Origin of the sequence: Pseudomonas sp. HD6422 (genome assembly GCF_025377065.1) — a bacterium.
Taxonomy (GTDB): domain Bacteria; phylum Pseudomonadota; class Gammaproteobacteria; order Pseudomonadales; family Pseudomonadaceae; genus Aquipseudomonas; species Aquipseudomonas putida_U.
In genome coordinates, this window is the sequence record NZ_JAHWIW010000003.1 from 114,348 (window position 1) to 172,018 (window position 57,671).

54 protein-coding genes (2 of these 54 cut by a window edge) are annotated in these 57,671 nt (G+C 53.6%); 9 read left to right on the forward strand and 45 right to left on the reverse strand.

Going from position 1 to position 57,671, the window contains the following annotated elements; translation table 11 throughout:
• The 10 genes from KY379_RS02815 to KY379_RS02860 form a co-directional block, all read right to left on the reverse strand.
• Positions 1-715, reverse strand: the 5' portion of a protein-coding gene (locus KY379_RS02815; RefSeq protein ID WP_084858347.1) for a type II secretion system protein. Its footprint begins 296 nt before the window's first position; 715 of the gene's 1,011 nt are visible here — the first part of the coding sequence; the start codon lies at positions 713-715; its stop codon lies off the left edge, out of view.
• Positions 699-1,223, reverse strand: coding sequence for a type II secretion system protein (locus KY379_RS02820; RefSeq protein ID WP_084851194.1), 525 nt, complete (start codon positions 1,221-1,223; stop codon positions 699-701). The genes KY379_RS02815 and KY379_RS02820 overlap by 17 nt, the downstream gene beginning before the upstream one ends.
• Entirely contained in the window at positions 1,220-2,389 is a 1,170-nt protein-coding gene (locus tag KY379_RS02825; RefSeq protein WP_084851195.1) for a type II secretion system F family protein, read from the reverse strand. The genes KY379_RS02820 and KY379_RS02825 overlap by 4 nt, the downstream gene beginning before the upstream one ends.
• Before the next feature lie 15 nt (positions 2,390-2,404).
• A complete protein-coding gene (locus KY379_RS02830) occupies positions 2,405-2,875 on the reverse strand; it encodes a prepilin-type N-terminal cleavage/methylation domain-containing protein (RefSeq protein ID WP_084851198.1) in 471 nt (156 codons plus the stop codon).
• A 303-nt stretch (positions 2,876-3,178) separates the two neighbouring features.
• Positions 3,179-4,960 carry a GspE/PulE family protein gene (locus KY379_RS02835; RefSeq protein WP_084851199.1) on the reverse strand — a complete coding sequence of 594 codons (1,782 nt, stop codon included), beginning with the start codon at positions 4,958-4,960 and terminating at the stop codon, positions 3,179-3,181.
• Between the two features lies 1 nt (position 4,961).
• Positions 4,962-5,648 (reverse strand): hypothetical protein, encoded by a 687-nt coding sequence (locus KY379_RS02840; RefSeq protein WP_084851201.1) that lies wholly within the window; start codon positions 5,646-5,648, stop codon positions 4,962-4,964.
• 1 nt (position 5,649) lies between these two features.
• Complete coding sequence (locus KY379_RS02845; protein ID WP_139813933.1) at positions 5,650-6,066, reverse strand: hypothetical protein; 417 nt, start codon at positions 6,064-6,066, stop codon at positions 5,650-5,652.
• A gap of 79 nt (positions 6,067-6,145) precedes the next feature.
• Positions 6,146-7,072, reverse strand: coding sequence for a hypothetical protein (locus KY379_RS02850; protein ID WP_084851205.1), 927 nt, complete (start codon positions 7,070-7,072; stop codon positions 6,146-6,148).
• A complete protein-coding gene (locus tag KY379_RS02855) occupies positions 7,072-8,709 on the reverse strand; it encodes a type II secretion system protein GspD (RefSeq protein ID WP_084851207.1) in 1,638 nt (545 codons plus the stop codon). The genes KY379_RS02850 and KY379_RS02855 overlap by 1 nt, the downstream gene beginning before the upstream one ends.
• 10 nt (positions 8,710-8,719) lie before the next feature.
• Positions 8,720-9,601 carry a hypothetical protein gene (locus KY379_RS02860; RefSeq protein WP_084851209.1) on the reverse strand — a complete coding sequence of 294 codons (882 nt, stop codon included), beginning with the start codon at positions 9,599-9,601 and terminating at the stop codon, positions 8,720-8,722.
• A gap of 148 nt (positions 9,602-9,749) precedes the next feature.
• On the opposite strand from KY379_RS02860, the gene KY379_RS02865 reads away from it, so the two are divergent.
• Together KY379_RS02865 and KY379_RS02870 are read left to right on the forward strand one after the other, a co-directional pair.
• Positions 9,750-11,249 (forward strand): hypothetical protein, encoded by a 1,500-nt coding sequence (locus KY379_RS02865; protein WP_230396064.1) that lies wholly within the window; start codon positions 9,750-9,752, stop codon positions 11,247-11,249.
• Between the two features lie 219 nt (positions 11,250-11,468).
• Positions 11,469-11,672 (forward strand): hypothetical protein, encoded by a 204-nt coding sequence (locus KY379_RS02870; protein ID WP_158242122.1) that lies wholly within the window; start codon positions 11,469-11,471, stop codon positions 11,670-11,672.
• 101 nt (positions 11,673-11,773) lie between these two features.
• Here the strand turns inward: KY379_RS02870 and KY379_RS02875 are convergent, their stop codons facing one another.
• The 28 genes from KY379_RS02875 to KY379_RS03010 all read right to left on the reverse strand — a co-directional run bounded on the left by KY379_RS02875 (position 11,774) and on the right by KY379_RS03010 (position 39,524).
• Positions 11,774-13,180 (reverse strand): type IV secretion system DNA-binding domain-containing protein, encoded by a 1,407-nt coding sequence (locus KY379_RS02875; protein WP_224372681.1) that lies wholly within the window; start codon positions 13,178-13,180, stop codon positions 11,774-11,776.
• Positions 13,144-13,842, reverse strand: a complete 699-nt coding sequence (locus KY379_RS02880) for a hypothetical protein (protein WP_084851212.1) — start codon at positions 13,840-13,842, stop codon at positions 13,144-13,146. The genes KY379_RS02875 and KY379_RS02880 overlap by 37 nt, the downstream gene beginning before the upstream one ends.
• 39 nt (positions 13,843-13,881) lie before the next feature.
• A complete protein-coding gene (locus KY379_RS02885) occupies positions 13,882-14,682 on the reverse strand; it encodes a hypothetical protein (RefSeq protein WP_139813934.1) in 801 nt (266 codons plus the stop codon).
• Between the two features lie 100 nt (positions 14,683-14,782).
• Positions 14,783-15,700: a hypothetical protein gene (locus tag KY379_RS02890; RefSeq protein ID WP_181727137.1), complete on the reverse strand. Its 918-nt coding sequence runs from the start codon at positions 15,698-15,700 to the stop codon at positions 14,783-14,785.
• Between the two features lie 179 nt (positions 15,701-15,879).
• On the reverse strand, positions 15,880-16,257 hold the full coding sequence (locus tag KY379_RS02895; protein WP_084851217.1) for a hypothetical protein: 378 nt from the start codon (positions 16,255-16,257) through the stop codon (positions 15,880-15,882).
• Positions 16,258-16,379: 122 nt separating this feature from the next.
• A complete protein-coding gene (locus KY379_RS02900) occupies positions 16,380-16,994 on the reverse strand; it encodes a hypothetical protein (protein ID WP_084851219.1) in 615 nt (204 codons plus the stop codon).
• A gap of 95 nt (positions 16,995-17,089) precedes the next feature.
• Positions 17,090-18,013 (reverse strand): hypothetical protein, encoded by a 924-nt coding sequence (locus KY379_RS02905; RefSeq protein ID WP_172402849.1) that lies wholly within the window; start codon positions 18,011-18,013, stop codon positions 17,090-17,092.
• Positions 18,014-18,084: 71 nt separating this feature from the next.
• A complete protein-coding gene (locus KY379_RS02910) occupies positions 18,085-19,329 on the reverse strand; it encodes a DUF3150 domain-containing protein (protein WP_084851221.1) in 1,245 nt (414 codons plus the stop codon).
• 180 nt (positions 19,330-19,509) lie between these two features.
• A complete protein-coding gene (locus KY379_RS02915; protein ID WP_139813935.1) occupies positions 19,510-19,734 on the reverse strand; it encodes a hypothetical protein in 225 nt (74 codons plus the stop codon).
• Between the two features lie 153 nt (positions 19,735-19,887).
• Positions 19,888-20,154 carry a hypothetical protein gene (locus KY379_RS02920; RefSeq protein ID WP_084851223.1) on the reverse strand — a complete coding sequence of 89 codons (267 nt, stop codon included), beginning with the start codon at positions 20,152-20,154 and terminating at the stop codon, positions 19,888-19,890.
• A gap of 100 nt (positions 20,155-20,254) precedes the next feature.
• Positions 20,255-22,363: a VWA domain-containing protein gene (locus KY379_RS02925; protein WP_084851224.1), complete on the reverse strand. Its 2,109-nt coding sequence runs from the start codon at positions 22,361-22,363 to the stop codon at positions 20,255-20,257.
• A gap of 2 nt (positions 22,364-22,365) precedes the next feature.
• The gene (locus KY379_RS02930) at positions 22,366-22,581 is read right to left on the reverse strand and encodes a hypothetical protein (RefSeq protein ID WP_084851226.1); all 216 of its coding nucleotides are present in this window, start codon (positions 22,579-22,581) and stop codon (positions 22,366-22,368) included.
• A gap of 166 nt (positions 22,582-22,747) precedes the next feature.
• Positions 22,748-22,960, reverse strand: a complete 213-nt coding sequence (locus KY379_RS02935; protein ID WP_084851228.1) for a hypothetical protein — start codon at positions 22,958-22,960, stop codon at positions 22,748-22,750.
• Between the two features lie 159 nt (positions 22,961-23,119).
• Positions 23,120-23,938, reverse strand: coding sequence for a hypothetical protein (locus tag KY379_RS02940; RefSeq protein ID WP_084851230.1), 819 nt, complete (start codon positions 23,936-23,938; stop codon positions 23,120-23,122).
• 16 nt (positions 23,939-23,954) lie between these two features.
• Complete coding sequence (locus tag KY379_RS02945; protein WP_172402850.1) at positions 23,955-25,133, reverse strand: AAA family ATPase; 1,179 nt, start codon at positions 25,131-25,133, stop codon at positions 23,955-23,957.
• 766 nt (positions 25,134-25,899) lie between these two features.
• Complete coding sequence (locus tag KY379_RS02950) at positions 25,900-26,334, reverse strand: hypothetical protein (protein WP_084851234.1); 435 nt, start codon at positions 26,332-26,334, stop codon at positions 25,900-25,902.
• A gap of 127 nt (positions 26,335-26,461) precedes the next feature.
• A complete protein-coding gene (locus KY379_RS02955; protein WP_102059667.1) occupies positions 26,462-26,833 on the reverse strand; it encodes a hypothetical protein in 372 nt (123 codons plus the stop codon).
• Positions 26,834-27,126: 293 nt separating this feature from the next.
• Positions 27,127-27,381 (reverse strand): hypothetical protein, encoded by a 255-nt coding sequence (locus tag KY379_RS02960; RefSeq protein ID WP_084851237.1) that lies wholly within the window; start codon positions 27,379-27,381, stop codon positions 27,127-27,129.
• A gap of 114 nt (positions 27,382-27,495) precedes the next feature.
• Positions 27,496-27,954 (reverse strand): hypothetical protein, encoded by a 459-nt coding sequence (locus KY379_RS02965; RefSeq protein WP_084851239.1) that lies wholly within the window; start codon positions 27,952-27,954, stop codon positions 27,496-27,498.
• A 65-nt stretch (positions 27,955-28,019) separates the two neighbouring features.
• Positions 28,020-28,964, reverse strand: a complete 945-nt coding sequence (locus KY379_RS02970) for a PD-(D/E)XK nuclease family protein (RefSeq protein ID WP_084851241.1) — start codon at positions 28,962-28,964, stop codon at positions 28,020-28,022.
• A 76-nt stretch (positions 28,965-29,040) separates the two neighbouring features.
• Positions 29,041-29,199: a hypothetical protein gene (locus tag KY379_RS02975; protein ID WP_158242124.1), complete on the reverse strand. Its 159-nt coding sequence runs from the start codon at positions 29,197-29,199 to the stop codon at positions 29,041-29,043.
• A gap of 436 nt (positions 29,200-29,635) precedes the next feature.
• Positions 29,636-30,892, reverse strand: a complete 1,257-nt coding sequence (locus KY379_RS02980) for a hypothetical protein (protein ID WP_084851243.1) — start codon at positions 30,890-30,892, stop codon at positions 29,636-29,638.
• A gap of 304 nt (positions 30,893-31,196) precedes the next feature.
• Positions 31,197-32,618 carry a group II intron reverse transcriptase/maturase gene (ltrA, locus tag KY379_RS02985; protein ID WP_033725370.1) on the reverse strand — a complete coding sequence of 474 codons (1,422 nt, stop codon included), beginning with the start codon at positions 32,616-32,618 and terminating at the stop codon, positions 31,197-31,199.
• A gap of 1,259 nt (positions 32,619-33,877) precedes the next feature.
• Positions 33,878-35,131: a ParB/RepB/Spo0J family partition protein gene (locus tag KY379_RS02990; RefSeq protein WP_084851245.1), complete on the reverse strand. Its 1,254-nt coding sequence runs from the start codon at positions 35,129-35,131 to the stop codon at positions 33,878-33,880.
• Positions 35,124-35,990 carry a ParA family protein gene (locus tag KY379_RS02995; protein WP_084851246.1) on the reverse strand — a complete coding sequence of 289 codons (867 nt, stop codon included), beginning with the start codon at positions 35,988-35,990 and terminating at the stop codon, positions 35,124-35,126. The genes KY379_RS02990 and KY379_RS02995 overlap by 8 nt, the downstream gene beginning before the upstream one ends.
• Before the next feature lie 160 nt (positions 35,991-36,150).
• Positions 36,151-37,764, reverse strand: coding sequence for a hypothetical protein (locus tag KY379_RS03000; RefSeq protein WP_084851248.1), 1,614 nt, complete (start codon positions 37,762-37,764; stop codon positions 36,151-36,153).
• Positions 37,765-37,925: 161 nt separating this feature from the next.
• A complete protein-coding gene (locus tag KY379_RS03005; RefSeq protein ID WP_084851250.1) occupies positions 37,926-38,789 on the reverse strand; it encodes a ParB/RepB/Spo0J family partition protein in 864 nt (287 codons plus the stop codon).
• A gap of 51 nt (positions 38,790-38,840) precedes the next feature.
• The gene (locus KY379_RS03010) at positions 38,841-39,524 is read right to left on the reverse strand and encodes a hypothetical protein (RefSeq protein ID WP_084851251.1); all 684 of its coding nucleotides are present in this window, start codon (positions 39,522-39,524) and stop codon (positions 38,841-38,843) included.
• 118 nt (positions 39,525-39,642) lie between these two features.
• Between KY379_RS03010 and KY379_RS03015 the strand changes: the two genes are divergently transcribed.
• The 6 genes from KY379_RS03015 to KY379_RS03040 all read left to right on the forward strand — a co-directional run bounded on the left by KY379_RS03015 (position 39,643) and on the right by KY379_RS03040 (position 50,124).
• Complete coding sequence (locus KY379_RS03015) at positions 39,643-40,023, forward strand: response regulator (RefSeq protein ID WP_084851253.1); 381 nt, start codon at positions 39,643-39,645, stop codon at positions 40,021-40,023.
• A complete protein-coding gene (locus KY379_RS03020; RefSeq protein ID WP_172402851.1) occupies positions 40,016-40,501 on the forward strand; it encodes a chemotaxis protein CheW in 486 nt (161 codons plus the stop codon). The genes KY379_RS03015 and KY379_RS03020 overlap by 8 nt, the downstream gene beginning before the upstream one ends.
• A gap of 21 nt (positions 40,502-40,522) precedes the next feature.
• On the forward strand, positions 40,523-42,517 hold the full coding sequence (locus tag KY379_RS03025) for a methyl-accepting chemotaxis protein (protein WP_139813936.1): 1,995 nt from the start codon (positions 40,523-40,525) through the stop codon (positions 42,515-42,517).
• 209 nt (positions 42,518-42,726) lie between these two features.
• Entirely contained in the window at positions 42,727-43,311 is a 585-nt protein-coding gene (locus tag KY379_RS03030; RefSeq protein ID WP_409977260.1) for a CheR family methyltransferase, read from the forward strand.
• Entirely contained in the window at positions 43,304-49,192 is a 5,889-nt protein-coding gene (locus tag KY379_RS03035; protein WP_084851260.1) for a response regulator, read from the forward strand. Before KY379_RS03030 ends, KY379_RS03035 begins: the two co-directional genes overlap by 8 nt.
• An 80-nt stretch (positions 49,193-49,272) precedes the next feature.
• Complete coding sequence (locus tag KY379_RS03040) at positions 49,273-50,124, forward strand: chemotaxis protein CheB (protein ID WP_253250477.1); 852 nt, start codon at positions 49,273-49,275, stop codon at positions 50,122-50,124.
• Positions 50,125-50,577: 453 nt separating this feature from the next.
• Here KY379_RS03040 and KY379_RS03045 read toward each other — a convergent pair whose 3' ends face one another.
• Positions 50,578-51,579, reverse strand: a complete 1,002-nt coding sequence (locus KY379_RS03045) for a hypothetical protein (RefSeq protein WP_224372684.1) — start codon at positions 51,577-51,579, stop codon at positions 50,578-50,580.
• 473 nt (positions 51,580-52,052) lie between these two features.
• Complete coding sequence (locus tag KY379_RS03050) at positions 52,053-52,601, reverse strand: hypothetical protein (RefSeq protein WP_084851266.1); 549 nt, start codon at positions 52,599-52,601, stop codon at positions 52,053-52,055.
• 120 nt (positions 52,602-52,721) lie between these two features.
• Between KY379_RS03050 and KY379_RS03055 the strand changes: the two genes are divergently transcribed.
• Positions 52,722-53,183 carry a hypothetical protein gene (locus tag KY379_RS03055; RefSeq protein ID WP_139813937.1) on the forward strand — a complete coding sequence of 154 codons (462 nt, stop codon included), beginning with the start codon at positions 52,722-52,724 and terminating at the stop codon, positions 53,181-53,183.
• On the opposite strand, the gene KY379_RS03060 is transcribed toward KY379_RS03055, so the two are convergent.
• The 5 genes from KY379_RS03060 to KY379_RS03080 all read right to left on the reverse strand — a co-directional run.
• Positions 53,135-53,485: a hypothetical protein gene (locus KY379_RS03060; protein ID WP_139813938.1), complete on the reverse strand. Its 351-nt coding sequence runs from the start codon at positions 53,483-53,485 to the stop codon at positions 53,135-53,137. The genes KY379_RS03055 and KY379_RS03060 overlap by 49 nt on opposite strands.
• Positions 53,486-53,499: 14 nt before the next feature.
• Positions 53,500-55,107 (reverse strand): sigma-70 family RNA polymerase sigma factor, encoded by a 1,608-nt coding sequence (locus KY379_RS03065; protein WP_084851269.1) that lies wholly within the window; start codon positions 55,105-55,107, stop codon positions 53,500-53,502.
• Between the two features lie 22 nt (positions 55,108-55,129).
• A complete protein-coding gene (gene dnaN / locus KY379_RS03070) occupies positions 55,130-56,239 on the reverse strand; it encodes a DNA polymerase III subunit beta (protein ID WP_084851271.1) in 1,110 nt (369 codons plus the stop codon).
• Positions 56,240-56,396: 157 nt separating this feature from the next.
• Positions 56,397-57,377 carry a tetratricopeptide repeat protein gene (locus tag KY379_RS03075; RefSeq protein ID WP_139813939.1) on the reverse strand — a complete coding sequence of 327 codons (981 nt, stop codon included), beginning with the start codon at positions 57,375-57,377 and terminating at the stop codon, positions 56,397-56,399.
• Positions 57,377-57,671 carry the 3' portion of a hypothetical protein gene (locus tag KY379_RS03080; protein WP_084851274.1) on the reverse strand. 470 nt of this gene lie beyond the right edge of the window, so 295 of the gene's 765 nt are visible here — the last part of the coding sequence; the start codon falls outside the window, past its right edge — the gene reads right to left on this strand; it ends in the stop codon at positions 57,377-57,379. Before KY379_RS03080 ends, KY379_RS03075 begins: the two co-directional genes overlap by 1 nt.

Sequence of the window (57,671 nt, forward strand, 5' to 3'; positions counted from 1 at the left end):
CATTGTTACGGGTCCGAAGCTTGATGTTATCAACCGTCAGGATATTCCCCGGGGCAATGCTGACATCATTGGTAGCCGACGCAAGGTTTAACGAACCGTTCTGGGCAGTGATAGTGGGGTTCGCGGTCGCAAGCTGGATGTCACCGCCCTCGGCAATAGTCTGCCCACCCATGTAGAGGGTTGCCCGCATCCGGTTATCTTCAGCATTACCAGTAGAGACGCGGCTTAATTTAGAACTCAGAGCCGGCTCTGTGCCAGGGACACCAATGGTGGTTTTGATGGTGTGATTAGCAGTATCAGTAATGGTGGTCGACGGCAGTCCATTGGCAACGTCACCATCCCAGTCCTGAATGATGTTCTGTGTAATGCTGAAGGTGTATGTGGTGCATTGGGTGCTGATTGGGGCATTGAACTTGTTTTTGTTGCTAACGCCAGAAAGCATTGGAGGCGTGGTACCTTCCAGCACGGACTTGGCATTTGAACAGGTCGAGTCACCCGGCCAAGCACCATTCTTCATACGGTAAGTGCGAGCAGCATCCAAGACGGCTTGCGTTTCCTGGATGGTTAAGCCCGTGCGCTTTTCGTTGATAGACTCCATGAACTTAGGCACAGAAAACATAGCCATGAGCGTCATGATGGCCAAGACTACCGATAGCTCGATGAGCGTAAAGCCGGACTGGCCTTTGCTACTGCTGAGGTCAGCGCGTTTCTTCATCGTGAAGCATCCGTTTTTGGTTAACAACCCAAGCTGGGTAAGCGGAATTTTTTGTGCGAGTAGAGACAATCACCCTGGTCTTCCCACCTACTGTTTCGGTGACATATCCACCGTAATTATCCTGGAGGAAAGGAAGGTCGACTGCTACATAGCAACGAGCTGAGTCGAATTTGACCATTATCTTAGTGCCAAGCGGATTGTCAGCAGGTAAGTTATAATCTGCCGTGAGCTTTGACTGTAAAGTGGCAGTAGTTGACCAAGCTGGCATGCTGGCGTAGGTGTGAGTGTACTTGCCTGAACTGTCTACTGTTGTGCTCAAAACTTTCGTGCGCGCAATATCGCACACTTGCAGAACTGTCCTAGCCTGGCCTAGCGATGCTTCGATTTTAGCCTCGGTCAATCGTTCCAACGATGGCGGAAGAACTGCAACCGCAAGCACCGCGATAATAGCTAGCGCGATGACGATCTCGATAAGAGTGAAACCCGCTTGGGCGCGCCGGTTATTCACATTTGCTTCAACGCAGAGTTGAGGTTCACAATCGGCATGTAGAAGCCGACAGCAAACATCATGATGGTCAAAATCATCATGGCGAAGCCGATTATCGACGCAGCACGGCTAACGCGGGCAGAGTATTCGAGGTAGTAGGCTCGCAAGGCTTCGTTGAGGTTTGTCAGTACAAGGTCACGACCACTTGGCCCCTGTTCTTCAAACCCTTGAAGGTTCTGATGGACGATTGGCGGCCATTCTGGACTGTCAAATACATCAGAAAGCTGTCGACCCTCGTTCAGCCGGTCAGATGCCTCTACGTAAAGTCGATGCGTGAGTCCTTTTGAACGCGTTGCCAGGAAACGGAAGCTTTGTAGGTTGTTAAACCCGCTTGAGAGCAAGAGTTGGTAGGACGTAACAAAGTCCAGCCCGCGGGATACCTTCATTCGCTCGTTGATGAATGAGAAGCCTGGGAGGGTACGGATATTGTCCCAGATCTTCTCTCGGAAAAGATAAATCCCTGCAGCCCCGGCAATGAGGAAAATGAAATATTGGGTGTAAAGCATGTGCAGGAACATGATCAGATTGCTAAGCGAGTTGAGTTTCAGCGGAATCCGCTGAACCTCGATGAAATCGTGGATAGTGCTGCCAGCCCAAAGAGGGATGCCAATCATGAAAAGGGAACCAAGAAGGGTGTAAAGCAGACCTTGCTGCATCGCTTTGCCAAACTCTTTCTTGGCGTTGATTCGCTCTTGGATAGCCTTCGCTGCTCGGTAAAGTGAATCCGACAGCCTGCCGGCTTTATCACCGGCGTCAGCGATGAGAATAGCCGTCTCATCGAATCGAAGCTTGGTAAAATATTCCTTGGGTGTTTCGCACCGATCAATTTCATTAAATGTCAGACCAAGGCGACCAAAATCAACCGATTCTTTGATCGCCTTGCTGATCGTTTTACCAGACGCCAGCTTTGAAGCAATTGCTGACAACATCAAAACCTGTTCGATAGGTGGGAATTTCTTCTCGAACGCGGCCTTAACAACACCCAGATGGTCAACCTTGACTTGCTGGATGAACGCAGGAGGACGTCCGAAAAGTTGAATGGCTTGCTCGCGAGATTCAGCCTTGATGGAAGAAGAAGTCTCGATGCTCCCAGACTCTCCAATGTAGCTAATCAGCCAGTAAGCCATTCTCTCACCCTCAGATCAGTTGCAGCGGTACGAAACAGCGATTTGAGTGTTGCCCGTGGCGGTAGCCGACTGGACGTTGTTAGTGGCGTTGAGGGCAGTAGCCAAATCGGACGCAGTTTTCGAGTCGGTCGAATCAATGGTGTAATTGATTGTCACCAGATTCGATGTTACCGCGCCTACGGACCAAGCAGTGTTCCATACAGTGGTCTGCGGCAGTCCGCGCTCAAGCAGCAGGGCCTTGGTGATGGTAGTAGCGCTGCAGGTCTGGGTTCGCGAAACCTGGCGCGTGATGGCCGAGGGGAAGTCCTTCTCGAGCTGGGTGAGCGCGGTGCTGTACTTGGCGTCTTCTTTGTTCTGCATCAGGCCAGGAAGGATTGCTGCAGCGAGCAGCGCAACGATCGCAATTGCGACCACGATCTCGAGCAGAGTAAAGCCCTGTTGCTTCATGCGTTTAGCGGCGGTAGATACTCGAATCTTACGGTTCATCTCTGAGTTGCCTCGGTGGTTATTACTTAGGTTTTTGAGCAGGTCTGCAGAAGCGGACGCTGGTGTTCCTTTCATCATTCAGGCGCCACCGAGGCGGAGCCGTTGATGACAGAGGCGAGAACGATGCTGGAGCCGGCACACCAAGCAGACCTTGGATCCGGCCCAGGCAACGGCCCTTCCCGCCCTGTTCGAGGGAGGCGCTGTCTGTGCGATAGATTGTCTTGGATGCAGCAGCAGAACGCTATCCAAAACACCCCTCCCAAATTCAGCTATAAACCGACCCATCAGATGTGGGCCGAACGGTCAAAGCTGCGGGTGATGCCGGAGTTCGTTGGACGAAGCAGGTGATGAGAGATTGGATGGGCCCGCAGTGGCCTTGCCGGCGAGCACTCGATCGCTCATGTATGGGCGAAGATGGGCTTCCAGCTCCTCAAAGCTGGTCACACCGGCCTTTACCAGCCGCAGCCCGTCATCCCACAAGTCGAGGAAAGTCCCGTTCGCAATGGACTCCCGGCGAAGAATGCTTGGGCTTTTTCCAGCCAGAATCGCTTCCTGAATTTCTGGCGTGAACTCGAGGATTTCCAAAATGCCAGCTCGACCGCGCATGCCGCCGGAATCTTGCCCGCAGGTCTGGCAACCCTTAGGGTTAGCCTTGTACAAGATGACTTCGGTGGTACCACCAAAAATCTTGTTCGAACCGTAAAGTGCTGCCTTGGCATGGTCATCTTTCAGACGATACTCAACCTTGCAATCCGAGCAGAGGCGGCGAACGAGACGTTGCGCAGCAAACGCCGAGGTGTTTGCTGCGATGATGTCCACTGGAATCCCCATGCGATCGAGGCGGCCAATTGACTCGTGAGCATTGTTAGTGTGAAGGGTCGTCAGAACCAGGTGGCCAGTCATGGCAGCGCTATAACCAAGGTCCGCTGTTTCCCTGTCCCGCATTTCACCCACGTAAATGACATCGGGGTCTTGCCGCAAGATCGAACGTAGAGCATCCGCAAAGGAAAGGTGTTTGCCACACTCAGTATGTGTCATACCTTCGTGGAGCATTTCAACAGGCTCCTCGATGGTGTGATAATTTCGATCAGGGTTGTTACGGTAAGCATCGAGAAGCACTGCTGCCAGGGTTGTTGTCTTGCCCGAGCCTGTTGGGCCAGTCAAAGCAATAAGTCCATTCGGCTGATTACCGAGGCGTCGAAGAATGTCTTCGTTCAGCTTTGAAAGCTCGAGCAGATTCAAATTGGCAAGCTTTGAGTTACTCCCGAGCAAACGGAGAACCAGCTTTAAAGCTTTTTCAGACCCACGCTGGACCGGGATAGAACTCAGACGAAGGCTGATTTTCTTGTTGCCAGAGAGATCGAACCCGAATTTACCATCCTGGGGGATGCCTGTTTCGAGGGTCAGGTTGCAATAATTCTCAATTGCGACTCGACACACTGAATCATGCAAAGTGTTAAGGTAACTTCTTTGGGTTCGTAGTTGACCGTCGATTCGATATCGAACCTGGATGCGGTCGCCCTGCGTTGGCTGTAGATGTATGTCCGTTGCATCTTTCGACGCCGCATCACGAATCAGATCATCGATGCGTTTACCCGCCCGTTGCTTAGCCGCTTCGGTGTCCGTGGAAATTACATCTTCGTCATCAATATCCGTATTGCGGAGGCCGTCGAGTTTTCCAGCACCAATAACTCCAATACGAAGTTCACCCTCCTGCTTCAGTACACCTTCGCTTTTTTTGTTCCTTGCCCAGGCCAAGGCACGGCCAATCGTGCGCTGGTCCAAAGGGTTGGTCAGGAAGACAATTCCGTTATATACGCAGAAATTATCGGAAATATCCGGCATCAAAGCCTTCCGACCTTCTTCAACCTCTGTAAAAGCAGGTCTCCCCAATGCTGTGGATACAGCCGCTACAAGCGCATCCTCGTTATTCGCCATTCGGCCAATGTCGGGGATGATCGATTCCATAGACTCAGAAATCGGGAGTGACTGCGCTTGTGAGAGGGTAATTTTTCGCTCGGTGACCAGCAGTGTCAGAATCCTCTTCTGCTGCAGCTCTACGCCTTTAATACGTTCGTCAATCATATCAATCGTCCGCATAACGTTTAGAATTGGTCCAGTCGATAGATACGACCTGTGTACCCTTCGGCCCCTTCAAATAGGCTTTATCAACCGAAAATCGGACTAGTTTCATGTCGTAGACTTTTTCACCGGTACGCACAACACGATCACCGTCACTGGTCGTGAGAATTACCGAGTCGCCCCGAACTTGCTTCAAGGCAAGTACCTTCTTCTCATCATCTTCGGAGGCAGGCTGGACTTGAGGCTGTGGCTGCTGCTGCCCCGCTCCAGGCCCGCCTGGCATTTGCATGCGCTGTTGCTGGCCGAACGGGGACGATGGCATAGCCGGCGTAGCGCCACTCATGGTTGGCTGATCAAGCATGAATGGCATTGCATTCGGAACAATTGGAGATCCGCTGCTTTGGAAAGGGTTGGCTTCCGGGCCTCGGGCTTTTGTGCGTACTTCGATACCCAATTTCTGAATAGTATCAACCCCGACTGGATTGCCGTCGGCATCTACAATGAACCCAGCATCGGACATTTTCTTGTAGGCTTCAGCCATGTCCGCCTGGAGCTTCAACTGGTCACGCTTATAAACCATGGTGTTCATGGTCTTTTGCCGATCCAATACTTGATCGGCGTCATCGGCAACTGCAACAGAGGAAACGACTGCAGCTAATACACACAATGTGAGTTTCGGATTGATTTTCATCTCAGGTCCCTACAACCGTAATGTTCAACTTCATAATTCCGCCAGAGATTGTGTAGTCATACAAAAACGTCGGAACCTCAGATTGGATCTTTTTGGCCACGCCCATAACTGCACGCGGGTCGCCACTCAATTGTGCGGTCCAATTTCTAAGCGGGCCAGAGTACGAATTCATCTGCTCGCCTTTTGCCATTTCATCAAGAGGCTTAAATTCAATCCCATATAGAACTGCGGAAGCATTCGCAATTCTCCAGGAGCCCTCGAGCTTTGGCAGAACTGGAACCTTATTGATCTCGTCAATTTCGTTTTGCAAGCTGCTATTGACGCGATCAACCTGACCATAGTCGTTTGGCAACTTACGGTCTTCGCCCAAAGAAAGAGTTACCTTTGTAGCGGCAATGGCGACAGAAAGCACCGCCATATACATCGCCCCAGTAAACATTGACTCGGGGCGACCAGCCTTGGAGCGCTGACCAATTGGCTTTTTGAGAAATGAAAGATTAATGGGGCACCCCCTCATCTGGCGAGACTGTTAACAGATATCCCATCTGTGGGGTAAGCTCCGCTGTTACACCAGGAATCTTTGACGACAAATCAGCTGGGAAGTTATCCCGCGTAATGAAAGTGTGTGATCCCGTGAAACCGTTTGTGTGGCCAGAAACCGTTGGAGTTGAGATCTTCGAGTCGAACGCAAGCACCGTGTCAATTCGATCAATCACAGCGCCATTATCCGGTCGGCGCGGAAGGCGCTCTTTCAGCAGGCCAGCCGCTCTTGCTTCCAAATCCACACCTAATTGTTTTTTGGTCGTGTATTCCGCCATGTTCATTCTATACACGGAATGCATTGTGTAGTTGAAGGCTGCGGCAGCGAATGCGATTACCAGGCAGATCGATCCTGTCAGGTACCACCGCTTTGTTTGCTCATGCTGCTTCTTAGAAAATAGCTCAACCCTTGTAAAGGCAGGTGACGCAGGTAGCTTAAGCTCTGCGAGTTCAACAAGGATTTTAGGAGCCGATGCTAAATCATAGCCGTAAAGGTCAGCTGAGTAGTTGTCGGTATACTCGAAAGAGCGCTTGATACTTGCTGGATTATTCCAGTCAGCGCCACTCTCCATTTGAAGGTATACACCACCAGCATCGCTGGTGGGGAACACCACAACCTCATGCCCCATGGGCACGAGGTTGTTAGCAAACAAAAGCTGCCAAAGGCCGTAGACATTCGTGCCCGGGAAGTTTTCGCGCAGCGTGCTGAGTTCATTCTCATCAATGTAGATCGCCGGACGTCCATCCAAACCGACCTGCTCGATGACAGTGAATACCTCAGCTTCACGGCCTACCGCTAGCGAATCAGTCCCAATCGCGTCACGAAAGATGATGACCTCTTCACCATCAATTGTGATTGGTATCCCAAGCTGAAGCTCAGCCATTACAGCGCACCTTCAACCAGGGTCGGGGTTACCACCAGTACAAGCTCGCGGCGCTCGAGATTGTTGTTGATGCCCTGACTGATCGGGTTCAGTACAGCCTTGGTCACCAGGTTCTGCCACGGCAGCTGGCGAAGCGCCTCGTTCATACGCTTAGTGATCAAACCACCCAGGTGTACGGACTGTCCGGAAGCAGTAATCAACTGAGTGCTGAATTCTTTGAGGTTGACCCGCGGGGTCTGGAACGAATAATCGCCAATCTGGATGGTGTCCGCCTCGTTCAGGTTCGAGATGACAGGCCAGACATCGACAAGCAACTGATCGTTGTCGAGCACGCGAACGGTCACACTCAGAGTCACCCCTACCTTCAGACGGCCCAGCTTAGGCGTTACTGTGACGTTCCCGCTTTCGTCCTGAGATTGCTCGACGTCAACGATGTACGTGAGTTCTTCACCCGCGTAGATTTGTGCCGGCACACCGTTCCGAACTGTGATGTTCGGCTGGTCCTTCAATTCAACACGGCCATATTGCTCAAGGAAACGCACAAGCGCCGTCGCGTTGACCTTCGAAGATTCATAGGTACCCTGGACGTTCCAGAATGGGTCGTCACTCGCCGGCGAGGTGTTGAAGATGTTCAACCCCAGGGGGTTACCGTTCACAGTCGACTTGACCAGCAGGTTCCAATCCACCCCTTTCTGCTTGCCGTCAGTGAGCAGTACGTCGTAAGCCTCTACCTGGACGTTAACCACCTTGGTCGACTCAGCGATTGCACGCTGGAAGTAGCGGTCCAGTACCTTCATCTTCGAAGGTCGGCCACCAGCAGTCACGATACCAACAGAGCGGATACCCTCAATGTATGGAGGAATCTCGTCCGAATCGCCAAGTCCTGCGATCGCTACAGGGGCTTGTACGTCGAAATTGAGCCCGCTTTGCATATTGGAAGAACTGCCGCCGCTACGGCCACCGATCGATGAGCTGTCTGCGCCCCCAGTAACCCGGCTAGGTCCACTCTTATCAGCTGCAGCGCCAATAATTTTCCTGGCGCCATCCATGATTTTGGTCCACTCATCCTCAGACAAAGTGAAACCGATCACGTTGCCTGTCGAAGTGCCAGTCTCTCGGTTGTCGTCATCACTATCGCCCGCTTTCGCACCACGAGTTTGGGTTGAAGCGATAACGTTGTTTACGTTCCTGGTCGAGGCGAACGCTGCAAGGTTCCATTCCCGGGTTTCGAAGCTACTTACGAATACCCTGTTGCCTTCAATCTTGATATCGAGATCACGGGTTCCTTCGATGTACTCGATAAAATCTGACAGAGGCATACCGTCAGCGGCGACATCGATAGTGTCGTTGAGGTTGACCTTCCCGCGCGGGATGATCGCGTAGCCAGGCAGCGTCTCAGCCAGCACTTGGCGCAATGCGATGCCCTTCTGAGAGAGGAACACCGGCTTTCGCTTGGCTGCATCCTCGGTTCGAATTTCTCGAACGTAGGTGTTGCCGCGCATCGCCTGCATCTTGTCCTGGGCGTCTGGACGCAACGCCCCGTGCTCAACCTCTGGGGAAAATTCGAATACGCTTTGTTGGCACCCGAGCAAGCCCGTGGCCAGTGTCATTGCAAGTACGATTTGCTTGAGCTTCATTGACTGGCCCTTATGGACGATCGGTGAGGAGGATCATTGGAGACGGGTTGCCCTGGGCATCCTTCAGGTCCCAGAAGTACTGGTAGCGGACCTTGGCATCACGAACAGATGCGGTCAGGTGTCGCAAAGCCAGATCGCGCGCATCGGTGGAGACAAACTGATATCGGCGAATCTCTAGCTCGGGCTTGCGATTGAAGTCCGTCTCTACTCTCCAGCCGGTCGGCATGATGCCGCTAACGATTTCCTTGATGGTTGCGGCCTGATACTCAGCAGTCACCGGCTCGTTCATCACGACCGTCGGATCAATGCGCTCAAGGATTACGCGCTTGTGAGCTGCCGACTCAATCACCTCGGCATTGTTCTCAGCGAGCATCAGCAACTGGTCGCTCTGAGCCTTGATGTTGGCGATGTCCGCCACCTGCTCATACTTCACGCGCTCAGCTTGGTGCTGAGCCTGGCGGTTCAACTCCAGAGCTCGTTCGATCTCGGCTTGCTGCGCGAGCAGATCATCACGCCGCTTGGCTGCAGTCGCTTCAGCTGTAGCCTTGGCCGCTTCAAGCTGACGCTCGGTCTCTTTTCGAGCGTTAACCAAAGATTTCTGGTTGGCTTCCAGGTCAGCCAGCGTTTGCCGGTACTTGCGCTCAGTCTCAGTTTCTTGAACCGATATCACAGGATCGTCTACTGACAGATCGAGCTGCAGGCCGTTTGCAGGCTTGGTTTGTTGGTAATCCACAGGTTGATTGATGTTTTGTGCCCGGCCGGCCTCATAGGACCGATCGAACGGGGACAAGGCTTGATTGCGTGCGAGGGCGCTATCGTTGTAAGCGCTATTCGACGCGTAAGCCGCTTGGCAGCCGATCATCAGTGCCAGAATGGACAGGGCATGCTTCACAACTAAATCCTTTGGAGGTGACTGTTATCCGTAATAGTGGAAAGTCACTGCTCCAAAAACGCGGTTTTGGTTGGAACTTTTCAAAAAAAACCGGCACCCTTTTTGAGTCCCCCCTTTTGGTGTAGCCGAAATGAGTTCTTCATCTCCTATGAAAACCAAATCTGCCATGTTCCCCATGATCGTGATGCTGGCACTGATCATTGGTGGGTACACGGCTTACCTTGTTGATGTTGGCGAGGAACTGAACTACCAGGCATCCGCCCTCGCGCCCGTTTGGTACATGTTCAAACCTCGCTTCCTCACCCAGCTCATTTCCGACGGTGGTTACGTGGGAACACTGGTTGCAGTCGGCCTGAACATCGCTCACACGTTTCTGTACGTCGCCGTTGCCTACACAACCGTCACCATCGGCCTAGCCCGCTTTTTCAAGCCGCGTAACGATCAGGCCAAGCCAGAGGCTGCAGTAGCAGCTGACCCTGCACTCACAGGGATCTACCCATGCGAGATTCCTGGGTCGACCATGATGATCATGATCCCTGACAGCAGGGACCCGAACACCGGGGCCATCATCGAGGGTGTGAAGGACAAGGACCCTTTTGAGCAGTTCTTCTTGAGGTGCGACCGGAAGCCAGTACAAACGGCCCGCCCTCCCCGGTCCCCTATCGAAAGACTGCAGGTGGCAATTCTTGAGATGTTGTCAGCTCACCCAGCTGTACCAGCTAGTGTTGGGCACCATCACGCTGACGCGACACTCGCCACACACTCCAGGGACATATCCAAAGCCGTTGCTGAGTACATGCATCTGAAGGGTTGGGTAGAGCCACTTGCTCGTGTGGCAGGGCTTGCCCATGACCTTGACAAGCTGTTGGCCTACCAGGAAAAGGAGCCGGGCGTATGGGTCAAACGGAAGGATGCTACTCACCACAACACATTCTCGGCCTACCTCATTCGCCAGCAACCTGAGTTTCAGGAGCTAGAGCCTGAGGATCAGTTCACACTTACTATGGCATTGCGTTACTACCACCAGCCGTACTCCCTGCCTACCAACGTTGGTGAGCGGGTTGAGCGCCTCATCAGTGCGATCCGGCAAGCTGACGGTAAAACCATTCAGTCTGAGAAGGCTGCTGGGATCGCTTCGGCCAAGGCTGCTCCAAACACAATCGACCTGGTAACACTGGCCATAGAGAAATTCCTGACCGCAGCAGACATCAATGGCTACCGCGGGGGACAGGCGGCTGGATGGACAAAGGACGCCTACGAATACGTGATCATTCCAATGTCTCGATTGATCGAGTCGATTGGTGAGTTTCTGCCAAACGAGCTCCTGCGCCAGTTGCAGCTGGGGGTGGATTCGCGGAACTTCAGTCACCCTTCAATCCCTGTCATCAGAGACGCGTTGGTTTCGCAGGGCCTCCTGATGAGCAAGATAAAGGATCTTGAATCGCCGACAGGTATGTTTGACGTCAAGGTAGGGGTCAAGCCATGGAGAGCCTGCGTCCTCCTGGATAAAGATCGAATCTCTGAACTGCTGCCCACCACGGTTCCAAAATGGGGGACCACAAAGTACGGCATGATCAAGATTCTGAAGCCGACTCTGGACAAGAATGACGGCGACGACGAAACGCCAGCAGCGGAAGCGGCCGGCTAAAAGATTCTGCATGCGAAAACTTTTCCCCGGCGCAACGCCGGGGATTCTGGAAGGTTAGGGAGAGCCTAGAATCCTGAGTGTTGCCTCCGTCCTTATGACCCTCTCGGCCCTATCCACCTCCCCCATATTATTCCAGCAGTGATACGCCTCCTCGTATTTCGCTTGGCGCTCTGAAATCCGGCAGAGGGTCGTTTGGTATTCGTCGCCAGGAAGGTAGTCATGAGCAAACTGCTGAAGCGTATCGTCCCGACCGGTTTCCCAGAGCAGCGCCACTACGGTATCAATGGCGTGCTTTCTGTTGTCGCCACTAATCCCAAAGTACTTGATCTTGAGTGCACCATCCTTGTCCCGGTACACGTACTGAGCAAGCCGTTGTTCAGCCAGGCCGTACTGGCCCATTTGTACCGCATGGTTCGCACCTGACACCTGGCTCTGATCCTCCTGGTCACCACTTGGCCCGCTGCTAGCGCAGCCAACCAGAGTGACCAATGCAAGCGCGATGCCGCCAAAGCCCTTGACCATGTTCAACCCCTGAAGTGATTGACGAGGGTGTATCCGCCGCCGGTGCCGAAGAGAAGGTTCTCCCTTGGCTGAAGGGATTTCAGGAGCGTAGGACGCACACCGAAGAGCTTCGTGATCTCCTGGTAGGATGCATCAGGGGTCTTCAACAGGAAGAATGTTGCAAAGTTCTTGAGCAGGTCCTTGGTCACCTGGTCAGGCTGTTGAACACCACACCAAACCCCAACACCGTATCCCCGCCCTTCTGTGCCAATCCTGTTGAATGGACTGATTGGAGAGGCTGAGATCTCCTTGATGTGCTTACCCTCATCCGCAATGAGGATGTGAGATGGGAATTTCGGGTTGAAGGAATTATTTCGCTTGGTCTCCATGACCCCCATCGCAAACACCTGGCTTGCAATGATACGCATGATGACCTGCTGGTGAGCCGGGCTGAGCGCTGTAAGGTCATACCGGTTGATTTTGCCAGCCTTGGGCTTCGAAGGGTTGCCGGTGAACAAGCGGCTATCGACCATACCCTGAATGATCGCTTTGAGGCTGAAGAGCGTCTCCTTTGACCAGTGCTCCCAATCCTCTCGAGCGCCCTGCCGACTCGTCAGCGCTGTGTAGTTGATCAGCTTGGACACATGCCCCTTGAGCGTTACCTCGAGAGTGTCTCTGATTTCTTGCACACGCTCTTCAATAGCAGCATTGGGCTCCTCTTCCATCTTCATCTTGCGGATGTCTTTGTCCGCTTGATTTCGCGCCTGGCCGAACGCCTTGAAAATATCAGCTACGGTGGTCGTATCCATGCCCCCAGTCAGGGCGCTGAAAATGAGGTCAATCTCATTGAGGACATCGATGAGGGTCGGTGAAGGCTTGGCCCAGGAATCAGGATCATCGTGGTCGATACCTGCCTTTAGGTAGACCGTTTTGAGGATGGCAATCAGGTAATTGAGCTGCTTCTGCCCCGCTTGGGGGTTGAATACTTTTACGAGCTCTTTGACGTACTCGATGGTCCGAACAACACCGCCACCCTCCTCCGTCCGCGGCACCTGCAGCGGGTTGAGGGAGCATCCATCAGCGTAGTAGTTGAATTTGATCTCATTGAAGTCCTCCGGGATGAGCATGTGAGCCAACCCGGTCGCTTCAAAGTTCGAGTGAGCGAAGTCACCCTTGATATCGATCACATGCAGGGTTGTGCCGCGTACGTACACGTTCGCGGCCATATGGTGAATCGAGTGGGTTTTACCCGCACCTGAGCCGCCCAGGAAAATGATGTTGAAGTTAGAGACAGACGGGTATGACCATACCTTCGGTTCCCCGGTTTTCGCATCGACGCCAATGTGAATCTCGTCGAAATGGGTAAGGCCAGTCGCGCGCCCTACACCCCGCGCTACCTCTGAAGGGGCGAATGCTGAAGCTTGATGCATTTGATTTTCTCTAGGAATGTCATGTCAGCGGCAATGCGCTGTGGGATGGTGTCGCCCTTGAACCGCACATAGGGAAACTTGCACGCGGTGCACTCGAGCTCCTCGTTGCGGAGCTTGGCCGAATTACCATTTGTGTCTGAGATCACCTGGACCGATTCGTCGTCGCCGCACTCACACTCTACGAGGATGCCGCTCTTGGCCAATCGGATGGCCCGATCATCAAAGTCACCGCGTACTTTTGCCGCAGGTTCAATGTCGTGGTTAGCACCGCCAATCAGGCCCAGGAAAAGATCAGTCCACTCTTCGTCGTGTGGTTTCTGGATTTCATATCCCCCTGCCTTCGCTTTCACACCGTGAAGAACGTGCGCAAGCTCATGCGGGATGACCTGCTGGATCATCACTTCAAAGTCCTGCATTAGGTAAAGACCTTGCAGGTTTAGCTTCACGATGCCATGTGGTTGCCCGCGGATGAGCATGACATCGAGGCTGGAGGAGGAATGGTCAGACAGCGAGTAATCGAACCTGAGATCAATCCAAACGTCGTCGCCAGGGAAGTCGACCTTCTGCAGAAGCCGGCTCACCTCCTTGGCTGCGTGGATCTCCCGGGCGTACTCCGCGTTGTGCTGGTAGATCAAAGGGAATTTCGGATTTTCAGTAGTCATACCCAAATAGTGGGTATGGACTGCCCCAAAAACGCGAAATCAAGTGGTTTGGTGATTCAGTAGGCTGTAAATCCGATCCCACTCAGTGAAGTCACCTGCGTTCCCGGCTCTCACCATCCGATCCATCGCTTCCGCTGGTCCGTCCTGGATGTGCTCGATGGTTGCCAAGTCCTTGCGTGGCCAACGGTTCTTACCCACAGCATAAACAGCCTTCTTTGACCGCTCTATATCGATGCCTAGCGCAGATGAGGGTGCCGCCCCCTTGCTAGCAGATCGTGCCGCAGGCGACGCCTCAGGGGCGTACAGAGGTTCGGGGCTTTGAGGTGCCGGATTTTGGTTTGCCGAAGCCTGACGCTTAGCCCTCACCCTCGGCTTGAGATGAGCGAGTAAAGCGGTGTCGCTGAGCGAGGGGTAAAGCAGTTTTGCCAAGCCGAGGCAGTAAAGCTGCAAATGGAAAATATCGGAATCGGCGAGGCCGACAGCGATTGACCGGCCAGTGTCAAACGCATCCGACTCACTCGCGCGAATGCACAGTGGAAAAGCGAGGTCTGATTCGAAGCCGGTAACCTGTTTCTTTGGAGCATCTGGCCGCACGATTTCATATGCGAATTCAGAGGTATCGCCGGCGAGCCATGCATACAACGCACGAACACCTCCCATATCTAGGGTGAGTGCGATTTTCCCCGTATCTTTGCTGAGCAGGTAGGTGTCTTTCACCTTCCTGCTGAAGATCAACTTGAGCCCAACATGGACCTTGGTAGCCGTTTCACCTTCGTAGTCATTGCGAAGGTAGAGGGCAACCCCGAGACCGGCGTTACTAAAGATCTGGTAGGTGCTCAAGTGCTTGCCGGCCCGTGGCTTACCAGGACTTACCGGTTCATACCGCCACCCACGCTCGGACATAGACCCTTGAAGGTACCGTTGGTGAACAGACTCGAAGTCAATCAGCAATCGCCTTTCTCCTGGTGAAGCGACGTTTATGGAACCAGATCAAGCCCATCGCACCGAAGAGCCAAACAGAATGCGCAACGGCGCAAAGGATGTAGAACGACCGTAGGATAACGGTATGTGCCCGTACACCATAACGGCTGTCGCCGATCACCCAATAGTGATCATTCCGCTTGTAGACCAGGACCGCCATCGTCCCATTTGAGACTAGGTCATTGTCTGAGCCGAATGTGGTCCCGAGCTCAGCGATTGGTTCCGCGCGAAGCATCTCCATTCGCGCACGCACCTGGTCCCGGATATAGGGATTGAATGCACTGGGATCAAACTCATCCCCCTGCCAGCAGACCAAGCGGTTTTCGCGACAGACCTTGGCCATCTCCTCCGGCGGGGCAACAGCAGCACTGTTCCCCCATGCAATACTGAAGTTCCATCCTGGCAGAATGGTCTGCACCAGCAGCATGTGAAACAACAAGGCTGTGAGTATGACGGCACCCTGAGCTCCAAAGACCATGATGCGGTCTATGGTTCGCCAGCGCTTCACCGCTACCGTAATCCCGAGGCCTACCAGGGCGACCGCAGCCAGGACCACATTTAGGTATTGGGGATTCACAGTCGGCCCAAAAATCAGATGTGCGATCGAGTAGTTTTCACCCTGACGCAGTAAAAGGAGGACGGCAAGAAGCGCACCGAGTCCGCTTTTGGCGTTCAGTGTCCGTCTGAAGATCAGAGTGATGGAGAGAGCGAAAGACAGGTAAATCAGAAAGTAGGAATAGTCGACAATCCAATCGAAGAGATTGGCTGTTACCCAGTCGCGCATGTACCCGAGCGAAAAGGTGAAGTGGTCGAGATCAAGCCCGCGATCTGTAGGGGATGATGACCACATCGACTTGAAGAATTCTCTGTTAGACATTGGCTAGCTATGCGTTAAGGAATACAGCCTCCTATGCTGCCGGGGGCATCCACACATCGCTAGTCAAAATGGGGTAGGCAAATTCAAAGGGATCATGAGGGCCGATAGCTCGGCCCTCAGCGCGTGTCCAGGTACACGCACGCCGGATGAGTGTGCGACAGCGAGAGGCAATCAAGGAATTAGCCTCGCTTGCTGAAATGCTGACGCATCGTACCGCCCAAACTCGGCGGCAAACACTCATTCGCGACGTTGCCCATGAATGGATCGCAGAAGCATCCGTCCGCAAAGAGCACCAACACGTGGTACCCAGGATTTGCCATCTCCTCCTCCTGACTGAATGCGTAATAGCCTGTGCCTGGGTAGTACCCCCTCAACTCCACATTCCAAGCCTCAATGGTATCGCGAACGAATTCAAGCGGCATTGACTCGGGAAAATAGAGTTTGGGGGCATCCGGGCGGGCAAGAATGCACTGAGCTCCGTAGCGGAAATGGCTTTCGAACGATAAGCCTTGGTCTGCGACAAACTGGGGGGACTGCTCGATAGCGTGAGTGAACATCGTGACACCTCTCTGTCTGACTTCCGGGGGCGGGTGCCACCTCCAATCACCCTCGATGAGAAGGTGGTTGGAGGTGGCACCCGCCCCTTCCGTCAAACGGAAGAGGGGGTATCACCAATCAGCTAGAACATCACTGCAATGAAAGCCTCAACACAGCCCAGGGCCAGCTGAAGCACTCCATAGACAAAGCCCCCGATTGCAAGATACCAGCCGAGGGCACGCGCGGTGCGGCTCGACTGATCGGGATCTTGATACATGTGATAGAACTCCTGGTCCCCCACGTTGGCAGGGCCAATGTGAAGCTGGAGGTCTACTTCTTGGTTTTTGGGGATCCCCAGAGCTTTTTTCGCATCGTAGTTCAGCGAGATTCCGTCTCGAGGGATCTGTTTTTCACCAGGTCGTGTAGGAACACCCTGGGCACGGATCATCAGGAACTTACCGTTCTCTGCATTGAAGATTTTGATCAAGCCTTTACGGCCAACCAAACCCTTCCGTCCACGCCCAGTGCTGCTACCGATGTGCATGTTCGCAATCCGAGCGATATTCAGCTCAGAGTCACTTGCATTTAGGGAAAAACACTTGCTGATGGCAACGCTCGATGCAGGCATGCGGGCGGCATAGTGCTCCTGGATGGGCCGAGGGTCGAAGACCTTCATAACCTTCCACAACAGCTTTGCTGCAGCTATGACTACGGTGTCGATCATTGGGATCAGCTGGGTTTTGATATTTGCTTTCATGGTTTTCTCCTCTGAGGGCCGGACCTCAGCTCGCTCACCTTCAGGTGGCTAAAGAATTATCGGAGGGGTCGCCGGCTGCGCCCCTCGAACATCCGTTAGTAATAGTCGTCGTAGAGGTAGTCATCGCTTTCGAAGGCGTCCATCAGGGCCTTGGAAATCGGTTTTCTTCTACCGCCTCTTTTGGCAACGACCTCCTCGCTTTCGTCGTCAAACTCAGCAAGGTCTGCATTCAGTTCAGGTTCTGGTACGAAGTCGTCTTCGACCATCTCCTGCACTGGCACGTCGTCAACCACCGGTGGAACACTAACCTCAACAATCGGGGGAGCTGCTGCCATTTCAGGCGCAACAACCTTGACTGCTTTCGGCATGGTCTCAATCGGTGGGAGTCCCATTTCAGCCCTCTTAGCAGCACGCTTTTCACGCATCTGATCCCGCTTGGTGAGTGACCGGATGGTCTCCCCCGTACGGGTGTTGTCGATGAAATCATGCTGTGCAAGAACCTGCAGGAACGCTTTGAGGCAGTACTGGTGATCCTCGTCGGCATCCATCATTCTCAATCGCACGTCAAGGACGCTGATTGAGTTCATTACCAACCAGGAACAAGGATCGTGAAAAAGCGGTTCGATAGCAGCCCTCGCAGAGGTCAGCGTCATTTGCCTATTCAAGTCCCGGAAAAGTTCGCCCTTCTCCCCAAAACGTCTAGCTCCTTTGAATGGTTTACCAACACGTCGATACTCAAATCCGAACGTGTTGCTAACCCATTGCCCATTTACGACGAGAGGGGCTAGCCCTAAGGCTTTCTCCAAACGTTCGATGGTTGCGTTATCTGAACGGGTATCACTGGTAGACATGGCTTCCGCCATATCCTCCTTATCAACCTGAACAGCACCGGGCAGATATCCAGAGGTCGACCACAAGGCCTTGCGATCAAAAACCAGCTTACTGCTGGGTTTCTTCCGCTCTTGCCGAGTTCTAACAGATGGTGTGCGAATTACTTCGCCGAACAAATCAGTTTGCATAGCGCGCTCCGATTGGGCGCACCACTCCCCTAACGGGCTGTGGTGGCCCGTCAGGGTGGGAAGGTTAGAAGTTACATGTAGAAGTCGAGAGCGCCGGTGCTACCGACGTCCTGGGCGGGTACGCTTGAGTCAACGGCCGGGACCGATTCCTCCTGCTTCACCGCAACTGCTTCTGCAACCACGACCGGAGTCGTAGCTTCTTCAACCGGTGTTGCCGCCGTAGCGACTTCAGCCGATGTCGACACAACCGCGGGGGCGGTAGGTGCAGTTTGCTGTTGGGCTACATTGCCTTGAGCAGTAGTGTTTGCAGCTACACCCTGCGGTGCCGAAGCACTGCTGAGGGCAGCCTGAGGCTGGGCAGTAACCGAGACCAGGAGAGTGCCATTCTTCAGGTGGTCAACGACTTTGCGTTGGTCCTTCAGAGCAAGCAGGCAATTCTCAAAGTTCGAAAACTCACCAGAACTCATATGACCCGACTCTGGCAGCTTGTCCAAAATCCCTTTCAGGATTTCGCTAAGCGGCTGAATCAACGGGTGAATGAAGGCCAGCGGAGCCAGCTTTTCAGTCATCGCTCGAGCACGGCGAACCGTGCGCGGGTTCAATTTGATCTGACCAGTGCTAGTGGTCCGATCCTTACTGTCAATCAACTTCCAGATGGCAAGCGCTTCAGAACAGATGTGCTGAACGCATGCACCCATCACGCCTTCACGAAGTGCCACTACGCTGTCGCGCTGGGCCTTGTAGAGTTTTGCGTTAAAGTTCTGATCATCCAGCTGGATGATGTGAACGCTATACGCAAAGGTGATGTTTCTTTCTACTTCTTCCCAAGTCGGCTGACGCTTAACCAACGCTGATGTGAGCTTCGCAACAGTCTTTTGATCAGCGCCTTCCTTGATCGCCTTTGCACCAAGCGCAACCAGGTGTTCCTGGCACATTTTGGTGTAGCGATCCTTGTCCTTATTCTTCAACTCATTCCACTTCTGCTCAAGGGCATCAAGCTCTTCAGTTTTCTCGACAGCCGAGGCGATGGTGTTAACACCGCCAAGATCTGTTTTGATGGAACCGAGCTTATCCAGCACTTCTTCCGCCTGTTCGCGGATGCGGTGATATGGACGGAGGAAATCCTTAGGAAAGATTTTCTCGCACAGCAGCTTACGCGCTTGAGGCGAAAGTTCCCCAACAACCACATCGATGTCTTTCATGTCGATCTGACGATCTTCAGAAATGCATTTGATTTGATGGTTGAGCACAGCAACTTCGGTTTCAGCAGTTTGAGCAACAACTTGAACAGAGTTATTTACGTTTGCATCAGTCATGGTATTTCTCTCGCACCCGCCGGACCACGGGGCAAATTTAATTAACACCCGGGGCCGGAGCCGGGTGTGTATCGAGCAGTGAACTCGAGCAAACACCCGGCGTGAGCCGGATATTTGATCCAACTCACTAGGAGGAGATGAGGCCCCGAAGGGCCCCGAAGACTTACCAGCAGATGCTGGTTAAGCCTGGTCTTGCGGTATGACAGACGCCAACTGTGCACGCAGCCCGATCGAGTACCACTCTGTGAGGAGTGGAATACCTTCAAACTGAGCCGGCATTTCATCACCCGGAAGAGCGTTGAAGCCTACAGTGCACGCTGCATCGATTGCAGACTTTTCAGCTTGCGAACCGGGAGCAGGAACTTTGTTCGTAAATGCGCTAATAGCGCGATCAATCAGATTCATGATTTATCTCGCACCCGCCGTGTCGGGGCATTAGAAAAGCAACACCTGGTCACGGGGCCAGGTGGAATCGAGAAACGATGTCTCGAAAAACACCCAGCAAAGACGGCCATCTGGCCCTCTTGGTTGAGATACGGCTCCGTAGAGCCAGCAGCATCACTCCGCGGCTTTCGCCGCAGCACGTTTTGCTGCTTCAGATTCGCGATCGCGCTCGTACGCAGCCTTCCAACCCTCATTCCAACCTTTCAGAAGGACTGGGGTGGTTTTGACCACATCAGGTGCTTTGTATGGGTACCCGTGGAAACCGGCACTGAAAGCATGACCTTCTACTGTCTCAAGAGAAATTTCCTCAGGTTCCAGTACGTGATCATTGAAAGCCGCGATTGCTACCTCAAGGTAGTCGTAATTGATAAGGCCAGACATAACATCCTCGCACCCTAGCAGGGGGATTAGTGAAAACGCCCGGTGCTACCCGGGCGTTCTGAGGTGGAAACCTCGGAATACCCAGGTGGGTAGTGACTCGTTACATCAACAGCGTTTTGGCTTCAGCCAACAAAGCAGGTGTTACCTCAGAGCAGGATTTAGCAACTGCAAATGGAATACCAGCAGTGGTAAGCCAGTCAGTTCTGACCTTCTCACCAATTACCAAATACACCACACGTATGCCTCCGCTTTCGCAGAAGCGCGTCATCTCAACCGCCTTCTCGACATTCCCAGGAGCACCATCGGTAAGTACGAACATCACTTTCCGATTAGCTTCATGAGTCAGCAGTCTGCGCCCAGCATGGAATACAGCCTCTCCAATAGGGGTATGTCCGCCACCGGCCATTTTCCGGAGGCCGCCAATACGGTTAATTGCAGTTTGCGTGTTATCGCCAAAGCAGCGAACCATGGACATCAGCTCACCGCTTTTAGGCGCAAATCCGAGAACCTCACGTGGGCAACCAATCTGGTCGAAGACCTTTTCGAGAAGCACCACAGATTCCAAGATAGAGCGAAGGGTGCTCGGGGCCATAGCAGCCTCGAACTGAACCTTCTCACCTTTTGCGAATTTCTTGTCGGCCTCGTCCTGAGTGGAACTGGACAGGTCAACAACAACAGAAACAGCAGTGGTCGGTCGCTCTACCTCTTCACTTTGAGTGAAAACACGCACATCGCCCAAGCCAAGTCGGTAGAGATGGTTCTGCCCCAGTTGTCCGCGGGTAGTCGTAAACGACTCCGCTTCTTCCTGCTGCATAAGCAAGCCTTGCAGCTTGCTTGCCAACACCTGAGCCTTCCGGCCCAAGCGCTTCTCCATCTCACGAGCTTCAGGGACGTCTACCGGGCAAATACTCATCCCGTCGACCTTTTCCTTGTGGCCCGCACCACCGCCAAAGCCTTTGCCAGCTTTGCCAGGCTGCTGGTCCAGCTTTCCGTCAATGACGCAATCCGGGGCCAGCGATTTGCCTTCGTAATCAGGGTTTGTACCGCTCTTAACAGACTTGGAAACGGTACTGACAGACTCACCGCCGTCAAACACCTCTTTGTCTCCGAGTCCAGTGGCATTGAGGATCTCGTCAACGATCTCCTTCAAAGAACGGCCATTAGCCGCTTCTGAAGCGCCGGCTTGACCATCCTTGCCACCCTCAGCAGTACCTTGTTGTGCGCTTGCTGCGTCACCAGCGCCGGCATCATCGCCACCCGCAGACTTCGATCCGCCTGGTCCACTCTGGCCGTCAGTCTTATCGCCGCCATTCGGCTGCGACTCACCCTCACGTCCTTCATTTCCCGTTGCATCTCCAGCTTGGGGTTTTGAATCACCTTGCGCGTTGTCTGCACTACTACCCTGCCCTGCGCCTTGCTGCTGTCCATCCGGATTACCCGAATTAGACTCAGCACTCGAGGCGTCTTGACCCGAGCCAGAATCACCGGCCGGCGATGGTTGCCCATTACCTTGAGGATCATCCTGCTTGGCCTCTTCTTTCTTCTCTTCTTCCTCCCCTAGCGCTTTCAGCATCGCGATGATCCGCAGCGTCAAGCTGCCGGCATCTTGAGTAGATTGCACGTTGGGAAATTCGTTGATCAGAATGTCGTTGAGGTTGCCACGGACGTGATCAGCATGTGCACCGAAGTGCTTGTTGAAGTTTTCCTCGATCACCGCTAACGGATCTCGATACTCACTCCACCGATCTACACGCAGATAGCACAGGGCATAGCAGGCAACCGCTTCAGCAACTGATTCGCTACCGTCACGGAACTGCTCGCGCTTGAACAGGATTGACGCCTTACGCCGGAAATAAATCTCAGCCTCTCGCGTCGCTCCTGCCTGTTTGTACTCCATGTATACGTCGTCCAGGGCGTTGAGCAGGAAGCGTGCAAAATCACCATGCTTCGCTGCAAACGCCTGAAAGAACACAACATCAGAGAATTGGATGTGTCCAACTTCATGAAAACCAAAGGCTTTGATGAGGTCGAGATCATCCATCGTCAATGTGACTGGGAGGCTCGGAAGGTAGACACGCTTCCCGTCCGTTCTAGGCTGCTCATTTGAGCCAAAAACGAACTGAATGCCTGTGTTCGACGCGAGCACGCGAAAGAACGAGATCCAGCCTTGTGTGATCGCGTTTTTACTGAAGCTCATCAATGCAGTCATGGTCATTCTCCGATGTGGATTGCTTTCGCTTTCTGATCGTGCGCACCCGCAACTACCCGCATCTTCGCAAGCGAAGCGGAGGGAACACGGTGTTGCGTGTGAATGACTACATCTGCGTAATGAGCAGCAAATTTGCGGTACGCCGACGCCATGCGGCGGTGATACTGAACCATCACGAATTTCGAGACAGCTTGCGCAACGGACTTGAACAGTTTCATGGTATTGCCTCGCACCCGCCGGACCTCGGGGCTAAATGATTAAACACCCGGGGCCGGAGCCGGGTGTGGTTGAGTTCGGAGAACTCGACAAACACCCAGCGTGAGCTGGATGTTTGTTCCAGCTCTCAGAGCAAGAGGCTGTCCTTTCAGACAGCCACGGTTACAGTCAAATCTTACCTTGCAGTAGATCAGCCTCCAGGCGGTGACGCTGAGCCTGATGGCTCACCCGCGGATGCTCTACAGCTGCAGTGGCCAACCGCTCAGCCATACGGCTGAAACGAGCAGCTTGCGCTTCGTGATAGCTAAGCAAAACGAAACCGATCCAGAACTTGTCCAGAGCAGCGTCGATGTGTGCAAAAGCATTTTTCAGTGCGTTCATTTTTGTATGCCTCTCACCTGCCGTGCACAGGGAAAATTGAAAAGAACCCGGGCACGGTGCCGGGTTATACGAGCTCAGTAAGCTCGAGCAAAAACCCGGCGTGAGCTGGGTTTTTGGTCCAGTTCACTGAAGAGGGGCGGCCCCATGACGGGGCCGCAATTAACAGTAGAAATCCAGCGCAGTAATGACTTCCGTCACCTGTACTGGGATCGTTTGTTCAAGCTTGAGAATGCTGCTAAGCAGCCCTGGTGTCTCTAGGTGCCACTGAAGATCTTGCACATCAGTAGCGTTAAAAGGAGTTGCTTGATTGAAGCTCCACGAGTGATCAGATCTAAGCTCGATCACAGCGCCGGCCTTCATGGCTCCCTGCAAAAATGCACGGACATAAAGATCAAGTGATGACTCGCGTGTACGCAGGTGAAACAGGCCTCTTCCGTCAGGTAGAAGCAGGTTGTCACCTAACATACCTCGCGCGTCACAAAGCTCCTTTGCCTTCGTAGTCATGGTCTCCCACAACCGCTCAGGCACGAAACCGAAACTCGTGACAGCTGCACCGAGGCGCAACTCCACATATCTGTCATCGTCACCTGAAATCACCTCAACACCAGCATGGGAAATGGCTTCATGAATTGCCCTCACCCGGGCGAGCCCAGATGAGAATTGCTCAGAAGTCATCGACCGGACATGTGCATATACCCCCCTCAGCGCCAATGGAAACTCCTCTTGGTACAGATCGGCGGGCACCTGCAATTTGCTAGCATCGATCGGCATGTCTCGATAACCATCAGCTCGCGCTTCCGAAATCATCTGACACATGCTTTCCCAAGCTTCGTGAGTTGTGCGATTTGCATACTCCAAACGCTTGGTAATCTTAGGTTCGCCTTGAATCAACTGCCCCTCGTACATGATGCTTTCACGCTTCCCTTGCTGGAGATAACCAGAAAGGAAGCTTCCTTTGGTGTTCACGACGTAAAACATAGAGAACCCCTCCAGATTAAGCAGCGTTAGCCGCAACAGCCTTTGCAGCATCAACATTGTTCTGGATGAACTTATCAGCGACATCACATACCGAATAAGCATGCTCTTCCGGCAGAATGAGATCGCGGCCGAACGTTGACTTAAACAGCTCGATAGCCAGCACTCGGTCAGTCTCCTCCAGGTTGGTGAAGATAGCATCAACAAAGGAGTCATCAGCGTCGCTGTACATCATCCACTTGTAAGCCCAGCGCTGAATCTCGCGGAACGAGATATTGTCACAGGCTTCTTCCATGGCGAACGCTTTCCGGAACCGGAATGCGAACTCAACGAGTTGCTGAATGAAAAGGTCATCCATTTTGGTGACCTTACGTTTTACGGCGTAGGCATCTGCAACTCCTTTCAGAGCTTTCATTTCCTCCTCAGGCGTCATGAAACCCACCTTGAAGCTAGTGAAACGACTGCGAACAGCAGAGTTCTGTGCGTTTACCCCGGAGAACCGGGCGTCACGCTGCTGCTTACCACCGGTGTTGTCAGTTGCGAACAACCGGAACATCGGGTGCTTTACGATAGTCATCCCTCCATCAACATTGAGAAGTTCTCGAGGGTTGAGGTTTGGATCAATACCGTGGTGTTTCAGGTTGATAACGCTGTCACCCTGGAGGATGTCGTTGATACCAACAAGTACACCTGGACGCAGTGTGCAGATTTCGTCGATGTTGCAGGTCAGTCCGTGCCGGTAGGCATAGCTCAGAACCCCATCAACTTCTTGGACGTCACCATTTTTGATGGTCTTGCAACCAAGCAAATGGGTGTCGTCTACACCGGTACTGCCAGTGATGTTAATCATTGGCTTGTTCAGACGATTATGAAGCTGAGTAATCAGGGAGGTTTTGCCCGTCCCCTTATCACCTACCAGCATGTAGCTGGTATCGCCGCCTTTCATGCTCAGCAGAATCCGGCGAACCAGACTCTTGTTGAACACGTGAGCGTCATTTGCCTTAGGTACCAGCGGATGGTCGCCTACGAAGATAGGCAGCATGCCTACTCCTTTAAGCTCCTCAGAGAAACCAAAAAGCTCATGCGCCATTACGGTCTCGACCTTTTGCGAGGCCAATCCCTGGAGGTGCAGAGCTTCGATTTCAGCAACGGTACGTGCAGCAGCGTTGGTGGTTTCAGCATTGATTACGTTAGTCATGATAAAGCCTCTCTCCCGCCGGACCACGGGGAATTTTTAGGTAGCACCCGGGGCCGGAGCCGGGTGAATTTCGAGCAATGAACTCGAGCAAACACCCAGCGTGAGCTGGAGGTTTGGTCCAGATCACTAGGAGAAAGGATGCCCACAAAGGGGCATCCGAATTACAGAAGAATCAAGTGTGTACCCACACCCAGTTGAACCGGGCATGTGTAGAAGCCATCTTCGATCTCAGTGAGATCGTAAGAGTGCAACTCACCTAACCATTTCAGCTGTACAGTCAGAACGTTCCCATTCCGGCTGAGCTGAATGCTGGTATACATACCAACCTCGTATAGATACTCCTGAAACTCCGACTTGGAGATCCGGCATCCACTTGAGGCGCGTCGTACATTCAGCAATGTTTCAGTAGCGACGCCAGTAAAGCCTGGCATCCATTCGGCTGTCATAGACATATTGGTTCCTCGCCGGCATGCGCCGGAAGTTGAATTCCTGACGCAATGCAAGCGTGCTCACAACCTGAGGCTCAGGCTGGTTGAGCAGACCAGATATAACCTGGTGGTGAATTTCGTAGGCTACGGGTTACCTCGTCGTAAGTACCACGACTGTGATACCAATTTGTCGAATACCCATCCCAAACTTTGATCAACCACATTTTTGAGCACCCTGTCTGTAGCGACACTCACCAGAAAGTGGTGTCCGGTCGAATTGAATAGCATCCGGCCGGGGCCGGATGGTTAGTCCAGCCCTAAGGCAAAGTTCTCTGAATTTAGCTCGCGACACGGATCCCAAGAGGAATACCATCGGCATCCCAAAAGTGATGGCTGACCATTCCAGCTTTCAGCTGTTCCTCTGACATCCCTACACGAGATGCCAGCATGCAGCTCTGGAGACCAGAGCTCTGCTGAAGCCGGTTGACCTGAGCCCAGAACGACGGTGCTGGCAGACATTTAGCGTCCATCAACGGGTAAGGTGTTTCCACCGAACCGTCCACTTCAGCCTCAGCAGCCAGAGAACCATCCTTCACACCCTGATCAAACCCCCGCGCCCATTCATCATGGTCACGAGTATCTGATTTAAAGGGATTATCTGATAACGCCCCCTGTTGCAGCGCGGCCAAGCGGCCGGCTTCCCAGGGTGTTATCAGGTCATTCGCGAGCGCGACGAAGAGTACAACGTCGCCGCGGAAGTTTTTAGTGTTCATTGCAAAGCGCTCCTACCCGCTGCAGACGGGAGATAGAGAAAAAAACGCCCGTCTGCAGACCGGGCGTGGATTTGCCGACGCCCGGCAACAGCAATGCTGTACCGGCCGTTTAAACGACCTGACAGCGTTAGCTGTTTAGGTAACCGTAATGCTTCATCTCCATTTCAGCCGCAGCAATGGCAACTGAAAGTACTTCACCAGTAACAACACCGGCAGCGGTCAGCCACAAAGGTGACTGGATGCCATGGAAGAAGTAGACATAAAGCGAAAAACCAGAAATCACCCATTTAGCATATTTGGCAAGCAGCACCGCCACGTAGGTCGGTTTTACAAGCCAATGCTTCATAGGTCTCTCCGAGGTAATAGTCGAAGCAAAAAACACAAAGACCAAAACAAGGCGAAGACGATCAACTGGCCCCATCAGCTTCCTCTTCAAGCTGAAAACTGTTGAGGTAACTGAATTACGGATATTAAGCATGTTGCAGATAAATTTTGACATAATGATCACCATTTTATTATTAGATTTTGTTTTTATAGAGTGCCGCGACCCTCCCAAAACCTAACAACCCCAAAGGGAGAGTTAGGCCCTTTGGGAGGTGTATCCTTGCAGCTCCCTCAATTAAGAGGGGGGGGTGTGTCTGAACGGTGGCATGAAGCTTTTGCCGTTCCTTTCGCAGTAATCGCAACGTAACCAGACCAAGAAGGCCAAAAATAGTATCGCCATGATAGCTGTGAATGACATAGTGGAGTCCTTTAGTTGATAGAGGTTGAGGTCTTACCCGCAACAACTATCTAAGGCCCACGAACCTTCCTTTTTCTGCCGCGTTGAGCTTTACGCTTTCGCGCTCTTCTCTGCTGCAGTTTCTTTTTTCTGCTCTTCCTATTGGACGCTGGTGAAGACTTGGTCAGCATTACTGCGACCATCAGCACTGAAACAAAGAAAACAACCTTCTGTTCCTGAGGAGTCCACCCATCAAATAAGGAGGCAGATACTGTACCCATGATTGCTGACACGATCGCCAGCATCAGGTTTTTGATGTAATTCATCATTACCTCCAGTGACGCCGTCGCGTGTTAGATGAACACTCCCGGGGCGTCCCGCCGGAAGTATTTACTTCCGGCCCGAGGGCTGGATTTAGCCCATCGACTGATGGAACTTCCTTAACTCGCCTGAACTTGATTAAAGTCCATTACGAGTTGATTTTTTTGATGCTGACGCTGGGCAACCCTCACTTCAAGCCTTTGACGCAGTTGTGCTCGAAGCGCTTCACGCTGATGTGGGCCAACCCTACGAACCCAAGAACCCAAATAGTGCCTACCCTCATGTTCCTTACGCATCTCTGCTGTAAGAAGCCTGTGAGTGAGCACCTGGGAGTTAGGGCACCAAACCACATTAATTCCCTCAGCGCCGTCTGAGCTTTCGATCAGTTCAGTGTGTTTGGAAATATAAATCTGACGCTCCATCTGGCTCATCTTCTTCAGCGCCTCGCAGAGGTACTCGCCTTGCGCATGATATTGGATCAGCAGAAACGATCCGATCTTACGGTTGGCGTCTTCATCTTTGCGACGTTTATCGATGGCACGCTGGGCGTACCGCTCCATCAGAACTGACTCACGCATTTGTCACTCCGAAGGGCAGCATTCCCCAATGGGGCAATGTTGGTTGCCCTATTGGGTAAATATTATTAAACCAGGTCCGCAATTGTGAGCGCCCCCGGAATTCTGTATCCACGCTTTGAACCTTCCAAACACAAACCTGCATAGTCGCATCGGGTCTGACTGTCACATGGCGAATTGTAAGCAGCACCAGATGTACGATGAAATTCACCGCGCCTGATACGACCTGCAACCACTAGAGCATAATCAAATGCCTCCTCGACATCACTTCGTGTCCTTTTAGTCCATTGCACTGGCTGCCACATGGCTTTCATGAGCGAATCAGAATCGGTCTTCGACATATTAGGCTTCAACCCGGAGGCGAATCCACATGCCGCTGGCTCTTTGATCCCAAGTGATGCACAGGCCAACCTCACTGCTTCCCAGTAATACGTCAGTTGCAAAGCAATGCCTGCAAACAGAGCGCCTTCTTTGGTGGCAGCCGTTTTCCAATCAAGAATTACGGTATCTCCCTTTTTAGCGACCAGTTCACCATTAAAAATGATGTCCTTTTCCGCAACACCGACAAAGTCGATTACCAGGTTTAGATATGTGTTGTGCCCTATCTTTAGCCTAAATGCTCCCTCAATAATAACTGGTCGAAGACCGAGGTTATCGTAGAACGAAGGGAACTGTTCAGCTAACCGCTTACCGATAGTCTCGTTGACCTCTCGCGTCTTAGACTTTGCCATGCTTATTAGGCCTGACATAGACAAACGGAAAAACTCTTCAGAGAAGTGTCTCGCCATTTCGTCGCGATTGATATAGCCCTTGATGAACCCTTCAATAACCCAGTGCAAGGCAGAGCCAAACACTAGATTCAACGGGGTCGCCTCAGGCTTAACGCGAGCTCGGTAGTAACCAAGTGAACGATTGCAAACCTGAGATTTCAGTATCTGCGTTGGGGAAAGATCTACAACCAAGTCATCAGAGACGGGATTGAAAATATACCCGGGATTAAAATATGCAGTCATGCTCTCACCTTTTTCGAGCGCGCACGACATGCCCAAGGGCAGTGTGAGTGCCCTTGAGGGAAATTTGAATGTTTAGTTAGAAAGGAGATTCGTCAGAATCTTCCTTTTCATTCCTCAGTTCCGAACAGTCATCGTGCTCGTGCGATAAGAAGCGCGCTTTAGCGTGCTCAAATTCGTCACCAGCTTGTTGCACCCAGAGAGGTGGAACATTTACGAGTTCAACTTGAAAGGACATGAAGAACCTCCTATATCCTTGACTGCACCAAGGATAAGCTCAAAGAGTTTACCCGTGCAGGGGATTGGCATAAGCCGGAGGAGCCATAATCAGGACTGTAAACACAGCTGAATTGGCAGAGATACTCGATCCTGGGACAAATCTACTGAAACGCGAACGTTACAGGAAATGCCTGGTATCTCAGAGATAGGGAATCGCCAGAAAGCGGTTCCAAAATGGTTCCAGCATTGTCTGTGCTCAACAGGCCAAGAATTAGCATGGCAAGTATCACACCCTGAAAAACCTCATAGAAATGCTATGACGTAGGTCAGGTTAGCTCTCAGAGAGGGCTAGTAGGACACGCCAATGCTGCCGCAGCTTCGGCCGATCGTCAAGCCAAAATGCAGGTACAAAAAAACCCCTGGCAGCAATAGCTGTCCAGGGGTTCTTCTAGCCTTCACGCCACCATAGCCAGCGCCGAAAAACTCTCGTTAGAGAGCTTCTTGACGTGGCCGGTAGGTGTGAACACACCGCCCTCTTGGGCATGGGTACGCAGATAGTTGAAACGTTCCGCCAGGGGCATTTCCAACACCTTGCTGTTGACCACGATGTCTTCCCAGTCAGGACCTTTCGCTTCCATCGTTGGGAAAGTATCGGGGAGCATCAGACAAACGCGGAAACCTGCACGCATCAGCTCAACAAAGAGCTTGAACATGTAGGTTTGCCCGTCACCATGCCGCTCGCGCTTTTCGTTGTAAGGGTCGTGGTCGGCCCAGAGAACGATGTCGTCGAATTCTTCACGGTTGACGTAGAGACCAGGCAGAGACGTACAGCTATTGGCAGCCCGCACGCTCTCCCCTGTTACCAGATGAAGCGCCCACCCTTTCTCGACACCTTCACAGATATGCAGTGTTCTGCACTCTGGGATGGTAGCAACTGCGATGGGAGTCTTCGACCAGTTGTCCAAACCTGAACATACCTTTTTAGGCTTTTGAACCTGAGGGTGCTCGAGCTTGCGTCCATCTTCGGTCAGGTAGATACGATGAAGATTCATCAATCGACCCTGGCCGTTTTTGAACGCCGAGACGATCGCCGGGAAAGTACCGATCACTTCCTTTACCCGCTTACCATCAACGACACGAGTGACGTTGTAGGGAAGCGCTGGGTGGAACCAAACATCGCCAATGGCTTTGTTGAGTGGAATCCCACGACGACGGAAATACATCCGACCTATCCGAGCATCAGGATGACCGAGATGAAGCAGATCCTTGACTATCTCCTTCAGCGCTGCGGTCTTCCATTTGACTTGGTCAGCGGTAGAGCGGGGACGCTGGCGCTGGGGAGCAGGAGCTGCCTTTGCCTTGTACGCCGCGCTACTACCACCAAAGGCCCGTTTGATCTCATGACAGACTTCGACAAAACTTCTGCCTACACCTGCTTGGATCAACAGATTAAACGGGCTCCATCCATCCTGGTTGCAAGAACAGATGGCCCGTCCCTCATGGTCCGACTTTTCAGAAAACCTGAAAGAATCACGGCCGCCGCCTTCCCGATGACGCTCTGGGAATGGGCAGTCAACACCGTAACCGAGTTTCCGAATTGCCGGCACGAGGATGGGTGATATACGTTCGATGACGTTCAACCAACCACCAGCGTGCTCAACAATATCGATAACCTCGTCCTTCAAAGGAGGTCGTTTATTACTATCTGACATGGCTAAGACTCCTAGAAAAAAGAGGCAGCCATGTCCCAAAGGGCAATTGGCATGCCCTAATGGGTTGTGTGTTACGTGAATGCGGATTTTTAAAGAGCCCATGAACAGCAATAGCTGTACAAGGAACCTTCGACAGGATCTGAATGCGAAATTGCGCATGCGGAAACTGGCAAAAAGAACACTTACGACGCTACTGCTGTCTGGCCGATGATTCAAGAACACGATGTACCAGAATCGAGTAGGAGGCGGGCTCACACCCGCCGTCCTCTCACACCACCGTGCGTACGGTTCCGTACACGGCGGTTCAAGCTATGCGGCTAAGCCGGTTGATCGTATCCAGTATCGAGACCAGTCCGAGTCGATCCCATAGCTTCTTCGGCAGCGCCTGATTCATATGTGGCGCCCCCGAGTTCCACCACGGGCCTCGGCCGTTACAGACCGATTTACAGGCACGCTCTTCGCTTAAGCCCAGACGCATCAGGTTGCGCGCCCTCGTAGAGGGCTGCTTCCATTGGCGCCAGATGGCACAGCGGAGTTTGTGCCTGATCCAGCCATCCAGTTCCTCAAGTGGCCGTTTGCTCTGGCTAAGCTTGAAGTAACCCGCCCAGCCTCGCAGGACAGGGTTTATCCGCTCGATGGTATTCGTCATCTTGCGACCCCGTGCACCGCGTAGCAGCTCTGCGAGCCGGTCGCGCAGGCGACCCAGGCTCGTCGTTGCCACCCGCAGCCTTGGCTGCTGATGCCAGCTCATCCCATAGCCCAAGTAGTCACACTTCCAGGCTCTCGCGACTCGACTCTTCTTCTGATTCACCGTCAGTTTCAAACGTTGATTCAGGAAGCGTTCGACACTGGCCAGTACCCGTTCGCCCGCCCGAGGACTGCGCACATAAATGTTCGCATCATCGGCGTAGCGCACGAAGCGATGACCCCGCCGTTCCAATTCGCGGTCGAGCTCATCCAGAAGGATATTCGACAGCAACGGCGAAAGCGGGCCGCCTTGCGGCGTCCCCTCCTGCCGTGGGCTGACGACACCGCCCGACATGATCCCGGCTTCAAGGTAGCGGCGGATAAGCCTGAGTACGCACTTGTCTTTGATCCGACGTTCGATGCAGGCCATGAGGATGTCGTGATTGACCCGATCGAAAAACTTCTCCAGATCGAGTTCCACGCACCAGCGGTGTCCCGCTGTCACATGAGCACGAGCCATCTCGATGGCTTGATGCGTACTTCTGCCCGGACGAAAACCATAGCTGTAGTCCGAGAACAGTGGGTCGAAGATAGGTGTGAGCTGCTGCTGCAGTGCTTGCTGGATCAGGCGATCCACGACGGTGGGGATTCCCAGTTGCCGTGTGCCGCCCTGCGGCTTGGGAATTTCAACCGCTCGCACTGCTTGGGGATGGTATTCACCGGCCAGCAACCTGGCTTTGAGGGTTGGCCAATACTGTTTCACGTAGCCCGCCAAGTCAGCGACCGTCATGCCATCGGCACCCGGAGCCCCCTTGTTGCTAACCACGCGTTGATACGCACGCCTGAGGTTGGCCGGTGCAAGCACCCGCTCCATCAGCGTGTCCGGCTCCGCGTTCGTCCACGTCGCTGACGCCGCCGGCACCTTTGCACTGTCAGGCATCACCCTCGGCTTCTGGCCGGGATTCGGAGTGACAGATTCCGTTGTAGGAAATTTCTGCATTACGGCTACCAACGAGACAGTGACGCCTACTAGCGGCATAACCTGTTCGGCCCTTGGTGGCGCGGTTATCCGCCACTTACTACGGCTTCGGCTGACTTCTGCACGTTCATCCCGTCGCCTCTCGACGCTCGGTAGCACATCGGCAAACGTGCAGATCTCCCAGGGTAATTCGCGCGACCTTCCTGCTTATGCCTGTCGGATTTACGTCACAGCGCCCCGTGCAAGTATTGGGCTTTGGCGATTGTTGCCGCCTGACCCCGCTGTGCCGCCTGATCCGCTTCCTGTTCGTCAGGCCAGCATTTTGCCTCGGGCTTCCTTCAGATTCGCAGTCGCCCGCGACACCCTTGCCTCCGGCTAACACTTCCCCTTGCCGGGTGTGTAGAGGACTTTCACCTCCAAGTCACCCGCTCGGCCACCATAGCCAAGCAGGTTGCGCTTGCGCGCAACGCGCCATGCCTGGCGCACAACGAAAAAGACCCTGACGCAGAGCGACAGGGTCTTGATCGAAACGCTGGGCCTGGGCACCTCTCCTACAGCCTTGAGAAAGGCTGCACGAGGGGTACCCAGATAGAGTCATAGGTGAGGAGAACCATTTCAAGACCTTCGACACATGGTGTGAAGGTGGAGCAACCAAATATTGAACTGCGCATCAAGAGCTGAAATCAGCAAAGAGCAGCGGCGAACATTATTTGGAGCAACAAATGCGATCAACATCGAACCTGGTTAAAGGTCGAAACGCACCTCTCAACTGGAAATATGATTCCCAATTGAGGTCTTAGGTATCGTAATCGAGACGGCGTTCTGCGACAAACTAGTGACGAATGATGAGTGCGAAAGGACTCACACAAACGCCAAAAGCCAAGCAGACAAGCCACATGCAAACAACAGCAGCGATGGACAAGTTCGCGAGGTGGCGAATGATGTGAAAACACCAAACGGCAAGTCGCAGGCAGCAATCGGATAGATGACAACCTAAGACGATGACTTTTTAAAGAGCGGTAAAGCTAAAAGGGAACGCAACAAGATCGAAATCAAGCTGCAGACCTTTAAAACAAAGGTCGAAATCTGAGAAGAATTAGCAACTCAGACAGACCACCTACAAAGACCAGACGAAATGTCGCAGGTCCGAGAAGGCTGTGATCAGCGCTTGAGAAATATCTCAAAGCACGGGGACGATCACTAGAAAACGTCCTCAGACTACGACCCCAGGCCTAGGTAATCAAGGTCGCATTGGCGCAAAATTTGAATAAAAAAAGGGGCCCTATAAGGCCCCTTGATAAGTTTCCGCATGCGAAAACTTACTCATCTTCGTCTTCGATCTGCGCGAGTTGGGCCATGGTGAGGACCTCGATACTGTCGAGATCAAAGAGCCCTTTCACCTGCTTGCTGCCCTCCAGATAGGAAACCATGCCCTTGCTTCCTTCGCCGCAAATGTAGTTCGTCAGCAGCTCGCCGGTGAAACGCCTCTTAGCAGTTGAGACCCTTACTTGGATGACTATCTGGTTGTGAGGGATCTCACGGACCTCACCCTTTCCTAGCTTCTTCCGCGACTCAGGCGGATTCGGTTTTCCCGGGTTCTGACCGTTGACTGGTGGGATTTCCTGGTTCCCAGCTCCGTTAAAAGTTTCCGCATGCGAAATCTTTTCCGAGTCAGAGCCGCTACCCCCATTGTGGTTAGGATCAGCTGCGTCCTGCTGATGTCCTGTCGATGGTGGATTACGACTCCCCTGCCCTGCCTCGTCCGCCCCCTTCTGATCAGGCGAACCGCCTGGTTGCTGATTGGCCGGATTGATAGGCATCACATTGCCGCCGGCAGCAGGCTGCGCAGGAGGTGTCTGTGTGGGCGGCGGCTGAGAACCACCGCGGGCAATTTTTAGCTGCTCACGGACTTCCTGTCGGCTGAGCCCTGCCTCGCTGCGTGCTTGCTCGACAAGTTGAAGATACAAGCTGGGTTTCAAGTCGCAAATCTTCGAAAGGGTATGAATGACCTCCGAGTCAGAAGTAACGTCATCCTCGATCAGGGCGGCCAGCTCATCAGGTAGCGTTGCTAATGCCAGATGTTTTGACACCCAAGACTCAGGTTTCTTACAAGCCTCTGCAAGATCCCGCCCGGTTCCCTTTTTGCCCTCTTCCTTGAGCTGTTCGCGCAACTCAACCAAGCCCGCCGCGATCTCAATTGGGGTAAGGTTTTCGCGGTGAATATTTTCAGATAGCTGAGATGATGTTGCCTTAGCTTTGGTACGAACCGTGGCGTCTACAATTGCCGCAATCTTAAAGTCACCACCGATCAGCAGGGCTGCTCGCAGACGGCGCTCTCCCTTCTGCAGCAAGTAGGTTCCTGTGGTTGAGTCAAGTGGTGAGACAACGATAGGCTGATGCTGGCCATCGTCTTTCATTGACTCAGCCATTTCCTCGATGTTCTTGAACTTCCTGCGAACCTGCTTCTCGACACGGACCTTTTTCGGGTCGAGCATAAGAACAGTGCCTACCTGAACGTCCTGGGACATGGTATGGACGTCAGCCAGGTTCTTGAACCTGGAAAGATCACGCATTTGTTGTTACTCCTTTCTGCTTCGCGTTCGGCGTCGCTCGGGGTTTGAGTGGCTTCGCACCGATAAGGGCCGAAATTTCCTCCATAAGCGAAATCATCATCTTCCCAGTCTCTCGCTGCGCGCCAGTTGCCCGGTTTCTCCACACAGGCACACCGTCGCGCAGTGCATCATCGATGGCGCCATTCGTTGGCACCTTAGTGGTAAGGATTTTCAGGTTACCAGCTGCTGCCTGCAATTCTGCAAGTGCTTCGGCATGAGCTTTAACTTTCCGCATGCGGTTGCAGATGATTCCTGTGATTTTGATTGGGTCATCCACAAGGTTCTGCATTTCGGCCAGTGTTTCAAGAACGCTTTCAACGCCGGTGACCGCGAAGGCAGCGAGCTCGACTGGAATGAACATAAAATTGCTCGCAACGCTGGCTGCGGTCAGCTTATTGCCGTGGGCCGGAGGCGTATCGATTACGATGTAATCATAATCCTCCAGAAGGACCTCTAGATTCGTAGAGAAATTGATGACGGCAGCGCCCAAATCCATGCGCTCAACGTTGACGAGCTCAACGTCTCGGTCGAGGGAATAGATCAAGTCCACTTCCATAGGTGTAGGAAGTGGCGCAAATGCAATGGGCTTGTCGCTGAACATATGCACCGAGCGGTAGCCATTCGTACGGAGCGCCCGGCTCATAAAACGGCTCGAAAGGTTACCTTGTGGGTCGAGATCAATTGCCAAGACTCGATAACCTTGCTCGGCCAGGTGACACGGGATGTGATAACACATAGTTGTCTTCCCAACCCCGCCCTTTTGGTTCTCAACCACGACAACCTTTGCCAGCCCGGTGTTACGACGCTTACGCTGAGACATGAATTGCTCCTTTTTCAGATGCAGTTCAATGTAACCGCACTGCGGGCATTTTCAAGGAAAAAACCCCGCATGCGCAAATCTTTTTTATTTTTTCCCGCATTGCGGAGGCGCGTCGTTCAGGTGGCGTCCGAAAAAAGATTCTGCATGCGAAAACATTTGGTCAGATCGGAACCTGTGTGCTGCGTACCTGGACGTTTGATGTCGACGTGGTCTGGTTCAGGTAGCTCACCCGGGTTGCTGCTTCGTCCTTATCGTAATACCGACCGCAGTAGATGAAGTACTCCCCTGCCCTATTGCTGCGCGTCGGCTCGAAGTCGGTGATCCCATAAGCCTTGAGGTACTCCTGAAATTTGAGCCAGCTACCCTCGTCCTTGTAAACGTAGAAGACATCAAAAACCGTACGAGTTTTTGGAGCTACGACAAGGGGAGCAACTGATGCAGGTGCAGCTGGAGCGGACACCCTGCCGCCAGCAAGTACAGCACCGCCGATCTCATCATTGCTCACAGCGGTGGGCGTAGAATCGGTTTTGGGCTCGAAACGATTGATAGTTAGGACTGGTGCAGCAGGAGACGGCTTGAGAGGCAAAACAGGTTTGCTCGGTGTAGGTGCTGGCGCTACTAGAGGTGTAGTTGAGCTACTACCACTGTAAACGGAACGACCAGTGACCACCGGTGCCACCACGCTTGCTTTCGCCATTTCGGTAGTGGCTGTAAGTGAAGCCAGTTCTGTGCGCGCTCGAGCAATGATGTCCGTTTTTGACCTGGCTGCTTGAGCGTTCACGTCAGCAATCCGCTGTGCCTTTCTTGAGTCTGCCTCAGCACGTGCACGGCTAAGCTCAGAGTTCTTGGCCTGAACGTAGTCAGTACCCGATGGAGATAGCCCCGCCTGTATGCCCGCAGTTGATGTCTTCAGCTCATGCCCTAGCTTAGCCAATCGTTCGACCTCTGCCTGAGCGAGAGTGACCTTTGCTTGCTGGTTTCGAAGGGTCAAATCATCAGTGCTACGAGCTTTTACAGCCTGAGATTCAAGCTCAGCAATTTGCCGTTTCAACTCCGAGATCTGGGTTTCGAGGGTGTTCAGGCGACCAGCTGATTCGATACGAAGTCCCTCAAGGGCCTGGGACTCTTGGTCAAACCGCAGTTTAGCCTGTCGCTCTGCTTCAGCATTGGCTACGGCAAGGGTAAACCTCTGCTCATCGAAACGCTTCGTTTCCTCCAGTCGAGCAGCGCTATCAAGGCTCCGCCGGCCTTCGATGTCCTGGGTTATCTGGTCCTCAATGGCCGAAAGGTCTTTAGCGGAGGTTGCTTCGATGCTGGCTATCTGGTGGGCTGTCTTGCTCTCTACTTCTAATAGTTCCTTGTCACGGCGGTTCTCAATCAGTGACTGCTGGATTGCAAGCTTTGACGCCGCTTCGGCGACCCTGGATTGTGATGCTCGAGATGCTTCCTGGTACTCATGAATTCTGCCGGCTTCAGTGTCAGACGCCGGGGCATCACTCACGCCAGCCTCATAAGCTCGCGCATTGAGTCGAGCATCAAGATCACGCCGTTTCCGCTCGAGCTCATCGATCTGGTTTTGGTAGTCGTTGAACCGTCGCTGGTAAAGCATCTGGGCTTCAGTGTACTTCTGGGATCCCAAAGCATCCTGAAGACGATCGTCATACTGACTTTGAGGCTCGATGGCAGCGAGCTCAGCTGGCTTGGATGCAAATGACCCGCAACCAGCAAGGCTCAACGCCGCAGCCATGACCGTCAGCTTGAAAACATTTCGCATGCGAAAAGATCCTGAAGCAAAGGAAACCGCCTCCTGACGATCATGCCCGCTTACTGAGGGACAGGGATGGCATGTTCTTGGGGAGGAGGGCATCAACAACGAATCCAAATGGTATTTATCTAATAGTGGAGAAGGGGTGGCCCAAATCGACAAATTGGGGATCAATTTTCTAAATCGGCATCAATCTCGATTCCCAGGCGCTCTAGGAGGCCAGAGAAAATCTCAGTACCTTGCGCGATGAATCCTAGCTCCCAGTTACCCTTAGGGGTTCGTCGGACTATGCATGAGATGCCTGTAACCTCTGAGATCTCACGCTCGAGCCGCCGGAGATCCGCATCTTCGTCAGAAAGCCTCACTGGCTCAGGTGCTTTCTTGGTGATTGCGTAGACCGCATTTTGGATCTGGAGTACAGACCATTCCAGGCGGATGGCTCGCTTAGCTATAGCGCGCTGGTCTGACTTTAGGGGGAGGGAACAGAGAGGCCGCGCCTGGCCAAAAGTCAGCTTCTTGTGGATCAGGGCATCCCGGACGGTAATGTCCAGCTTCAACAAGCGAAGGTAGTTGGAGATGTGAGCCCTGCTTTTGCCGATCTGACGGGCAATCAGGTCATGGGAGATGCCAAACTCGTTCTCCAATTCCTGGTAAGAAGTCGCCTCTTCTATCGGATTAAGGTCAGATCGCTGGAGGTTTTCTATCGCAGAAATGAACAGCGCCTGCTGGTAGGTGTAGTTCCCTACCTCGCACTTCACTTGCTTCAAGCCGATCCGTTGTGCCGATCGCCAGCGGCGTTCGCCAGCAATAATGTTGTACCCATGACCTGTGCTCCGAGGTACTGCAATGATGGGCACGACGTTGGTCCCGGCGGTACGCATAGACCCGTCCAGTTCATCCTGGGACTTCTCATCGAAGTATTTACGCTTCTGCCACTGCCCGGGAAAAAGCTCGTCAACCCCAATATCCATGAGGGTTGTAGCTACTTTCTCGATGCCTAATGTAGCTAGCAATTTGGGGTCAAAATGTTCCACGTGTATCAACTCATTTTTCGTGTAACGGATACACAGGTATACCCGACGCAGTTATTTTTTCAAGATCATGCTGCAGCGCGCTTGCTCGATCGTAGTGTCCTCAATCAAGCCCCACGGCTTCGGAGAAGGCCTGAACCTAATAAGCAGGCCGGACTCTGTGCCCCTCTCAGTGAAAGCGAGTGGCTGGGCAATGAACCGGCCATTGTCGTCTGGTAGAAAGCCATTGACCACAAAAGCATCGAGGATAGGTTTGCACGCAGCAGCAACGGACTCGTGGTCAAGGAGATTTGACTCAGGAGTGATGTAAACCTCCTCGACCAAGACTGGATACGCCGCATTAGCCGTCCAATCGTTCAATGTGCTGCGAGCCTGTAGCCTCAGGGCCTCCACGCGCTTTGTCCAAGTGGTCTTGAGGGCAGTGCTGCTGGCGTCGTGCATGCGAAGCATCACGTTCAAACTGAGGAGGAGGGCGCCGGGAAAGTAAGCAGTCAGGGAGTTCGATATTGGATCGTAAACAAGCCGATCGCCCCGGCCATCCATGTTCGCCTCCCTTACCTTGCGCATGCGTTTTGTTGCCTGGCTTTCTTTCCGTGGAGGCGACCCTTGATCAATCTCAGCACTGGATACAGAAGGCTCAACAGCACGCCCGGCAGACAGATGGACTCCCTGCCTGGCTAGTCGCTCAAGGAACTTGGGGTCATTGCTGAACGCAGCGCGGTGATTAGCTTTGGTCATGAGGTGCTCCCAAAGCTAGGCAGCATAACGACCAAGAAAAATATTCCCTCTGAGATGACCCTCTTAGCCGAAATGGTGCACCTCGCCAGCACTATTAAGGCATACGAGAGGATTCCACATGTCCAAAATACGGTCCGTATGCATCGTCGACGATGCTATTGGCATGCGCAAACTTGGTATCTCGCTGCTTGAAAAGCTCGGGTATGAAGTACATGTCGCTGAGAATGGTTACACAGCGCTCACGGTGATTCGCGAGACAAACCCCGACGCCTGTTTCATTGACCGCGAAATGCCCGAGTTAGACGGCCTACGTCTAATCGAGCTGCTCCGCGGTTGGGGAGGCTGGGGAGATAAACCCATCGCGATGCTTTCTAGTGCGAGCAGCGTCTTCGACCAGCAGACCGGGCTTCTCAGCGGAGCAGATATCTATCTGACCAAACCGTTCACCCGGGCAAAGCTGGAGCATGCCCTGATCGAGATGGATGAACTTCTTGACTAATCAGAACCCCAGAGGCGGCTTGCATTTCGCCGGTTACCGTATCGGTGAGACGTTTTGCCTCAGCCCTTCGAGCGCAATCATCGCAGTCGACGAGGTACCCAAAGAGCTAAACCAGATTCCTGGGACTAAGCCGTGGCTGATGGGCGCAGGTCGCCTAGATCGCCAGCTGCTGCCTTTCGTAAACATATCCCGATTCTTGAACATTTCACGCGATCCAACACAAGCCGCGGTCGGTACCGCTGCGCTATTCGTGAAGGGAGGGGAAGGGGTAGGGAACGTCGCACTTGTCGTGGATGAAATATGCGAATTCATATTGGCCAGTGAGCTGAGGGATTGCGATCAAAGCGGCTTCAAAATCCCACCTGGCCTTGGAAAAAGTATGCGCAAGGCAGTTGTTGCGAAAGGGCGCACCTGGGCCCTCATAGACCTGCCGGCGCTCATAGCAGACGACAAGCTGCAGAACGTTGACCTCACTTGACCTGACCCGAGATCGTACTGAATGAGCAACAACTCTTCCCTAGTTTCAATTGCAACCGTTTTGGTACTCCTCACGGGTAGTGCGGCTGCTTATACCGGCTATCAGCACCTGAGAGACAATGCTCAGCAGGGCTTCCTGCTGAAAGCGAGCTACCAGGCACACACAAATGCCATGCAGGCCATCTACCTGGCCGAGCGCGCTGCGACGGACAGTAGCTACACAACCGATATGGATAATCTCGAAAGCGCTGTTGAAAGGGCGTTGGCAGCACTGAGAAACGGTGATCCGGTACGAGGAATTGATCCAGCTCCTGCTGTAGTTCTAGCCAACCTCAAAAACTTCGATCGTGTCTGGGAAGAGATCGGACCTTCGATCTCCAAGCTTATCAGCCAACGAAGTGTGACGGACCAGTACAGCAGAAACCTGACTGAAACACAGCGGGTGGCACAGGAGGCCTTGAAAGCAGCCACTGAGGCACGATCTCAGCTCGACTCCACAGCCACCCCAGCCCCCGTCAAACACCAACTCAAAGCTGCTGTAGCCGCTTTAGAAGAGGGTCAGCAAGCGCTTGCCTCAGACAACTCAATAACCAGCGACACCCTGCGCGCTGCGTCCAGTGCTTTCTCCCAGTACGTGTCCACATTGGGGCGCCTAGGCCAAGCACTACCAAAGGACCAGCAGGAGTTCATGGTGCCCTTGGTGAAGAGCTATCGCGACTCTGAGTCGGTTGTCCGGCTTGTACAAAAAACGATCGACAGCTCCGCCGGCGTGAGTGAAAACATTCCGCATGCGAAAACTATTTGGGCTGCGCGTGACCGCGTTGCATCGTCTGCGAACAGCCTGATCAGCTCAGTAGAAGCCCTGCCAGACAGCCGTCCAATCAGTATCACAATCGTCGCAGGGCTTGGCGGGCTGACCCTTCTGCTGTCCTTGATCTCGATGTTGATGATGCGCTCCATCACGAGCAGCCGAACTGAGTCGATCGAGAGCCAGGGTCGAAATCAGGAGGTGTCAATCAGTACCCGCTCTAAACACCTCAAGCTCCTGTTGGATGAGATCGAGCTAGTAGGGCAAGGCAGGCTGAACACACGTCTCACGGAAGACAATGAGTCGACACGGGACATCGCTACTGCGCTTAACAAGACTTTCGGCAAGTTCGCCACCATCCTCGACGAAGCCAAAGAAACCATTATCGGGCTTTCTGCTGCGACTGAGCAGACTCTCATCACGGAGCAGAACGTCGCGCAAAACCGTGCTGAGCAAGACAAGGCCATTGAGCACATTAGCCGTCTGTTTGGTGACCTGTATCAGTTCATCATTCAGATCGAAAACATGACTCTGGGGACTCAACAGATCTCGGATGACATGAGCGGAAAAGTGGGCTTGGGTGAGGTGGCCGTATCCCAGGTTCACGACAATATCCTGGAGCTCCAGCAGCAAACACTGCTTATCCAAAACCGATCCAAGCACATGATCGAGAGCTTCCAGGTCCTCGAAAATATCGCGAATGTGGTAGCTGAGGTTGCTGCACGCTCAGCTCTGCTTTCTTACAACGCCAATCTCCTCGCTGATGAAATGCAGGACAAGGGACAATCGAGCCGAATTGCGAGCGCAGCAAAAGCAATGTCCCGGCTCAGTGAGGAGACCAAGGACGCTGTCGTTCAGATCAATGTCCAACTCAAGACCATGAACGATGCGGCCCGGGAAAACCAGTCCGCGGTAGACCGTGCTCAGCGGGAAACTGACAAGCTACGGGATCGCTCAAACGTCGCACAGGATGCTCTGAAAGCGATCAACGAACTAGCGAGCGACCTTACACAAGGTGCTCAGCAGGCGATCGAAGAAACCAACAAGTTGAAAGCAAAATCCAGTGACGTCAGCGATCTGGTCGACATGGTCAATCAGTACAGCGCTGACAATAGCGCTGCGAGTGAGCAAACAGCTGTTGCGATCAAAGGCGTCAACCGCCAGGCCCAGGACCTGCAGGCAACAATCTCAACGTTCATCAAGGAGTGAAGATGGAAAGCCTCGATGACCCTGAAGACCTGGACATATTCGCAAGATGGCTGGAAATCATCGAGGCTAGGTTTTCGATCCAGATAGACGAAAGCCGGCAAGAGGCATTCCGTCACGCACTTCTGAGACATGTCGAATCTCTGGGAATGAATCTCTGGACCCTCAATGACAGGCGTAAGAGCGGTCAAGTGGGGGAGGATACATGGGCCATGATCCTACACCTTGCAACCAACCATGAGACCAGGTTCTTCCGTTCATTGCCTGCCACTCAGCGCATCGTTGAGCTCTGCAAAGCTATCACCGCACCGAAGATCCTTTCGGTGGGATGCTCGACCGGGGAGGAGCCATACAGTATTGCTTCTGCCCTACTGGATGCTGGCCACCCGACGTTTCGAATTCACGGTACGGATGTCTCATCGGTCTGCATTAGCACCGCGAGGGCAGGCCTATATCCGCGCCATCCTGACGTGGGAACGCGTGCTGCGGCTCCCACACGCGGTGACAAGATGCGGTTTCATGGATATGTCCGCGAGATGGTGACATTCGAGGAACACAACATCCTGCAGGACAGGCCTGTACAGCTTTCTATGCCGCACATTGTCATCACGCAGAACATGCTCATCTATTACCGACCGGAAACTCGCTACGAGATTCTGGATCGCCTTGCTTCAATGCTGGCACCAGCCGGCCACTTGATCACTGGGCCAGGGGAGACCCTCAATTGGTCGAACCAGAGCATGAAGCGAATCCCTAACAGCAACCCGAACGTATTCCAAAGGTCTGTCGATGTCTAACAAACTGCGTATCGCCCAACTGACTTGGCTGAGGGCTCCTATACAGAAGAGCGTCGACACGACCAAGCTGCAACTCGATGTCTTCCACAAAAAAACCATGGCCTTGATGCAGCCGCCGGCGGATGCAGAACCCATCTGGTTTGAGAATCAGAAGAAGCACCGTGACGATGCATTCCTGTGCGTTGCGTCGGAGGTGAAGCACATCCATGCCGCACTAGTTGTTGCTGAGTGTGTGGGCGGGACCTCGCTAGCTTCCGAAGTAAAGATTATCGTCAACAACATCTCTGACGATCGACTACCTTCTGAAAAAATCGAGCAAGCACTGATCTCGATCCTCAACGGATTGCTGACCATCCCCAAATACCTCGGGATGGTGATTGAGGGCGCGCCGGATAGCGCAGGAATTCTGGCCAAACAGATCAACGAGCTCCGTGAGCTCCGTGGGGTGCCACTGCTTGAGGAGGACAACCTCCTTCCCCCGGAAGTTGAATTCGTTTTTGTCGAACCGCCGCTTCGAAAACGAGACGTCGGCGATGAGGTGCGGCAAGAAGTCTTCGGACGCTCTCCTAAACGCTTTCAGACTGCGTTCAGCACCTACATGACGAACCAGAGCAAAGCGGCAGTGCTTGAGTTGGGGGTGATACTCCGCGAGCTTCAATCTGTGACATACGATCTTGAGGTCGGCTGTTTTTGGTGGCTTGGAGAGTGTCTGACTGAAGCGCTGGCGTGCGGTGCAATTCGCTCCGCAGGGGACACCCTCTCCAAGATCCGCATGTTGTCGGTAGCAATTCAGAAAGCTGAGACTGATGGTGAAGAAGGCGCCAAGGCGACCTTGGGCGTAGCGCGCTTCAAATCTCTCCTATCAGTGCTGAGCATGTCTTCGAAGTTGCCGCCGAGCATTGAGGACGTACTTGCTGTATTCAACGTCCGCAAATCTGTTGACGCTACATCTTTGGGTGAGCTGCAAGCCCGAATTGAGACAGCCAGCGCTGCATCGATCAAAGACGTTGTTATGGAGCTCAAGCCCCTGTTGGATACGGCGATCGTCTCGCTTGGCCGTGCAATCACCAGCAAATCACCTCAGACCTTTGAAGCGCAGATCTCAACCTTCAGAACATCCATTCGCCAGGTGACCAGCGTCTTCTACATGGTCAACGAGAGTGAGATGGCTGCGGTAGCCGCTAATTCGTTGGCTCGCGTAGCAAAAATCGACGCGGTGAGTGGGTTCACGACGGAGTTGATAGAGAGCCTGAAGGGCGACTTCATGTTCCTGGACGAACACATCCGTCGGCTGGATTCGAACGAGACAATTCAGTCCCTTCGTATTCCGGGAGTTCAGCCAGACATAATTGCCAACGTTGTTGAGCAAGCGATCATTGAGCTCGCGAAAACCAGGCGATCTATCACCGACCACCTGGACAGCGGTACCGGCACAGATGACCTCAAGATTGGCCTTCAACGACTGGTAGGTGCCGGGGCAGCACTCAGCTTCACCGGCTTGAAGCGAGCCGGTCTATTGCTGAATGGGTCGTGCCAAGGCTTTCTCAGCGAGATGACGGACCAGGGGATCAAGCAGTCACCAGCAATCGAAAAATCTGCCAGGGTGCTGGTAGCAGTTGAGGGATACCTTTCCGCAGTAGTGGCTGGGATCGAAGCGTCTCCGACCCTCCTCAATAGCGCTGAGGATGCGCTTGAAGAACTTGGCATCAAACTCAATCATGTTGATGTTGTGTCGTCGTCTGAGCTAATGAAGAAATTCGAGGCTGCGATTGCTTCGGACGATCAGCAGGTAGGTGAGGAGAATCACTTCCTGTCTGAAATCTTCGAGTTGCGGAAAGTATTCGAACAGGCCCTTCAAAAACCAGACGTTACCGACCGGGCGTCAATGGAGCACCTCTACAAAGCAGCAGAGCGCCTTGCCATGGCAGCTAAGCTGAATGGCTTTGACTCGTTCCACCGCCTTTCGAGGGCACTGGGTACGTACAGTCAGACTGTCCATAACCAGTCCCGTGATGAGGATTTCGACCGACCTGGAGCTGAGGCTCTTCTCGTAAGCGCACTAGAGATGACGTTCCGTTGTATGGACGAATATTCGGCGCGCGGTAAGGTTTCCATTTTCACTCGGGATGTGGAGCAGGCGCTGATAGCGAAGTCGGACCCGGGTATCGTCCAAGCGCTCTCCGCAGTTGCGGCTGAGGCCGTACCACAAGACCTGGCGGTAGACCCGGTGCCGCAGATCGTCCTGGAAGGCGAACTTGTCGAAACCGAGCGAGCTTCGAGCCGGGAATATCCAGATGATGTCGATGGCGGCCACATCGACATGTACCGTGAGGAATACGCCATTTATCACAAGATTCTGCTCGCATTCTGCGATACAGAATCTCCCTCTCTCACACGTGACATGTGCAGGGCCGCCCACACCTTGCACGGCATCTGCGGGTCTGTAAGCTGCGACGTCCTCCACGAAGTCTTTGGTGTATTGGAGTCGCGCTTTGAGGTACTTCTTGCAGCCGGCCAGCCGTTGACCAGTGACGACACAGACCGATTACGCCAACTCCTGGATGATGCGCATGAATTCATGCTTGAGTTTCCCTGGACCACTTCTACCACCCGGCTCGATCTCTGGGTTTCAGCAGCAAACAGCATTGGCGATGCGATAGAAGAGGCTGAATTCACAGAAATCACTCCAACCGCGGAGCATGTGCTTTCGTCTATCGATCCTACAAGTCATGACGTTCATGCATCCCAAGGCGCTGATGCTGAAGCAGAAAAGTTTTCGCATGCAGAATCTTTTGTCGATCCTAGTTTGGAGCAAACCTCCGCACACGACACAGCTAGTGCGTCGATCGACGCTTCAAATCCCGAGGTCGATCCGGAATACAACGAGGACTATCGGTTCTACCTTGATGAGTGTGAGGATGTCTTCCCATCCCTCCTGACCAACGTCGACGCCTGGCTCGACAGCATGGCTGACAAGGATTTGGTCCTTACCATCAAGCGCAATATGCATACCCTCAAGGGGGCAGCAATGATGGCTGAGGCAAACTCTATCGCCTCGATCACTCACTCCATGGAGAGCCTGTTTGAAAGCTTGTCGATCAAGCTGATTAGCCCAGGTCCAGAGTGTGCGCAACTGGTGACGCATGTGATGGATGCCATCACCTCTATGACCGAACAAATGAAATTAGGGCGCGCCTACCAGATTCCTTCTGCGCTGATCCAATGCCTTGAGTATTGCGTCAGCACGAACAAGATCGATCTGACGCTCTTGAATTCTGAGCCGATGGCAGAACAGCTAGTAGAACTCCCCTTGAGTAACCAAGGTGAAAGCGGGCCGAGCGTCCTGGATGGGGATGAGAGCAGGACACCTACTGATGAGGTAGCTTCTGCTGTACCTACACCTGACAGTGCCGAACCAATGCAGAGCATTGGGACCGGCGAGCCCATTGATGATGCTCCCAGACCTCGACGGAAACGAGGAGGTCGAGGAAAAGGGGGGCGGAGCCAAACGGCTGCTGTCGAGACGATGGCTGTTGGTCAGGAAGCGCTCCCAGCTGAGCCAGATAGCCTGGAAGCAAATGAACCCCAAGCAGTCGTTGCAACGGACCACGGGGATGAAAGCGTCATCCTCGAAGTTGAGGCCCCGCGTGAGGTCAATCAAGAACCTGAGCAAAGGGAAGAAACCGAACCAAGTCCAGCAATCGTTTCTTATGAAGAGCCTTCTGTGGATACGCAGGCGGCGATTGCTGAGCCCACAGAAGCTTTCCATCAGGTTATCAATGAGTCATTGCCCCCAGTCCTAGCCGAAGAATCAATCGCTCTGGATGCCGAAAAGTTTCCGCATGCAGAATCTTTCGACAAAGATCATTCGCGTGCTGCTTACGCGAAACAAGCCGCTGAAGATTTTGACAAGCGGCACTCAATACCGATGAACGATCATCAGCCGAGCGATCAACCAATCGTGAGCAACGCAGTGCTTGAGATGCTTGCCCGGGAGCAAGCGGCTCTAGCTGAGCAGAGCAAGAAATCTTCCGGGGGGCCTGCGGAGAAGATCCGGGTGGAACTCCACCATTTAGAAGCAGCTGCAGAAAAGGCTTCTGAGCTGATTGCTGTCCGGTACCGGCTGAACTCCTTGAACGAGGAAGCACATCTACGCCTGACGGGAGCTCGCGAGTTGCTGGATGCGAACATCCTTCAGCACGGCCAGCTGACAACAGCTCTGCGCAGCTATTCGAACAATCAGCCCCACACCCGAAAAGTTGAGGATGCCAACGAAGCAGATCTCGAACGGTTCAACGATCTGTCTGCGATCCATGTCGCGATGGGGGCTCAGATTGACGAGGTCCGCGAGCAGATCAATGAAATCTTCTCCTACATCCGTCAGATGCGTACCACTCTGTATGAGTTAGATCCGGCACTCACTGGGCTGCAGCGTGACCTTCTTCACTCCCGGTTGGTACCGTTCCTGAACGCCCGCCAGAAGCTGTTCGGGGCTGTAACAACGGCATGCAAGGTTACGAATAAAGATGTGAAGCCAAGTCTTGTTGGAGAGGATGTCATCATGGACAAGATGATGCTTGACGCCATCTCAGACCCCCTTACGCACATCCTGCGAAATGCCATTGACCACGGTATCGAAAGCCCTAGCGAAAGGGCAAAGCTCGGTAAACCTGCTGACGGGTCATTGAAGATCAAAGCTTCTCGTCGAGCCAAACACATCATCATCGAGATCAGTGATGACGGACGCGGCATTGATATTGAGGCCGTGCGCCGTAAAGCAATACAGATGAACATCATCTCTGAGACCGATCGACTCTCGCCCCAGGAAACCATGAAGCTGATCACCCGCAGCGGATTCTCAACCGCGGCGAAGGTAACGCAGGTATCCGGCAGGGGGGTAGGGATGGATATCGTTGCGACGACCGTAGAAAGCCTCGGCGGGAGACTGAACATAACGAGTGAGAAAGGTAAGGGCACTCAGTTCATCATCGAACTGCCATTCACGATTGGCTCGAACAAAGCAATGATGGTGAGCTCTGGAAGTCAGTGGTTTGCAATCCAGAGTTACTCCATGTGCCAAGTACTCCTGGTAGACCGCAAATCCCTGGATGAGCAACGAGCGTCGATGGGACATGCCACTGTTAGCTACGAGAATCGGTCATTCAACGTGGTGCACCTGGCCGACCTGGTTGCAATGCCAGACTCTCGCGGCCCGCAGGTAAAAGGGGGGGAGGTCACACTCATTCTCTGTGAGCAAGGCGAGGACCGAATCGCCATTGAGGTGGCCAAGGTAGATTCGATGCCAGAGATCCACATCCGAAAGCTTGAAGGCATGTTGGCGAACGTCCGCGGCATCGTCGGCGAGACTGAAATGCAAGATGGCAGCCCAATCTTCGTTTTGGATGTGATGGAGATGGCGCGGTTGAATCTGAAGCAAGGGGCAAAAGGGTATCAGGTACGCCAGAACCGGGTTCGATCGATGAAGGTAGAAACGAAGCCTACCGTTTTGGTGGTCGACGACTCCCGACCGTACCGGGCACAACTAGAGCGAATTTTCACTGGCTTCGGTTATACCGTTACCACGGCCGTAGATGGCCAAGACGCACTGCACAAACTTTCCCAGATGGATAAACCTGATCTGATGTTGGTCGATGTTGAAATGCCTAACATGAACGGCTTCGAATTCACCGAAGCGGTTCGAAAAATATCGGAGTACGACGACACCCCAATCATCATGATCACCACCCGTACGGGCCTGGAAGAGAAGGCCATTCGGGCAGGCGTGACTAGGTATCTGCTTAAACCTTGTGATGCAGAGTCTCTGCAACAGGCGGTCAATCAGATCAATGCCCAGAAAAACGCGCAGGGGGCTGCAGCATGAGGATCGGGATCGTAAGCACCAACGAAGTCCAAAAGGCTTTGTTCACTGAATTGCTCTCCCCATTGGTTGGGGACCTCATCATGTACGACGTTTCGCATGCGAAAGCCGGCGACCTTGAGATTAGCAACGCACACATTCTGTTGGTCGATATGAATGACCAACATGTGGTCGATTGCGATGAAGTCCTGGAGGCCCTGGGCAGAGAGGAGCCAATCTGCTTGGTGCATGATAAGGACCTGTACTCCATGCAGCCTCGCGAACGTATCTCATGGCGCAACCGCACGATCGACGAAATCAAGAAGGCCCTGCCCGACCTTGCTGCTGAGCTCGACGAGAAGAAAGAGGAGGCCGACAACAAGAACGCGCCTGACGTATGGATCATCGGCGCAAGCTCGGGTGGCCCTCAAGCATTAAAACATTTCTTCGCAGACTTACCGCGCATGCCGATCTCGATTTTTGTCGCTCAACACATCTCAGAGCCTGGATACGTCCAGATGCTTGCACGCTTGAAAGACGTGGCGTCCATGTGGAGTGTCCACTCCGCTGAGACGGGGATGAAGGTCAAGCCGAACTCTGTCTACTTGGTGCCCAGGGATCACACGATTCACATTGCGGCTGGTGTGATCAGCCTACAGCCGTACAGCGCACAATCAGTCTCGTTCAACCCCTGCATTGACGCGGTGATCCGCTCAGTGCATGAATGCCACCCTCAAGTGGGGGTCATCATCATGTCGGGCATGGGGATGGATGGCTCTGGTGGTGTGCGGACCATGAAAGGTAAGGCCAAACTAATCATGGCCCAGGACAGTGAATCTTCGGGGGCCAAGAGCATGCCCGACTCAGCGCGTAATACAGGGGCCGTGCAGTTTTCCGCGCCACCTGAAGGGCTCGCCAGGAAGCTAGCTCAACTCTATGGGCAGAGAACGTACTGAAGAAGAAGGCCACCTACGGGTGGCCTTTTATTTGGGGTAGCTTTCGAGTTAGGGCTTAGCAACTGAACAGGCTGGCCATCTTGGGTGGACAGCCTCAGTTGCGTGATGAAGGTCCTGGACCATCAATCATCAGATTCGCGATCGCCCTTCGCTGATCATCAATGCACCGTTGTGCTACATCCTTGAGCAGAGCCAGGGCCCCGGGATTCGTCCTGTCTATGAGGTCGTTGAGAAACTGGAGCTGGAGATCAGAAGTTGCAGGATAGGTAGCAGGTGGGAATTCCGCTCTGAGCACCGTCTGGGTACCGAGCTTAGTACTGACTTGAATGCTCGTATCGGAGATCAAGGTAGCGAAGTTGCGAAGAAGAGGGGAGGTGTTGACTTGGATGCTTGGCATAGAGAGGTCCTCAAGGTTAGGACCACTCTATGCAGTTACCCCTGTGCCAGAAGCCCCTACGCGCCGCACATTTGAGGCGTACAGAAGCCCATGATCTCGTCATAGGACTTACAGCAGACCACCGGTACCCACCACACGAAGGTGTAAATCTCCTCGAGCGAGACCGGGTAGAGACGCATCTGAGTGTCAAGCAAGAGGCTTCCAGCGCTAAAGCCCACGGTCACTCCTGGGGAGGTTTGCTGCAGCTTACCGACAGAGATCGCAGCATTGAATGGGAAGGAACCCACTGCGAATCCGCTTACGTGAATGGCTCGATAAGCAGCAATGCCGGCTGCGATCGCTGCATTGTCGTTATGGCTCGCCATCTGGCGGGGGTAGAGAGGCCCCCAGTTCGTGCCGATGCACAGTTCGGTACCCCAAACCGAAACACTAGAGGTCAGGGGGTTGCTACACGCAACAGCACCGAGCGCTCCAGCAACGCTGAGATCTCGGCACCCCGTGTTCCAGCTCGGGTCGAGTTCGGTGTCATAAATCAGTTTGGGGAAGCAAGATGGAAGCGCACTATTGAGAGCTTTGAGGGCTGTCGACTGGACGGCATTTGAAGCAGCTCCGCACATATCCAATGGGTTTGAGGTGGGAATGTTCACTGACCTTCCTGCATCAACACCACAAAGCTTGCAGCTCTGATATGCCATTGCAATATCGATAGCCCAGTCAGGCAGCTCCCATAAGCGCACGTGCATCGATGTGTAGTCGTTATTGTCGGTACCGGCACTCAGTGGACCGCCAATGGGTTGGCCCATTGCGGAGTCACCACCACCCTTGATCACTTCGCACAGCGCGACAGGCTGGTAGTGCGAAACAATCAGATCATTAGGGCAAAACCAGCAACAAGGCCCATACACCATGTAGCTCAAGGTCAATGGGTCAACGACCAATAGTGTGGCCAGGGAGGCGTTGAGGGCCTTGGCATCTTCAGGAGCGAGGCTGAGCCCTGTGGCGGCCGCCAGGCTGGTTACAACAGATAGCTTGCTGAACTCGCGTCGGGTAAGGGACATGCCCATCTCCAAATTAGGATCCTTGCCTTAATAGTGGCAAGCGGGTGCCCCAATTTGGATTATTGGAAATTACGGGTGGGAATGCGCGCGGGCGAAGGCCAGCAGGCAGATTCAGCTGTGTCTTCTGCATCACAGCCTTGACCAACACCCAGGGCAGCTGCGAACGCCACAGACAATCGATACCCTTCCTCAAGCGCTGCCGGCGCAGCTAGGAGATCAACGTCAGCAGTTGGATTCGCAGCTTTGAACAAGTACCCCAAAGGATTACGCACGAGCCCACAACCGCTTTTGCCGGCGGTTGACTCAAGGGCGTAGCAGGGACCCGTAGTGCACTGCAGAAACTCTTTGGCGAGCATGCAGGGCTCCACGGTGCAGCAGTAGCCGCACCCGTTGCAGGCTTCTCCTAGCCTCGGCTTTGGATTGATGAGGAAACTCTTCATGTGAGTATATTATCCAGCTTGCTGCCTAGTGGTTCAGTTCAAGGCGATCGCTAGCCCGCTGAACGGGATGCTCACCAGCGGTACCTGACCTTCAACATCCATGTCTTCAGCGAAGGAAGGGTTCATCACGTGAACCGTAGGATTAGAGCCATCCATGCGTACGCTGACGAGTACTCTCTCAGCGTCAGTTTGCGTGCAGCGACCAGTGACGTATACATCATGCTCGGATACATAAGCGCAGATTCGACTACGGTAGCGGTTCGCCCCGAACTCCCCCTTGCGAGGCTTGAGGGCCACGAGTGCGCCGGAGACATTCATTGCCAGGTCATGTTGGACCTCAAACATTAGGTCTCCTACCTGTGCCTGGCCTTCAGTACTCCACACATCGCCGTCGAATGAGTAGGTAGCTTCCCCCGATTCACCCATGGGAGTTTCGACCTCGAGCATGCGCTTGAACTGTTCGAGCGCTCGGGCACAGAACTCTTGGGCATCGACATGAGAGGGTAGGGTCACATTCAGCATCCCGTTGAGGTTGACTGGGATCGAGATGCTCTGGGCTTGATTGGCTGCTGGATTGTCCATGCTGATACTCCTGAAAGAATGCGGTGAGTATCCTGGTAATCCAGTGTGCCACCAGCAGGAATCATCACAAATGGGGCAGTGGCCGCCCACTATTACAGCATTAGCCCCGGGAGATTTGTCGTGATTGACGTGCCATCGAACTTGATCTGGATCATCGGCTTGGTGCTGCTGGTAATGGCATTGGCGTTTCTTTGGAACATGAAATTAAGCACCCACGCTGCACAGTCCCTGAGCTTGGACAAGCAGCCTGAGTCGGCTGAACCGGAGACTGAGATTCCAAAGTACAAAAGCATGCCGGTGCTTGCGCCAGCACCGCCTCCTGTTGTCCTCGAGATAGAACACGTCGCTCCCGAGATCGAGGTGGTGGAAGACGCTACCGATGAGAGTACTGCGTCAGTTTACGAACCGATCCCAGACAGTGATGACGCCGAGCGGATGCTTGACTTGGCCTGGAAGCTCGAGGTCCACGGTGACTTTGAAGGTCGGGATGAATACGCAAAACTGGTACTCGAAAACGTAGAAGCATCAGCGCGTCAGCGCGACCGCGCCCAAGCCATGTTGCGCAATGACAGCATCTCTTGAAAAGCCTGGGCGTCCTCTAAGGCTTTGAGGTCACCATCTGAGTAACCAAGCATGGTTTGGGCGTCCTGGTCATAAAAGCCCCCTGCAGGGCTGCTTTGCCACAGACATGCACTTGAGCGCACACAGCCCAGTTTTTCATTGATCCGCTGTAGTACATGCCCATGCGATTGGCATTGCACTTTCATCAAGTCAAGGTTGGTCGCCGAAGCACGAATCGTGAAGTGAACCTCACCGTTACTCATGATATCAGCACCGACAAAGACACCTAAAACACCGTGAACCTCCACGTCGGCGCCTGGCATTGGTAGTCGAATCGTCACATGTCACCCCACAGAGCAAAAAGGCTCTCAGAAAAATCGGACTCGCGAATTTTTGCGATTGCTTGCATCTCGATCTGACGCACGCGCTCTTTGGACAGAACCATGATTTCTGCAAGCTCCGCCAAGGTCATTTCCTTAGCCTCACCCAGCCCATAGCGGTTCACAATCACGAAGGTCTCACGCTCACTGAGAACCTGGCCCAGGGTTTCCTGCACGAAATTACGTGTGCTTGCCTCCTCAATTTCAGACATGAAATCGTTGTTGGGGTCAGGCAGCAGGTCATAAAGGCCGTGCTGGTTGTCAGAGTCAGACGAACCAATATCGGAGAAGGTGGCATCAATCGACAACTGGGAGCCGGCCAGGTGTACCAGGTCACGTACGAGATCCAAGTCGAGATCGGTAGCCTTGGCCAGGGCCTGAATCGACAATTGAGGGTTAGCCTGCAGCATGCTCTTGATCAGTCGGAGATGCTTATGCATCCCTTCTGGCAAGCGGATTGACTCCTGGTCGACAAGATCACGATTGATTGAGACTTTAATCCACTGGACCGCGATCGTGGTGAACCGGAATCCCATTTCTGGGGCGAAGCGGTATACGGCACGCGTCAGCCCCATGTTGGCAGCAGACCGGACAATTTCAGTGTCTGCATAGCGGAACCGACCAACCTGCTGTTCAACCAGCCTGAAATTGGCCTTGGTGAAGATGTCAGCGCATTTCTCGATGTCCCGGTCCACGCGCGCGAATACCGACCAGGCCGCCAAGATCTCTGCGGCCGGGGCTTCGCCCGTCGACGCGGCCGTAAGGATCGCTTTCTGACGCTGAGTGATGCCAAGGCGCAGATTTTTCATCGCTGCGGGCGGGAACAGCTGCAATTCATATCCGCCGGAGATCAGCAGGGCTGGGATGAGTTTGGGTGAGGTCCAATTCCCGGAAATGATCCCCTCAACCTTCACCTTCGGAATGCGAACCTCGTCGCAGATGAATTTGATCAGATCTCGAGTTCGGCTGGTCAGCTCTTTGCAGTTAACGCGGAAACGATCTGCTGCACGGTTCAGAATGAAATCGTAGGGCAGGATCTCAGACAGCTTCTGGCGCAGCTCATCGCGTACTGCGGCGCTGAACAGAGTTCCATCCATACCTTCAGCCGCGTAGCCGCGAAGCTCGCTAATCAAGGTCTGGATACCATTGAGCTTCCGCCGAAGCAACGCGGCAAACTCCTCGTCAGCGACCGCTTTGGCGGCTTTGCGGAGATTCTTGTTGGAGTAGTCACCCTCAGGGAGGGTGCCTACACGCAGCCAGGCGCCTTCATGGAAGATCAGGGCAACCGCCTTATCGACGTTGTCCTGCTCACCCATTGCATCCCAAATTTCCTGCACCATGGCAGAGACAATGCCAGTGTCAGCCGCCAGCGCCCGTACAAGCTCCAGCTGCCCCAACAGAATGCGATAGCCCAGGTCCTGTTCATCACTGGCTGTCAGGAGGCCCTTAGGGCCGTCCAGAAGAGGGAAGGGAGGGATCTCGGTTGGCAAGGTAAAGCCGAGGCCCAAACGCGCCGCAGGCGCGCTTGGGAGGTTGTTCAGGTGCTTGATCGCTAGGCTGCTCATCGCTGTTCTCCAGAGCCGGGCCTTAGAGGCGCACCGGCATCAATACGAAACTGTGTGATGGCAAGTCTCGAGCCCTTAGGAGTGTGCCAGAAGCAGCCCCAGTGAAAATTACCTCGATTTCTGACGCCCCTAGGGACCGGACAATTTCGCAAGCGAGAACACCGTTGAAGCCGACCTCCAATGGTTCCGCATGGTAGTCACAAGGGAGGACGTCATCCGCGATGTCCGTTGCGCTACCTCCCACGGACTGAACAGAGATGGTATCGGCGCTTACTGCAAGTCGCACCGAGGAAACAACGCCTTCGGATAGCAGCCCCACACGGGCCATTGCCCCAGCAAATTCATCACGCGAGACCCGCGCCAGATCACCTTTCTGAGCGGCAGCAATCAACCTGCGGAAGTCAGGGAAGTTTCCATCGATCAGTTTCGTATGCAGAACACCACCCGCTCTCGAGAAGCGAACCATGTTCCCCGAGGTCGCAATTTGCACCCCGCCTGTGCCCAGGAACTGACATACATCCTCGAGACAGGCGCTGGGCAAGATGAACTGCTGCATAGGGTTCCCATCAACCGGGACCTCGACAACCCCCAGACGAAGGCCGTCAGAAGCAGCAAGCGTCATAATCCCGGGTTGAAACTCGAACAACACCCCATTGAGGAAGACCCTCACATCATTTCGAGCTGCACAGAATCCAACCTGATGGATTGCGGTGCTGAGCGCAGCACCGGTAATCGACAGCTCACCTTTGCTCTGCTCAGGAGAGAATTCCATGACGGGAAATTGCTCAGCAGGGAGTGTGGCGAGCGAAAAGCGCGACCGGCCAGATGCAATAACAATTTTGGCCTCGGTGTAGCTGATCGAGACCATTGCACCCTTAGGAAGGGCCGAGATCACTTGATCGAACTTGTTGGAGGGCACGCATACGGAAAAGCCGTCGCCGCTCAAACTGTAAAGGTCGGCGGGCACATCGAGCGCCATTTGTTGCTGCCCGTTGTGCGCCGACAAACGCAGGACCTCATTGGATACCTCGAGCAACAAATGCCCGTAGACATCCGTTGCTTTGCGTTGAGGCACACGCGAAACGGTCTTCAGGTAGTGGGCGAGATCGGTGGATTTGATAGAGATTTTCATGGGCTGTCCCCTGTAAGGTATGGCCCATGATTGCCCTCAGAGAGGTGTGGCAGAAGCGGCACAACTGATCAAATTATGACCAGTCAGGTGTGACGTAAACGCGCCTAGCTTTGCAGCCAGTTATTCACACAGTTGCCCACAAATTTTGTGGATAACCCTACATGGCCTCAATCAAGACTTTGCTGAAGGCTCGCATGGCGACTGATCCTTCAACCTTGAAGGATGATTTCTGAGCGAATCTGGCCATGTCTGCGGCTACTCGCCGAGAGTACCCAGTCTGCCCTGAACGGTCATACAGGACTGCCAGTTGGACGTAGGCCTCCAACCTCATGGCATCACTCGAGAAAGCGAAGAAGTCTTGGGGAGGGGGGTACTCACCCTTGGCCGCTTTGATAACGACTTCAAACAGGGCACCCATGTCCTTTGTGTTGAGTCCTTTGACCTTCCCTGCAGCCTGCCGTAGGAGGGCGTTCGCATCCTCGACTCTGCCGGTCGTGGCGTAGCTTATTGCGAGTTGAGCCACGGCCATGGTGCTGTCCGGTCGATCCGAGTAGAACTCCAAAAGTCCCTCACGCAGCGCCTTAGCTCGCTCCAGGTCGCCAGTTTCAAGCAGGGTGAGTAGACGCTGTTGCAGGGCCTCCATATAGGCCTGCTTGTCCTGCTCGCTTAGCGTGTTCAAGGACCTTGCAATGGCTTTCTCATCGTCCGACCGTGCTGCGAGGGCAGCGATGTGCTTGAAAGCTAACAACCGGGCTTCAGGGTCTTGAACCTTCTCAGCACTATCGAGAGCTGTGTTGAATCGCTTTTCCCTTGCGGAGTTGATAGCCGCTCCTGCGGATACAAAGTCCGCGTCCGGGCGCAGGCACATCACCTGCTCGGATTGGCTTCGTAAGGCAGATAATGCTGCGGGTTCCTGTATCCCTGCCCCGGCCATTAAAGCTCTGGTCACGCGTAGTGAGTCGTCACGCTCATTACCTGGTCGTTCAGACTCCACACTTCTGGCGATGAGATCACCGATGCAGCTTTTCTCCGCGCGGGAGAAGCAGAGCGCCTTAGGGGGTTCAGATACCCATAAGGGTTCTGAAGCGCACCCGCAGAGCACTGACATGCAAAGAATTGCTGCAGGGAGCTTCACCATTAATCGCTCCACGGGAATCGATGAGCGACTTTCCCCTGCTCAGGGGCAAGAGCCAACAAACGGTTGGCCAGGCCTGACTCAGATTCAACTGACCTGCTGATGGTAAATACGTGAGTTCCCTTTTCCAGCATGCTCACAGCACAAGCCTCGGCATCATCACTACCCGAGAACACCCGCACAGGAATGTACTTGCTGAGTGCGTATTGGTTCGCAAGCTCGGCAAGGCCAATCTCGTCCGAAATGTAGATTTCGTCGGGCATCCGGCTTTGGAATAGGTGGTCAAATGTGCGGAAT

Excerpts from the sequence above, each read along its gene's own strand:
- KY379_RS02825 (WP_084851195.1), bottom strand. The coding sequence starts at position 2,389 with ATGGCTTACTGGCTGATTAGCTACATTGGAGAGTCTGGGAGCATCGAG.
- KY379_RS02830 (WP_084851198.1), bottom strand. The coding sequence starts at position 2,875 with ATGAACCGTAAGATTCGAGTATCTACCGCCGCTAAACGCATGAAGCAA.
- KY379_RS02835 (WP_084851199.1), bottom strand. The coding sequence starts at position 4,960 with ATGATTGACGAACGTATTAAAGGCGTAGAGCTGCAGCAGAAGAGGATT.
- KY379_RS02840 (WP_084851201.1), bottom strand. The coding sequence starts at position 5,648 with ATGAAAATCAATCCGAAACTCACATTGTGTGTATTAGCTGCAGTCGTT.
- KY379_RS02845 (WP_139813933.1), bottom strand. The coding sequence starts at position 6,066 with ATGGCGGTGCTTTCTGTCGCCATTGCCGCTACAAAGGTAACTCTTTCT.
- KY379_RS02850 (WP_084851205.1), bottom strand. The coding sequence starts at position 7,072 with ATGGCTGAGCTTCAGCTTGGGATACCAATCACAATTGATGGTGAAGAG.
- KY379_RS02855 (WP_084851207.1), bottom strand. The coding sequence starts at position 8,709 with ATGAAGCTCAAGCAAATCGTACTTGCAATGACACTGGCCACGGGCTTG.
- KY379_RS02865 (WP_230396064.1), top strand. The coding sequence starts at position 9,750 with ATGAAAACCAAATCTGCCATGTTCCCCATGATCGTGATGCTGGCACTG.
- KY379_RS02870 (WP_158242122.1), top strand. The coding sequence starts at position 11,469 with ATGAGCAAACTGCTGAAGCGTATCGTCCCGACCGGTTTCCCAGAGCAG.
- KY379_RS02875 (WP_224372681.1), bottom strand. The coding sequence starts at position 13,180 with ATGCATCAAGCTTCAGCATTCGCCCCTTCAGAGGTAGCGCGGGGTGTA.
- KY379_RS02880 (WP_084851212.1), bottom strand. The coding sequence starts at position 13,842 with ATGACTACTGAAAATCCGAAATTCCCTTTGATCTACCAGCACAACGCG.
- KY379_RS02890 (WP_181727137.1), bottom strand. The coding sequence starts at position 15,700 with ATGTCTAACAGAGAATTCTTCAAGTCGATGTGGTCATCATCCCCTACA.
- KY379_RS02895 (WP_084851217.1), bottom strand. The coding sequence starts at position 16,257 with ATGTTCACTCACGCTATCGAGCAGTCCCCCCAGTTTGTCGCAGACCAA.
- KY379_RS02900 (WP_084851219.1), bottom strand. The coding sequence starts at position 16,994 with ATGAAAGCAAATATCAAAACCCAGCTGATCCCAATGATCGACACCGTA.
- KY379_RS02905 (WP_172402849.1), bottom strand. The coding sequence starts at position 18,013 with ATGCAAACTGATTTGTTCGGCGAAGTAATTCGCACACCATCTGTTAGA.
- KY379_RS02910 (WP_084851221.1), bottom strand. The coding sequence starts at position 19,329 with ATGACTGATGCAAACGTAAATAACTCTGTTCAAGTTGTTGCTCAAACT.
- KY379_RS02915 (WP_139813935.1), bottom strand. The coding sequence starts at position 19,734 with ATGAATCTGATTGATCGCGCTATTAGCGCATTTACGAACAAAGTTCCT.
- KY379_RS02920 (WP_084851223.1), bottom strand. The coding sequence starts at position 20,154 with ATGTCTGGCCTTATCAATTACGACTACCTTGAGGTAGCAATCGCGGCT.
- KY379_RS02925 (WP_084851224.1), bottom strand. The coding sequence starts at position 22,363 with ATGACTGCATTGATGAGCTTCAGTAAAAACGCGATCACACAAGGCTGG.
- KY379_RS02930 (WP_084851226.1), bottom strand. The coding sequence starts at position 22,581 with ATGAAACTGTTCAAGTCCGTTGCGCAAGCTGTCTCGAAATTCGTGATG.
- KY379_RS02935 (WP_084851228.1), bottom strand. The coding sequence starts at position 22,960 with ATGAACGCACTGAAAAATGCTTTTGCACACATCGACGCTGCTCTGGAC.
- KY379_RS02940 (WP_084851230.1), bottom strand. The coding sequence starts at position 23,938 with ATGTTTTACGTCGTGAACACCAAAGGAAGCTTCCTTTCTGGTTATCTC.
- KY379_RS02945 (WP_172402850.1), bottom strand. The coding sequence starts at position 25,133 with ATGACTAACGTAATCAATGCTGAAACCACCAACGCTGCTGCACGTACC.
- KY379_RS02950 (WP_084851234.1), bottom strand. The coding sequence starts at position 26,334 with ATGAACACTAAAAACTTCCGCGGCGACGTTGTACTCTTCGTCGCGCTC.
- KY379_RS02955 (WP_102059667.1), bottom strand. The coding sequence starts at position 26,833 with ATGTCAAAATTTATCTGCAACATGCTTAATATCCGTAATTCAGTTACC.
- KY379_RS02960 (WP_084851237.1), bottom strand. The coding sequence starts at position 27,381 with ATGAATTACATCAAAAACCTGATGCTGGCGATCGTGTCAGCAATCATG.
- KY379_RS02965 (WP_084851239.1), bottom strand. The coding sequence starts at position 27,954 with ATGCGTGAGTCAGTTCTGATGGAGCGGTACGCCCAGCGTGCCATCGAT.
- KY379_RS02970 (WP_084851241.1), bottom strand. The coding sequence starts at position 28,964 with ATGACTGCATATTTTAATCCCGGGTATATTTTCAATCCCGTCTCTGAT.
- KY379_RS02975 (WP_158242124.1), bottom strand. The coding sequence starts at position 29,199 with ATGTCCTTTCAAGTTGAACTCGTAAATGTTCCACCTCTCTGGGTGCAA.
- KY379_RS02980 (WP_084851243.1), bottom strand. The coding sequence starts at position 30,892 with ATGTCAGATAGTAATAAACGACCTCCTTTGAAGGACGAGGTTATCGAT.
- ltrA (WP_033725370.1), bottom strand. The coding sequence starts at position 32,618 with ATGCCGCTAGTAGGCGTCACTGTCTCGTTGGTAGCCGTAATGCAGAAA.
- KY379_RS02990 (WP_084851245.1), bottom strand. The coding sequence starts at position 35,131 with ATGCGTGATCTTTCCAGGTTCAAGAACCTGGCTGACGTCCATACCATG.
- KY379_RS02995 (WP_084851246.1), bottom strand. The coding sequence starts at position 35,990 with ATGTCTCAGCGTAAGCGTCGTAACACCGGGCTGGCAAAGGTTGTCGTG.
- KY379_RS03000 (WP_084851248.1), bottom strand. The coding sequence starts at position 37,764 with ATGCGAAATGTTTTCAAGCTGACGGTCATGGCTGCGGCGTTGAGCCTT.
- KY379_RS03010 (WP_084851251.1), bottom strand. The coding sequence starts at position 39,524 with ATGACCAAAGCTAATCACCGCGCTGCGTTCAGCAATGACCCCAAGTTC.
- KY379_RS03015 (WP_084851253.1), top strand. The coding sequence starts at position 39,643 with ATGTCCAAAATACGGTCCGTATGCATCGTCGACGATGCTATTGGCATG.
- KY379_RS03025 (WP_139813936.1), top strand. The coding sequence starts at position 40,523 with ATGAGCAACAACTCTTCCCTAGTTTCAATTGCAACCGTTTTGGTACTC.
- KY379_RS03030 (WP_409977260.1), top strand. The coding sequence starts at position 42,727 with ATGATCCTACACCTTGCAACCAACCATGAGACCAGGTTCTTCCGTTCA.
- KY379_RS03035 (WP_084851260.1), top strand. The coding sequence starts at position 43,304 with ATGTCTAACAAACTGCGTATCGCCCAACTGACTTGGCTGAGGGCTCCT.
- KY379_RS03040 (WP_253250477.1), top strand. The coding sequence starts at position 49,273 with ATGTACGACGTTTCGCATGCGAAAGCCGGCGACCTTGAGATTAGCAAC.
- KY379_RS03045 (WP_224372684.1), bottom strand. The coding sequence starts at position 51,579 with ATGTCCCTTACCCGACGCGAGTTCAGCAAGCTATCTGTTGTAACCAGC.
- KY379_RS03050 (WP_084851266.1), bottom strand. The coding sequence starts at position 52,601 with ATGGACAATCCAGCAGCCAATCAAGCCCAGAGCATCTCGATCCCAGTC.
- KY379_RS03060 (WP_139813938.1), bottom strand. The coding sequence starts at position 53,485 with ATGCCAGGCGCCGACGTGGAGGTTCACGGTGTTTTAGGTGTCTTTGTC.
- KY379_RS03065 (WP_084851269.1), bottom strand. The coding sequence starts at position 55,107 with ATGAGCAGCCTAGCGATCAAGCACCTGAACAACCTCCCAAGCGCGCCT.
- dnaN (WP_084851271.1), bottom strand. The coding sequence starts at position 56,239 with ATGAAAATCTCTATCAAATCCACCGATCTCGCCCACTACCTGAAGACC.
- KY379_RS03075 (WP_139813939.1), bottom strand. The coding sequence starts at position 57,377 with ATGGTGAAGCTCCCTGCAGCAATTCTTTGCATGTCAGTGCTCTGCGGG.